We start from the raw sequence: 47917 nt of genomic DNA on the forward strand, positions 1-47917 counted from the left end.
AAAGTATATCCTATCAGAGCTCAATGGCTTTATCTTAATCCTATGAAGCTCTAATACGATTAGGCCCTTTTCGTTTTATGTCTATTTGTGAATTTATACTACGCTTTGATTAGAAATTAATACGTTATAGCGAAGGTATAGTGAATGCATGAGCAAAAAATAAATATACTTTTAATTGATGATGACGAATTACTATTACGTGCACTAGCAAGAACGTTGAGCCGCTTATGTGCAAATGTTACTGTAGCCTGCTTACAGTTACCTAATGAATTTGAACGTTACATAGAAAATAATAATACACCCGACATTATTTTTTGTGATTCTATGATGCCACTTTCTTCAGGGCTTAAAGTACTAGAGCACGCTAAAGCGATCTGTCCTACAGCCTTAAGGTGTTTATTTACCAGTGATTTAAGTAGTAACTATCAACTACAAGTTAACAACACAATCCACTTTCATCTTGTAAAACCTTTTACACAAAAACATTTAGTCGCGGTGCTAGACAGCGCTAAGTTATTAAAATTACTTCCTATTCATGCTCCTCATCGCGTTATTTTAGGGCAGCTTTCAGACTTGCCATTTTTAGGTGTTGTGACTCAAAACTTATTAAGTGAGTTAAACAAAAATGAGCCAAACATTTCTATTTTAGAAAATAATATTAGCCACGACCCTGTATTAACGGGAAAAGTTTTGCAGGTAGCCAACTCCGCATTTATGGGGTTTGATAGTCAAACTACAAACTTAAAAGAGGCGATTATAAGAATTGGTTTAGTTAGTTTAAAGGCGATTGTGGTTTTTTCTGAATTGTCTCAACAATTACTTAATAAGGCTAAGCAAGAGACGCTTAATGAGTTAATTAATAAAGGATATAAAAAAGCAAGTATGGCGCAATCGCTCGCTAAGTATTTAAAGCAAGATAGGCAAACACAGTTGTTTGCATTTGCAGTTGGTTTGCTTAGTGTTATTGGTGAATTAGCTGCTATGTGTATTGTGCAAGATAACGAAGATGAAAACGTGCCTAAGTACGCTCTTAGTGCCTACTTATTAGCGCTTTGGGGGTTTGAAAAGTCAATTGTTAGGGCGCAGTTACTGGATGATTTACCTGTGGATGAGGGGATATCATTAACTGTTATTCATATGATTGTTGAGCATGCTTATTGCCAGCAAGTAATTGAGTTTAATCAAACTGAATATGACTTTATTGATGATTTGAAAATACTAGAAGATGTACAACAATGGTTTTTAAGTTTTAAAAAGTGATACACGAGGGGATGTATGAAAGGTGTTATTTTTAGAGGACTTGAAGCCCTCGTTATTGAAAAGTGCGGCATGGCTGCGTGGGATGATTTACTTGAAAAAAATGCACCTAGTGATCGTATTTATATTTCAGCAGAAAGCTATCCAGATGAAGAAATAGTGGGTTTGGCGCAAGATGTAGCTGATGCTTTATCTATGTCTATGCCTGATGTGTTAAAGGCATTTGGTGAGTATTTATTTGGCCACTTAAGGGGCCGGCACCCTACAATAGTTGAAAACTTTAATGGGTTTGCGGACTTAATTATGGGTATCGATAAGGTGATTCATGTTGAAGTTGCAAAACTATATCAAGAGCCAAATTTACCAGAAATTAAAGCAGAGCTTATTGAAAATGGATTTATTTTGATGCATTACTATTCCAAAAGGCAGCTGTGCATGTGCGCTGAAGGGCTTATTTTTGGTGCAGCCTCTCATTACGGTATCGAGGTGGCGCTAAATCATGTTGAATGCATGCATAATGGTTATGATAAATGTGTAATTGAAGTTAAATATGAGATTGGCAATGAGTGAAGATACCCACAACTACAAAAAAGCATACCTTCGTGAAAAAGCAGCAAGAGATGAACTAGAGATGCTACTTGAGGATAAAACACGCGCATTATTTTGTGCAAACCAAGATCTTGAAGAAAAGCTTAACATGTTAAAAAATCAGCAGGTTACTCTTATGCAAAGTGAAAAAATGGCTACTTTAGGGACGCTATCGGCAGGTGTTGCCCATGAAATAAATAATCCACTGGCATATGTAACAAGTAACCTTGAAAGTATTAAATTTTTTAAACCTACGCTGATAGCATTAATGACTGTTGCAAAACAATATATTAATAAATCAATATCTGCTGCAGAGATGGAAACATTACTAGTAAAACTTGATAAAGAAAGTGATATTGATTTTATTTTAGATGATCTAGATGAACTATTAAATGATACGCATGAGGGATTACAGCGAATTGCGGCAATTGTTAATAACTTACTTAATTTTGCTAGACCTAAAAATAATTCCATGGCTATGGCTAATATTAGAGAGTCGCTAGAGGGGGCTATTAAGTTACTCGCTAATCAATTAAAAACATGCAACATAACGTGTTCGGATGATGAATTACCATTAAGTTATTGTAATTTGTCGGCAATTAATCAAATCTTCGTAAACCTTTTACTAAATGCTAAATATGCCTGTGATTTAGTACAAGACCAGCAAGGAGAAATTCTTGTTAATTTATTCTCAGACGAGAAAAACATCTACATTGAAGTGTCCGATAATGGCTGCGGAATGGATGAAAAAACAGTCAATCATATTTTTGAACCATTTTACACTACAAAGCCTGTAGGTGAGGGAACTGGAATGGGAATGGCTATTGTATATAACGTATTAAAGGAACATAAGGGATCTATAGAAATTGAGAGTGAGCTTAACAAGGGCACTCTAATGCGTTGTATATTACCCATAATAACACTGCCAGACTCATCTCTAGCGTGTTAAAAGTAATTAACGTATTTATATTTAATAAATTACGTATGAGAGGGGGTTTGTTTACTTATATTTCTTTACCTGCGTGTCGCTCAGCTAGGTCATCAAGTTCTGCAATAGTGTAATCAAACCCATTTTCGTCATACTCATAGCTTACTTTTACACTGTCGCCACCATTAAAAAGACGAGTTTTTACATCGTTAACAGACCAATTTTTTAGTTCATGTGAAAATCGGTTGGCAACTTGTGAAGATTCAAAACGATAGCTAATTTCTGTTTTCATAAATAATAAAGCCCAGGCTAATTTAAACCACCGTATTTTTTGTGTTTTTGAGGGTTAGTCAAGTTTCGGTTACAAAAAATAAAGGGTTAAATTGTAAATTTTGTGTTTCAATAAATGCATCAAACTCGGTACATGGTAATGTACCTTTATTAAAAGACGATGACGACTTTCATGCATTATAAATATTTTTTGATGGCAAGCTCAGTTTTGCTACTAAGTGCTTGCGGTGGTTCAGGCTCAGATGATACGCCAACTATTAACGGAAATGAAATTCCTATTTTATCTGTGGCTAATATTCCAAGCGATATAACCAAAAGCCAAACTATTGAATTAACTGCAACAGCGAGCGATAACGACGGCACAATAACAAGTGTGATCTGGGAGCAAACTGCTGGTCTTAAGGTACTTGATGAGCCAATAGCTGCTAACTCTGTGATAATAAATATTCCTTCAGCATTGAGTTATTCACCAAAAGAGTATGCCTTTAATGTAACTGCAACGGACAACGAAGGTGCTATTGCAGTTAAAACGGTAAGTTTTATTGCCAGAAACGCGATGGATGAATTTGCTGCTGCACGTTTGCTACACCAAGGTAGTATGGGGCCAACACTTAATGAAATACGCAAAGCCCAAGGGTTAAGTGAGCAGCAATGGCTTGAAAGCCAAATAGCATTACCAATTGAATACCACAGAAGTTATTTAGTCAAAAGTCCGGCTCAAGATGACTTTAGATATATCAACCGTATTGATGGTTGGTGGAAGGCGACCTTGCGCAGTGACGATCAGCTTCGCCAGCGCGTTGCATTTGCATTGAGCGAGATATTAGTGGTGTCGGATGCCAACAGCAGCTTAAGCTCTCAACCAGAAGGAATGGTTACCTACTACGATTTACTGCTTAAAAATGCATTTGGTAATTACCGGGAGTTACTAGAGGATGTCACGCTTTCGCCAATTATGGGGACTTATTTAAGCCATTTAGGTAACGAAAAAGCAGATGATGCACTTAACATTCGTCCAGACGAAAATTACGCACGTGAAGTAATGCAGTTATTTACCATTGGGCTTGAAGAGCTAAATAAAGATGGTAGCGCAAAGCTTGATGCCCAAGGGAATACCATTGCCACTTACGGGCAGTCTCAAATTGAAGGCTTTGCACGGGTATTTACTGGTTGGACGTTTGCCGATAGTGAAACGTTTAAACGCAAAAGCCGTGATTATATTAAACCAATGCAAGCATTTAGCGAATACCATTCAAGTAAACAAAAAGTACTTTTAAATAATGAAGTAATCCCTGAGGGCTATGGGCCAGAGGAATCACTGCAAATAGCACTCGATAATTTATTTAATCACGCCAATGTAGCACCATTTATTACTAAGCAACTAATTCAACGATTAATTACATCAAATCCAACCCCTCAATATATTGAGCGAGTGGCTAATGTGTTTAACGATAATGGCGATGGTGTGCGTGGGGATTTAGCGGCTGTCATTAAAGCTATTTACTTAGATGACGAGGCTCGTCATTTTGGCAGTGTTTTAAGCTATCAAGGAAAAGTTAAGGAGCCCTTACTAAAAACAGTACAATTTTGGCGAAACCTTGATGTAAGGTCTTTAGAAGGGGAGTATAGAACATGGAATTTAATAAATAATTATGGGCAGGGACCAATGCGTTCGCCATCTGTATTTAACTTTTTTAGACCCGATTATCAGCCAGCTCAATTACGCAGTGATGAGTTAGTCGCACCGGAATTACAAATAGCGGGTGATACTACATTAATTGGCACTATGAACGAGCATTTCTCAGGTTTAGTATGGGGAACTGCAGAAGCACGTGATGATTTAAATCCCAAAGAGTTATATGTTTATATCAAGAGCGATATGAGCTTTTTAAAAAGTAACGGGGTAGGTGCCTTACTTGAACAGTATAATGTTTTATATTTTGCCGGTTCAATGAGTGCTGATACGCGCCAAGCATTGCTTGATTTAGATGCATACTTTAATGATGCCGAATATCGAGAACGGGTATCGTATTTACTTTACATAATTGCTATTTCACCTGAATTTAATTTGCAGTATTAGGAGAGACATAATGAGCATAAATAGAAGACAGTTTTTGTCGTTATGTTTAAAAGGCGGTGTGTCGGCGGCCGCGCTAACAAGTTTACAACTGCAAGCATTAACGGGGTCAGTAAATGCGATTGAGTTGGGGGATTACAAAGCGTTGGTGTGTGTGTTTTTATATGGCGGTAATGATTCACTTAATATGCTAGTACCATTAGAAGGTGAGCAACGTAGCTTGTATGAACAAAGTCGTCAAAACCTTGCTGTTTCGGCGCCTATAGCACTTAATAGTGCAACTAATTTTGCTGGTGGAGTTGGGCTGCATCCTTCGCTTGCGCCTATTAAAAGTGTGTTTGATTCGTCTAATCTAGCGTTTGTTGGCGGCCTTGGAACTTTACTCGCACCTACTACTCTCGATGATTATAAAAATAAAACCGTGACGATCCCCAAACATTTGTTCTCGCATAATGATCAGCAGGCATCATGGATGTATGGGCGTGAAAAACAGTCGTTAAATAGTGGGTGGGGCGCACGTTTACTTGAGCGCTTAGAGCAGCAAGATCAGTTTGCCGCTAATATATCGCTTGATGGTACAAACCTTTGGCAAACGGGTAATCAAACAAAAGCATTTGCACTTAATAAAAGCGGTATAAGTAAAATTAATGCATTTAGTGATTATAAGCCGCGCATGGAACATGTAACTACTATAATGAACCGGATTATGAGTAATACAGTTCATCCCCTCAGTAGTGCTTACGCTGATAGCTTCAAGTCGGCGATTAATAACACCCAAGCGATGAATAATGCGCTAGAAACAGCGCCAGCGTTAATTACTTCATTTAGTGATACAAGTTTATCGGAGCAGTTAGCAGCAGTTGCTAAAACAATTAGCGTGCAGTCAAAATTAAGTACTCAGCGCCAAGTGTTTTTTGTGTCTATGGGCGGGTTTGATACCCATGATAATCAGCTAGATACTCACCCTGTATTGCTAAGCACATTAGCCCAAGGGCTTAGTGAGTTTGATAGTGCGATGAAAGAGCTTGATATGGCAGATAAAGTGACTGCGTTTACTATGTCTGATTTTGGTCGCACGTTGACCTCAAATGGCGATGGCACTGATCATGGTTGGGCAGGGAACCAAATAGTAATGGGCGGCGCAGTAAAAGGCGGCAATATATATGGTGAGCTTTTAACTCAGCATTTAGATGGCCCACAAGATACCAGTGGCGGGCGTTTAATTCCAAGCGTTGCAAATGAGCAGTACTTTGCCACATTGGCTCAGTGGTTTGGTGTGCCGAGCTCTGAGCTTGTTGATATTTTTCCTAATTTAAGTAACTTTGATCACACAACATTGGACTTTTTTGTGTAATTAGTCGCTAATAGTAATCTAAAAGCACTTATAGGCAGTATAAGCTACTCGTTAATAGCGTTAATAGCGTTTATCTGTTTAATAATAAAAATCACACACAATAAAGGAATCATAAAATGAAAATTTTAGTGAGCTTAGTTAGTTTAATTGCCTTTTTGCTGGTCGTTCTGCCTGGGCCTTTGTACAAATTTGGTATTGTAGAACTAGGAACTGCATTCACAGGCTTTCGATTTGGCGTTTATGCAGGTGGCGCTGCACTTGTGCTACTTTTAATACAGATAATCTTTATGCGCAAAACCGTGACATTTGGTAGTGCAGCTATTGCGGTTGTATTTTCAGCAGTGGCTATAGCAATGCCTTTAAATATGATGAACACAGCTAAAAGTGTGCCGCCAATACATGATATTTCTACCGACTTAGTTAACCCGCCTCAGTTTGTAGCTATTGCACCACTTCGTGTTGATGCGCCAAACCCAGTTGCCTATGCAGGCGAAGAAACCGCAATTGAACAACGCAAAGCTTACCCAGAACTTGCAACGCTTAGTTTTGCTCAATCTAAAACTGATTTGCTTGAAGCTACAGAGCAAGCAGTGAAAAACTTGGGTTGGGAACTTGTTAACACAGATACAAGTTTAGGTCTTGTAGAAGCGACTGATACAACAACATGGTTTGGTTTTAAAGATGATGTCGTTGTCCGCATTAACGATGAAGGCAGCGAACGTTTTGTCGATATTCGTAGTAAGTCGCGAGTAGGACGTAGTGATTTAGGCAAAAATGCACAGCGCATTCATACATTAATTAATGAGATAAATACTGAGCTAACAAAATAACGCAGTTTAGTTAAAATATAAAAATTAAGCCCAAACGTTGTTTGGGCTTTTTTGTGTTTATTATTTAAAACTCAGCTTAATATCAATTCGCCTAATTAATCCCTCAAATTGATTAAGTATTATTGTGGATTGCTATAACTGGCGGCTTGCGCTGTTGGTTGCTGTTTATTTAGTTGTAAGTAACTTAGTAGCCACATCCCCAAACCACCTAAAAATAATGCAGCTGCTACGTAACCTGTTTGATTAGGTGCAGCACCCTGTGCTATTGCAATTCCACCGACCCAAGGGCCTATAGCATTGGCAGTATTAAATGCGCACTGTACTAAGGCGCCAATCATAGCGTGGCCTTCGGGGGCGACGTCCATTAAAAGCGTTTGAATCAGCGTAGCCAAGCCCACACTGCAACCAATAAAGAAGATCACCGCATAAAGAGCCCAAATATTATGGCTTGCCGTTACATAAGCAAAGGCAAATACAATGGTACATACAAGTGCAAGACCAGTGGTTTTAATTGCAGATTTATCGGCTGCTTTACCCAGTACATAGTTACCGAGCGTACAACCGATACCAAACATTACCATTGCGATAGAAATAGTATACGGGGCTGTTTTTGTTACCACTAATATGGTGTCGGCAATGTAAGTATAAATACAAAACACCCCACCAAAGCCAATAATTACAATACCTAAAATAGACCAAACCAGTTTATTTTTAAGTACGCCAAACTCGTTTAGTAAGTTAGAAGGCTTAGCGTTATCGATATTTGGCACTACTTTATAAACAAAAATAAAAGCAATAAATGCAAGCACTGCAGCGCCGGCTAAACAATACCGCCAACTTAAATTTTGACCTACAAGTGTAACTACGGGCACACCAACAATAGTAGCCACAGTTAAACCCATAAACACCTTAGACATAAAGCTAGCACGCTTACCTTTTGGGGCAATATCAGATGCTAATAAAATAGCTGCGCCAAAATATGCACCATGAGGTAAACCACTTAAAAATCTGAATATTACAAGTTGCTCAAGCGACGTTGCCATCGCGCTTAATCCGTTTGAGACAAACATTAAGCTTATAAAAATGAGCAATGCTTTGTGCTTTCTCATATTAGCAGTTGTTAGCATTAAAATAGGCGCGCCCACTACAACACCAATGGCGTAAGCACTAATTGCATAACCACTTTGTGATGGCGTTGAACCAAATGTTTCGCTAATCAGTGGCAGCATAGGCATCATCGAAAATTCAGATAATCCTAAAATAAATGTACCGAGCGCTAATACAAGTAAAATAGCGGTTCTGTTAAGTTGACTAGATGCCGACGTTACATCTGATGTCATAAAAAATCCTTTGAAATTGATGTGAAATACATAGATAAAAGCAACAGTAAAATATGTAAAAATATTATATAGGCTAGATTCTGTTTATCTTTCGAGATTGAATTTAACTGCAGTATATTTTTTTAGGCAAGACAGAGCTTATTAGTGTGATTATTCCCTCATGGATGTAGGTAAAAGGTGTGAGCAGAACGCGGAAGCTTTGCTCTGTTTTTACTTAGCCCACTAGGTTACACAACTCGCGCCGCGATTAAATCGAACCTAGATAGAACGAATTTTAATCTTGAAATATCAACAGACCCTAGAAAAAATGGCGTGATTTAGGGATAAACAGGTGGTTATATTAAGTTAAAAAGTGCGCGGCGTCATGTGCCAAACTGAAATTAAATAAGATATATACGATTTATGTATTTAATAGTGATATTTTTATACATATAAAATTAGATTATTCTTGAGCCCGTTTATCTTTCGAAATTGAATTTACAGGAGCTTGTTTACTTTTAAGCACAGTGGCCTTATGTACCCTGGTTAACTCCCATAAATATTTGATAAAGTAGCGTAAATGCCAAGCATGCGCTGTCTTTACTCACTCTTATGTCAATGTAAATCAGTAGAGTAAGCAGGATCAGTTACCTAGCCTACGCCGCGATTTAATCGGCCAAGATAGAATAAATTTTAATTTTTGAAGATCAACAGGCTCTAGATAATTAACCTAAACTCAGATTGAGGTTTTTCTCTAGCCAGAGATTTTCTGTGAAAAAAGGCGAGTTTACGCGTTAATAGCTGGCCTATTGCAAGTAAATTAAACGCAGTTAGCGCTGAAAGTAACCACTTGAGATAGATTGATTATCCAGAGTTTCGGTCAATTAGTGTGATGCGGCGCATAAAGTCTAATTTATTAGATTAAATTTGTATTTTTGCCTATATTTAAATTTTATAGTTGTAGTATAGAGCTTAAATAAACAGCTCATTCAGATTAAACATTTACCCTAAGGCAGCTTATATGTTTGGTATAAATAAAAGTAACTCGAAAATAGAAGCACTTGAGTTACAAGTCGCTCAAAAAGAATCAGTATTAAATGCAATAACGAAGCATGTTGCTTATATTGAGTTTACGGCTGAAGGGATTATTTTAGACGCTAATTTATTATTTTTGAACACAGTAGGTTATACCAAGGATGTTGTTGGTCATCATCACCGTATGTTTTGTGAAAAATCATATGCGGAATCGAAAGAGTATACTCAATTTTGGAAAAATCTCAGAGATGGTAAGTCAGTGAGTGGGTCTTTTTTAAGATATAACTCCCAAGGCGAAAAAATATGGTTAGAAGCAACATACTTTCCAGTTGAAATAGATGGGGTTGTCGTTAAGGTAATTAAAATAGCCTCTGATATTACGGCTAATTACACGCAAAGAAAAGCACAAGAAGCAGTTGCAGAAGCATTAAGCAAAGCGTTGGCAACGATTGAATTTACCCCTCAAGGTGAAATATTAACAGCTAATAACAACTTTTTGTCTGCTACCGGTTATAAGCTAAATGAAATAACAGGTGAGCATCATAGGATGTTTTGCACCGACGAGTTTTACGATAAAAACCCACATTTTTGGGATGAGTTAGGGAAAGGGCAATTCAAATCAGGACAGTTTAAACGAGTAAAAGCAAATGGAGACATAATTTGGCTTGAGGCAACATATAACCCTATTTTAGATAACAAGGGAAACGTGATAAAGGTTATTAAATTTGCTTCGGATATAACTGAGCGCATGTCGCGTAACAGAGCCGTTACAGAAGCCGCAGCGATTGCACACGAATCAGCCGTTTCTACGGTTAAAACCGCCGTACTAGGCTCTGGTATTTTAAGCGATTCGATCGCAAATTCCGATGCCATCGTAAATCAGGTCCTTAAATCAGTTGAGTTAATTAAAAATCTAAATGAACAATCTGCGGTCATAGGATCAATTGTTTCTACTATAAGTAGTATTGCCGATCAAACTAATTTACTAGCTTTAAATGCAGCTATTGAAGCCGCTAGAGCAGGTGAATATGGCCGAGGTTTTGCAGTAGTAGCTGATGAAGTTAGACAATTGGCAGCAAGAACGAGTAGTTCTACAAATGAAATTGCAACGGTTGTAAAAAACAATCAAGAGCTGACCAATGATATTTCAAAGCAAATAACATCTGTTTCTGATTCCTCGGTTAAAGGGCGAGAGTTAATTTCAGAAGTATCTGACGTTATAAAAGACATTGAAGCTGGGGCGGAGAAGGTGTCGGAAATTGTGTCGCAGCTAAATGTATAAAATTTAAAGAATACATTTTTATATAAGGGTCACAGTTTTACTGTTGGCTCTTTTTTATAATTAAAACCATCCTTTATTTATGGCCTGCTTATCTTTTGAGGTTGAATTTTCAGCAGTATGTTTGGTATTTAAGTAAGGCAGAGCCTATGTAGTGTTTATTCCTCATAAATAGGCGATAACGTAGAATAAATGCCAAACACGCGCTGCACGAAGGGTTCTGTCTAGGGGCAATTTAACAACATTCTTAATTGATAAAGTGCGACAATATGTCGCGCTTTTGCTTTTGCAGTTCACACTATAATTACGCCAATTATTACAGTGGCATAAATTAACAATGGTTTATAAAAGCAAAACTCAAAAAACTTACTTACTTTCCCCTGTCGCACTTTTTATTAGCGGTGTGCTATCTCCTTTTGCATTTGCCGACGATACGCCTTTAGAAGTAATTGAAGTACACGGACATGCTCAAAATAAGCATTTAGCACTTGGTTCGTCAGAATCGTTATTAAGTGATTTAGGTGTCGATTTTTCAGCCGCGGGCGGCGTATCTAACCTCCCTATTTTAAATGGTTTAATGGGCGACAGAGTTAAAGTGTTAATTGATGGCGCAGATGTTACCGCTGCATGCGCTAATCACATGAACCCGCCACTTTCGTATATCTCGGCTAATCAAATTACGTCTTACAATGTGGTTGCAGGCGTGTCGCCAGTAAGCGCGGGCGGCGATAATATTGCCGGTGTAATAAGCGTTAATTCTATTTCACCACAGTATAGCGATAGCAATGAATTAGGTTGGCACTCAGGTTATGTGTCAGCAAAGTACAGTAGCGTTGATAACGGACGTAAACTTGGCGTTGGTGCACGTTTAGCAAGTGACACGTTTAGCCTTAATTATCAGGGTTCGTTTAGTGACGCAGATAGTTATGAAGACGGTAACGGCGATGTAGTATTAGATACATTGTATCGAGCACAAAATCATAGTTTAACCGCAGCTATGCGCGATGATAAACAGCAATTAGTTATAAAGCTAACGCATCAAAAAATCCCGTATCAGGGATTTGCAAATCAGTATATGGATATGACCGATAACACCAGCTACGGTGCAATAGCTCAATACAAACGCTCCTTTGAAAACAGCGAGCTTGAAGGGCAAATTAACTGGCATAGCGTAAAGCACGAAATGGGTTTTTTCAGTGAAGAAAAAACAGGCATGATGCGAATGAAAACCGATGCACAAGATATAAGTACGCAGCTTAAATGGCGTATCGCGCTTGATAAAAACAGCAGTATTTTACTCGGTCAAGAATATTACAATTACAGTATTGATGATTGGTGGCCAGGTATTGAAGGCTCAACCATGATGGGACCAGACGATTACGTAAATGTAAATAACGGTAAACGAGAGCGCATAGCGGCATTTGCAGAATTTGAGAGCCAAATAAATACAAAATTATGGTTAAACGCAGGCGTACGTATTGAAAGTATTAATACCCACGTTGGAGAGGTTCAATCTTACAACGATGACATGAGTATGATGGATATGGACGATATGAGCGACATGGGTAGTATGGAAAGTATGACCATGAGCGATACGTCTACAGATAATACCATCGCTGCACAGAACTTTAATGCTGGCGACAGAGATAAAACCGACACTGTAGTTGACGCTAATTTATTAATTAACTACCAAATAACAAATTATGATGAGCTGCAATTTGGTCTTGCCCGTAAAAACCGCGCGCCTAATTTATACGAGCGATACAGCTGGGGCGTAAGTAATATGGCAACCACCATGATTGGTTGGTATGGCGATGGTAATGGCTATATTGGTAACCCTGATTTAGACGTTGAAACAGCGCATACTTTAAGTGCTACTTATATTAAATCGGCTAAAGATGATGGTTGGCGATTAAGCACCAATGTTTGGTATACAGATGTGAATGATTATATTGATGCTGATAGTGTAAGAAGCTTCAATAGTTATGACTTGGACAATACAGCGCGTAACATTTTGCATTTTACTAATGTAGATGCCATTTTATATGGTGCAAAAATAGATTTAACAGCCAACATTTATGAATCTAAGAATTTAGGCAATTGGCAGTTACACGCTAATGTTACCAATACCAGAGGCAAGCGAGACGATACTAACCAACCGCTTTATCAAATTAAACCATTGCAAACTCAGCTAGGTATTAGCCAGCAAATAGGTCGATTTGAAAATGCGTTATCTTGGCAGTGGGTCGATACTAAAAGCCGTGTAGATAATAATCGTTTTGAAAACCAAACAGACATCTTCAGCTTGGTTAATTTAAGCTCTAAAGCCACATGGGATGCATTAACGCTAAGCGCAGAAGTGAGTAACGTGTTTGATGAGTACTACCAACTCCCATTAGGTGGCGTAAGCATTGCAGCACTTAAACAAGATAGCAGCAACGGGTTTGAACAACTTGCAGGACAGGGGCGCTCATTTAATATAAGTGCTAGCTATGCGTTTTAATTAACCTCATATTCAAATTTAAAATAAAGCAAAAGCCATAACCATGTTATGGCTTTTTTGCGCTTTAATAATTAAGCCGTAAGCTTATTTTTTATGAAATATTTGTACGCAAAAAGCGTTCTATTAAGCACGCTTGTACTATTTTACAGCGTTATTTTAAGGAAGTGCAGTAAAAAGTAGTAACTTGTTCATCACCCAATGATTAGGAAATACAGTGTTTAAGCAATTTAAAAATAAAGTGATGGGTGCGCCAACAGCTATGGCCGGTTTAGCTTTGGGTATTGCTAGTATGGGGTGGACATGGGAAAACGTTTTTAATTTAAACTCTCAAGGGCAATTTTTGGGATCGGTATTAGCTGGCGTATTAGTTTTACTTTTGGCTGCTAAGTTTTTACTACACCCTCATTTATTAAAAGCCGATTTAGCTCACCCAGTTGCAGGAAGTGTGATCCCTACATTTGCAATGGCTAATCTTGTTATTTCAAACTCAGTTGGGCAATTTAACCCATTAGTTGGCGATATTATGTGGGTTTTAGCTTTTGTGCTGCATCTCATATTTTTGGTGAGCTTTTTATACCAGCGAGCAAAAAAGTTTAATTTTGAAGATATGGCGCCCAGTTGGTTTGTGCCACCAGTGGGGATAATTATTGCAGATATTACTTTTTCGGGAAATCCGACATTAGCGTGGTTAGCTCACAGCGCACTGGTAATTGGTATATCAACGTACAGTATTATGCTGCCAATTATGTTTTATCGTTTTTTATTAGCATTAAAAAGTGACTACGAAATACAGCCAACACTTGCCATTTTAGCTGCGCCTGCCAGTTTAACATTAGCGGGATATTTTCATATTGTAGCTAATCCATCACTTGTTATAGTGGGGGCATTATTTATATTAGCGATAATAAAAACACTGATTGTTTATGTGTTATTTATAAAGTTATTACGCAGACCTTTTACGCCGAGCTACGCTGCTTTTACGTTTCCAATGGTTATTGGGGCAACTGCATTATTTAAAATGAAAGACTGGATGCAAAGTATAAACCTCGCAATATCATATGTAGATACAGTTAATTACTTAGCTACGTTTGAGCTTATAGTTGCCACGGCAGTGGTATGTTATGTAAGTGGTCGGTACTTTTGCCACTTTAAATTATCAAAGCAACAGGTAACGTAAAGTTACTCTTGGATTACCTGTGGTTCATTATTTTCTTGTTCAGCTAGTTTTTCGCGCTCAGCTTTTGATACATAAGACGGTTTGTTGCTTTTATGCAATTTAGCGTTAGTGCGTTTATCTTTCTTTTGAAATTTAGTGACGATTTTTTTACGACGGTTCACAATTAAATACTCTGTTAATTTTAAGTCGCGCATTATACAGCCATCCTCATAAAAGCTGCTATATAAATATTTACCTTACGTTACCTGTGTGCCTGCCACAAATTGCTATATGTAAGCCTCCCATAGCGTTATAATTAATGCTCTTAGTTATTAATTAAATGGGAATTGTTTTGAAAAAGTTAGCTTTAGCCAGTATTGCTTTATTTGCGTTTGGTGCTCATGCGCAGCTAAATAAAAATATTGATAGCGTTGCCGATTACGCAGTAAATACCTACCAAAATGCTCAAATACACACACTAACTAACTTAGTGGCTTTTCCGACCGTTAATAAAAGCGACATTACCGCTCCTCAAAATCCCGATTTTATTGGCTTTAAAGCACTTTTAAGAATGAAAGCTGCAGAGCTTGGTTTTGACTATCAAGATTTAGGGTACACCGTTTTAATTGGAATGGGCGAGCAAAGCGAAAAAGTAACGGTAGTAACGCACGGTGACGTGCAACCTGCTAATGCTAGCAAATGGAAACAAAGTCCTTTTATTATTGATACATCTGAACCGGGAAAATTAGTTGGTCGTGGTACGGAAGACGATAAAGGTGCAATAGCAACAGCGCTTTACGCCATGAAAGCAATTAAAGATAAAGGCATAACCCTTAATAACCGAATTGAGCTTATGATTTACCTTGCTGAGGAGTCTGATTGGGGTCCGCTTACTCAATTTATGAAAACGTATGAACAACCAAAATATGCAGTAACGATTGATGCATCATACCCTGTAGTGGTTGCCGAGAAAGGCTGGAGCTTAATTGCACCTACTTTTAATGCAACATCACCACAAACGGGTTTATATGTAAAGGATGTAACTGGCGGTGCGTTTAGAAGCCAAATTCCAGAAGATGCAAGTTTAGTACTTCACAATGCAGACGCTGCACTTATTAATACATTAAAGGCAAAAGCCAAAACATTAAATAAAGTTGAGTTTAACTTTAGTGAAAAAAGTAATGGTTTAGCAATAAGCGTTAAAGGTATGTCGGCGCATTCATCAGAGCCGGAGTCGGGTATAAATGCCATTGCTTATTTAGCTGAGTTATTTAAAGGCGTGGAGCTTGAAAATAACAGTGACGGCGAGCTAATCGACTTTGTGAATCAGTTAATTGGTTTAGATATTCACGGTAAACAGTTTGGCGAAATAGCTTACAAGCACGACTTTATGGGCCCGATGACAGTGGCACCAACCGTTATTGAGCGCGATGGTAATGCGCTAACACTTGCTGTAAATGCACGTCGCCCTATGGGTAAAGACGAAGCTGTATTACAAAAGCAAATTGATGATGCGCTCGCTAATTGGCAAGCCACTAACAATGTAACGCTTGCCAACATAGAAACAATTATTGGCACACCTATGCTACTTGATAGCGCGCCGCATGCGCAAAAGCTGCTTGATATTTTTAAGCATTTTACGGGCGACGAAAAAGCTGACTTTGTATCAATAGGTGGTGGCACTAACGCAAAGCTGTTTGATAATGCGGTATCGTTTGGTCCTTCAATGCCGGGTAAGCGCTACACAGGTCACTCAGAGCATGAATTTATGACACTTGAGCAACTTGAGCTTAATTTACGTATGTACACAGCGATGATGATAGAGCTAGGTAATATGTAACCTAAAGTTATTTAGAAAATGCCGCCTTGTTTAACTGAACTGACCCAGCAAGGCGGCTTTTTTGTGTTTATTAAAATTGGGCTACAAAGCTAAGATTATATACATCATAGTTATCATTATCAGTGTAATTAGCTGTGAAGTAGTAGCTATCATTAATAAAGTACTTACCTTCAATAACTAAATCAGAGTCGTTTGAGCCAATACCGACTGCAACATGTTTATTAAAGTAATAGTTTGCGAGCACATTAAAAACTGAGTCGTCGCCAACATCTAGGTAGTCAACATTTATAGCAAAATAACTGTCATCGTAAAGATGGGCAAAGTAACGTGATGATAGGTCCCATGACTCTGTTTCATCATCTGTTTCAACAGTAAAACCAATGTAGTCGGTGTCGTTAATTTCATGATTATATTGAGCTTTAAATAAATAAACTGTATCGCTATATTCATAATCTAACATACGAACAGATACTTTTAGTGAATCAGCAAATAAGTAACCTAAACCAAGTGAATAGTTGTCGGCATCACCAATATTAGGTAGTTCAAAAGTTGCAAAAGCATTGCCGTAAAAGCCTTCTCCAAAAATACCTTTTCCACTATAACCATCTGAATTAAAATAATTTAAGCCTATATTACTATCTGTATCCAAGTAGCCATAATCATCCCACACACCTGAGTTTTGCTGTTCCTCAAAGTAATAGTGAGTTGATAACCCGTACACATTATCACTGTAATAATCAGAATCAATTTTTGCGTAGTTTATAGAGTTAAACCATTGTTTTGATTCTGACTGCTCGACGTTTGCAGACGCTGTACAGCTAAGTGCGAGTAAAGTGAGTGGCATTAAAAAGCGCATTAAGTATCCCTTCTTATAATTAAGTAAATTTGTTACTAGAATGGGTATTATATTTATGAGGTTTTATAAGGCAATTAAATGATTGTAATAAAGTGTTTGGGTATTGTAGATTTTCCTAATTAAAAACGTAGGTTACCTCAGGCAAGTTTTCAAAGCTTGGTTTGGCAAATAAATACCCTTGCATAAGCTCAACACCTGCGTTTTTAAGCCATGTATATTCTTCTACTGTTTCAATCCCTTCAGCCAGTGCGATAATATTTAAATCGCGAAACATATTTAAGCAATGAGTTACTATTAATTGGCGTTTTTTGTCGTTGCTTATATCGCGTATTAGCGCCATATCCAGCTTGATAATATCTGTTTGAAAGTCAGCCAGCAGATTTAAACCAGAATAACCTGCACCAAAGTCATCGGTGGCGGTTTTAAATCCGAGAGACTGATAGTAATCAACAACGCGTTTAATGTGTGCGGTGTCTTCTATTTTTTCTACTTCAGTAAATTCAAACATAATATTTTGAATTGGGAAGTTATACTTTTTTGCAGCTTCTAGTGTGGTGCGTATACATCGCTCTGGTTTATAAATAGCATTAGGTAAAAAGTTAATGCTTAGCATTGATGTTATGCCCAGCTTTGAGGCTAGTTGAATGGCTTTAATACGACAAAGCTGATCAAATGCATAGCGGTTGTCTTCATTCACTTTTGAAATGATTGAATAAGCAGACTCGCCATTTAAACCCCTAACTAGTGCCTCATAGCCATAAATAAGATTAGTTTTACAGTTTATAATCGGTTGAAAAGCCATAGAAAAATCAAATTCGAGATCGTTAGCATCAGCACAGTTACTACATGTAACTTTTTCACAATCTTTTGATTTTTCGCTCATTTAGCTCATCCTCTTATGTTTATTTGTTTAGGTTAGTTGAGATTAGATTCTAACACAAATAGATTAAAGTATTGTTTTTTATGTTTTTATACATAATAAATGACTATGTAATTAAATGAAAAGCGATGACTAATGTCAGATCACTTAGTGACATTTAGCAGGTGTGTACGTTGCTTATTAAAACAATAATAGCGACATACATTACTTGGAGAATATAAATGAGCAATACAGTGACATTAGGCAAAAAAATTAAAGGATATTTACTTATTTTAACTTTGCTAAGCGTTATAAATTTACTAACTTCGCCTAGTTATATATGGGTAGTATGGCCAGCAATTGGGATGGGAATAGGGCTTGTAGTAAGTACTTTGAGTAGGAATAAACCTAAAAATAATTCTTTATAATAAGCAAGCCAAGTAATTACTTACTTGGCTTTTTTAGTAAGGAACTGTCTAAATAGTTAAAATGCTGATTGAAGTGTCGCATCTAGTGATATTTCGGTATTTAAGAGCTTGGAAATAGGGCAGTTCTTTTTGGTTTGTTCACATAATGCTTGAAACTGCTCATTTTGAATATCATCAATACGCGCTTTTACTTCCAGGGCAATATGCGTTACTGAAAAACCATCATCTACTTCATCAAGGCTTACAGTGGCTTTAGTATCAATTTTATCTGCGGTAAAGCCTGCATCACCTAATGCAAGCGAAAGTGCCATACTAAAACATGCACTGTGAGCTGCACCTACTAATTCTTCAGGATTTGAGCCTGCCTTATCTTCAAAGCGGGTATTAAAACCATAAGGTTGTTTGTTAAGCGCGCCACTTTGAGTTGATATGCTACCTTTGCCTGTTTTAATATCGCCAGACCATGTTGAACTTGCCGTTTTTTTAATAGTCATCATCTTCTCCTTGCTTGAGTGTAAGCTTTTCAGGTTAGCTAAGCGTTATTTACAAAATAAACTTATATAAAGCCTTAAAAGCATTAATTACTGATGATGTTGCAAAATAGACGCCAGTTAATTGTTATCCCTGTTTATTTCGCTTACAGCGCTCTGAACAATAAATAACGTTATCCCAGTCGCGCTGCCATTTTTTACGCCACGTAAAAGGTTTATTACAAATAGGGCATATTTTCTGAGGTAAGTTTAGTTTTTTGTGCGCCATGCTTACTTAACCTTGCTGTTACTTTTAGTATCCGTTTTACTTTTTGTTCGAGTAACTTTTTGAGTACCCCCAACGTGCTTTTTAAGAATCCTCCCTATGGCGCGTTTAACATCGGCTCGCTCACGGTATTGCCATAAGCGCTCGCGTGCTTCTTTTGAGGCTGCTGCTAAATCAAGCATCGGTTCAGGGTAATCCTCCCCTAACTTAAAGTCGTTAAAGAGTGCTTCCATCGGAGTTTGCTCCCAAGGCTGATGTAAATATTCAATAGGGAGTTTTTCAAGCTCGGGGCACCACTTTTTAATAAACGAACCTGTTGGGTCTTGATCCTCCGATTGTTTAATTGGGTTGTAGTGCCTAATGGTATTAATACCTGTTACCGAGGCTTGCATTTGAATTTGCGGGTAGTGAATTCCGGGCTCAAAATCTAAAAAGTAATTAGCGAGGGGAAAGCTTGCTTGCTGCCAGCTTATATTTAAATGATGCGTTACAAAGCTTACAAGCATGGCGCGCATTCTAAAGTTTATATAACCGGTGGCTTTTAAGCAGCGCATGCAAGCGTCAATAATGGGAATTCCTGTTTGACCTTGCGCCCAGCGTTCAATATCGTTTTTAACATGTTCATCATCACGATACGGAAATACATGATAACCCGGATTAAGGGCTAAAAACTCCATAGAACATTCGTTCTCAAACTTTTGCATAAAGTGGCAGTGCCAATGTAAACGGGATACAAACGCAGCAAGCGGGCGCTTCCAGCCTCTTTTGTCAGGGTGTTTTGAATGATATTCATCAATGGCCATTTGATACACTTGCCTAAGGCTAATGTTCCCCCACGCTAAATACGGGGAAAGCCGAGAGCAGTGGGTTTGGCTTAAACTTGGGCTCGATATTCCTTTTTGATAACCTTTACCACGCTCGGCAAAAAAGCTCTGCATTACAGTGCGCGCATGCAGCGGGCCGCCTTGTTGAAAGCTGTTGTGATCTTGCGTGTAAGCGCTTGGCAGCTCAGGTGCTTGGTAGTTATTGAGGGTAATTGTTTTTATACTCTTCCAATTAGGAACAGCAATAGGTGCTTGCATTGTTTGCTGCCAGCGTTCATTCCAATTATTACGATTTTTTTTGCCGCGAATCACCGCGCCTGTTTGCGACTCTTGCCAGTTAATGTGGTTACTCTGGCACCAAGTTTTAATAGCTTTATCGCGCTCAAAGGTGTTGTTTAAGCCTATTTCTTGATGGCTAAAAATATTAACTATTTCAAACTGCGTCTTTAACGACTCAAGTAAATCGCTCATGTTTAAATTAAAGATATGAACACAGGCGTTAAAACGCGCTAGCTGATTATTTAACTCAACTATTGATTGATATACAAAGCGCCAGTGCCGCTCATTGTAGTGTGCATCTTCGAGCAGTAATGGCTCAAAGTTATAAAGTAACAGTGTCGGTAAGCCATTACTAAATGCACTTTTTAATGGTTGGTGATCGCTAAGACGTAAATCACGTTTAAACCACACTATGTTTATTTTATCATGCATATTTTAAAAAATGGCTGCTGCTTTAATGTATTGTACGTAATAAACTTATTTTAAGATTTGCCGCGTGACTTTTAATAAAGGAAAAGTATGTTTTTAGATCTCACCGAAAATACCAACCAAAATGTTTACTCTTACTTAGTCGGCGGTATAAGCCCACGGCCTATCGCATGGATAAGTACATTAAATAGTGAAGGTATTGCGAATATTGCGCCTTATTCATTTTTTACTGTGGCTAGCTGCAAGCCACCTGTTTTAAGTGTTACGCAAGTAAACCCTAGTGATAAAACGAATAAAGATACGCTCAGTAATCTAATGGCAACTAAAGAATGTGTGGTTAATATAGTTAGCCAAGAGCTAGTTGAAAAAATGAATCAAAGTTGTGCAAATTACCCTAGTGATATAAGTGAATTTGATGCAGCTAACATCGCGCAAGCTCCAAGTAAGTTAGTTAATACGCCAAGCGTTGCCGATTCAAAAGTACGGTTTGAATGTAAGTTACGCGAAGTTATTAGTATTTCAAATGAGCCAGGTGGCGGGCAAATGATGTTGTTGGATGTAGTGGGTATTTGTATAGACGATGAAGTGATGAGTAATGGCTATATTGACCCTGAATTATTAAATGCAGTGGGTAAAATGGGCGGTGATTACTTTAGTACAACCAAAGATAAGTTTTTGCTTAAAAGACCACAGTTGTAATTTTATGTAGATTCTTCCTTTGTTTATGCACATTGTTTGCACTTTTACTTGTTAACTTTGCTTTATTAAACGTTAAAGTAAAGGTTCAAACATTGAAAACACTTCTTAAAATAAAAGCCTCTAATGCAACTAAGTTATTTGCGTTAAGTGCGCTTTGCATTGCTTTAAGCGCATGTAACAGCGATTCTACAATTACTACAACAGACGGCGAGACAGTCAGTAATAGTGCTCCAACGGTTGATGCCGGTATAGACCAAACTGTTAATGCGGGTGATACCGTTTATTTAAGTTCAACAGTTGAAGATGATGGCGAAGTATCTGTTAGTTGGTCACAAACATCAGGCACTACCGTTAGTTTATCTTCAAGTACCGCAACATCTATAGAGTTTGTTGCACCTGAAGTTTTAACCGATGAAGCACTTGTATTTGAAATCAGTGCAGATGACGGCACAAACGATGTCGTTGTAGATACCGTTATAGTTAATGTTATTGCTTCATCAGACTCAGGCTCAGACACTGGTGCAGTTGATAATAGTGCAAAACTTACCAGCTGGTTAATTAACAACGATACAACCTCTACTTATATACAAAACAATGGCGCAGTGGTTGAAGATGTTCAATCAGTTGAGGTTGTTACTGTTACTGAGGAAGATGCTGACGTTGAATACATGTATGTGCAAACAACTGACATTCCTAAATATGACGTAACGCTTACACAAGACCAAGTAGACGCACTTAATAATCGCCCGCGTGCAGCTACTGATTTTTATAACGGTGTAACCTCAGCAGCAGTAGGGCAAACCATTTCGTTTGGTGAAGATATTGGCTATAACAGCAGCACTGAAAACTGTGATGACACAGGCGGTGCAGGTTATTGGCCTCCAGGACCAGGCTGCCCGACAGAACAAGCGGTTGAGGCGTATTTTCCTATAACACCGACCGACTTATCAGGCACTGAAACTTGTGAAACAGGTTTAGGTACAGTTGGCTTAATGGTTAATGGCACCAGTATATTTAACTGGGGCGATGGTATGAGCTACGGTAATAATATTTGGTATACACTAGCGCCCATTGCTGAGCAATATGATGTTGATGTGTGTGGCGGACATGCTGCTAACGGTGAATATCATCATCACTTTTATACGAGTTGCTTAGCTGATTTACTTGAAGATGATGGCGATGCGCATTCACCTATTTATGGGTTTGCAGCTGATGGCTATCCGCTTTATGGTCCTTATGAAAGTAACGGTCAACTTGCATTAAGCGGCTGGGAAATGCGTGATTATGGCGCATCAGAAAGTGAGGGTGGTTGTGGTACTGAGGGCGAGCGAAGCTGTACTTTAGTTGATCAATACGATGTTAGCCAAGGCACACAAACAAGTGATGCAGGTGCTGCTATCGGCGCAGAAGTAACGACGCTCTCTGGTAATACATTAAATGCCGACGATGGGTATTACTTTGAAGATTATTACTACGCACAAAAAACAGTAACCGGTGCTCAATTAGATGAACATAACGGCCACGATACTAACGATGGCAAGGGTTATCACTACCATATAACACTAACGTTAGACAGCGATGGTAAATTACAGCCTTCTTTCCCTTATCAAATAGGGCCTCGTTTTAAAGGTCAATTAGCCGATAATTCAATTGGTCGCTGTGACACTGGCGAAACAATGGGTCCACCACCGGGAATGTAAGGAGTAACTATGCGTTATTTTAAATACGCATTGATCCTAGCAACGGCTGCGCTATTGAGCTTCAAACTTTTTGCGCAGCAGGAAATGATGGATCATAGCCATATGCCTATAGCAGTGCCAAATGATACGCCAACCCCAGCATTAAGCCTTAAGTTATTAAAAGATAGTATGTCGGGTTATAACTTAATTTTAGATACACAGAACTATGATTTGTCTGTGCCGCCAGAGGGCACGATGAACATGCAGCAAATGATGAGCGCTACTACAAACGATGACACGGGCTTTTTACAAGGTCATGCTCATTTATATATAAATGGGGTTAAAATACAGCGAATTTACGGACATGCATTGCATTTACCTGCTAACTTATTTAAAAGTGGTATAAATACCGTATCGGTTACTTTAAATAATCATGGTCATATGTATTGGACCGCTCAGGGCAAAAAAATAGTTGCTACGTTGTATGTTAACGACCAAACCAAAGAGTTTATAACATACCGATTTGAAAGCTTTCCTAGCAAGGTTGAAAACACGCATTAATGAAAATTCATAATAAACTTTTTTTAATACTATTTAGTTTTACCTTTAGTGTTATTGCAGGGCTAGTAGTACTTATACAATGGAGTATAGGGCAAGGCGTAATTGATTTTGTTAATGCAAAAGAGGTGAAAGCGCTTGAACCACTTGTTGCGCAGCTGTCAAGACAGTACGAACAAACCCCCTCATGGCAACGCGTTGTTGGCGATGACGAAAATTTTAGAAAGCTTGTTGAATCGCAGCTAGAAAATAGCCAGTTTTTACCTAGACCACCAAAAGGTCCAGGTCCCAGGGGAGGGATGATGCGACGACCGCCGCCAGATCATGTTCGTTTAGGGATGGATCGCCGCCCACCACCGGACAATATTGCTCACTACGCATTACTTGATGAAAATAAACAGCGAGTAATGGGTAAATATCTCAGTGATTTAAAATATATAACAACCTCAATTACAGTGGGCGATAAAACAGTGGGTTACTTAGCTGTTTCCAAAAGAGATAGCTTAGTTGATGGCTATGAACTTGATTTTTTACAGCAGCAAACTAACTACTTATGGTTTATTGCTTTAGCTGCGGTAGTGCTTACATTACTGGTTACCTTTTTATTGTCTCGCCACTTAGTTAGCCCAGTAAAGCAAATTGCTAACGGTATGCATCGCTTAACGCAAGGTAACTATGAGACCAAACTTACGCTTGAGCGAAAAGACGAATTAGGCCAATTAAGCGAAGATTTTAATATCCTTGCATTTACACTCGCTAAAGATGAGCAAGTACGTAAGCGATGGCTTGCTAATATTTCTCATGAGCTTAGGACGCCAATGAGCATTTTACTCGGTGAACTTGAAGCTATGCTACTTGGTATACGAGAACCGAACGCAAAAAATATAAGTTCGGCTAACGATGAAGCTTTGCATTTAAAACGCTTAATAGACGACTTGCATATGCTCAATAGCGCAGAGTTAGGAGGTATGCACTACACTATGCAACCTACTGATATGGCGTTATTATTAAATACTATTGAGCAAAAATATCAGGTTGTGCTTGAACAACATAATATAAAAATTCATTTACTAAATAGCGCTAAACACATAACTGTACAAGCAGATAAAACACGCCTTTTGCAGCTACTCGATAATATTTTAATGAACGCAGTACACTATGCACAATGCACCACTATTTCATTAACGGCTAGCAATATAAGTATTAAAGGGCAAACCTACTTAGAGCTTATAATTGAAGATAATGGCGTAGGTGTAGAGCAGTCGCATTTATCGCATTTGTTTGAGTATTTATATCGAGTAGATAGTTCGCGTAATCGCCAAGAGGGGGGTTCTGGTTTAGGCTTATCTATTTGCCAGCATATAGTTAAAGGGCATAAAGGTGAAATAGCTGCTAAAAAAGCCAGTTTAGGTGGTCTTGCCATTATTATTAGATTGCCGACGATTTAGTTTATAAAAATAAAGTTGAGGTTACTTACAGAGATGCCTATGAGTGAACAAATTCTGATTGTGGAAGATGAAGTAAAGCTAGCTAACTTAATGAGTGACTTTTTAAGCAGCCACCACTTTATCACTCATCAAATACATCACGGGAATGAAGTATTACCTTGGCTTGAAATTAACAGGCCGAGCGTAATTTTGCTCGACATAATGTTACCTGGCCAAAGTGGTATTGAATTGTGTAAAGCAATCAGGCGCTTTTCAAACGTGCCTATTATTATGGTATCGGCAAAAGTAGAAGAAATAGATAGGCTGCTTGGACTTGAGTTAGGTGCAGATGATTATATTTGTAAGCCGTTTAGTTATGCTGAGCTGGTGGCGCGAGTTAAAGCTATATTAAGGCGATTAAGTAGCGCAAGTGATGTTACAGAGTCAACAATGAAGCTTGACGAGAGCACCTACAGCGTAAAATACAAATCAAGCAGCATAGAGCTAACGAACTTTGAATTTCAGCTATTTAAACCTTTGTTTAACAACCCAAATCGTATTTATTCGCGCGATAGTTTAATGGACACTATGTACGCCGATCAGCGTATTGTGAGCCATCGTACTATTGATAGTCATATTAAAAAGTTGCGTAAAAAATTAGATGAAGTGACACAAACTGAAAGTGTTATTCAGTCTGTTTATGGGGTTGGCTACCGATTTGTGCATCCACAGTAATGTGGAATGAGCGATGACGATGAGCTACTCATCATCGTCAGCATTTTTAATTCGCTCTAAACGGTCAAACTCTTCGTATTCTGCTGCCTGAATTTCATCAAGAATAGAATCTACATCGGCAAGTTCGTCGCTGTCTTCAAATTCACCTGTAAGCGTTGAATTAGGCGTTAAATTGGCCTCTTCAAATAATGCCCACATTTCTTTAGCGTATTGAGTTTTTAGTATGCTTGGCGCAAATTCACCATAGTAGCGGCGTATGTTATTGACATCGCGTGCAAACATAGCTTGTGCACTGTTATTTGCTGAAGCGTTAACTGCTTGCGGTAAATCTATAATTACAGGGCCGTTGTTATCTACAAGTACATTAAATTCAGATAAATCGCCGTGTATTATACCTGCGCAAAGCATAAGCTTAATATAATGCATCATGAGTTTATGCTGCTCAATCGCTTGCTCTTCACTAAAAACGACATGTCCAAGTTGAGGAGCTACGTTACCATCCTCGTCCGACACGAGCTCCATAAGCAGCACGCCATCAATACAAAAGTAAGTATCAGGTACACGTACACCCACACCGGCTAAACGAGATAGCGCATCCACTTCGGCATTTTGCCAAATCTCTTCTTCTAATTGACGGCCATAGCTAGAGCGTTTGCCCATAGCACGGGCTTGGCGTCCACCACGTACTTTTCGGCCTTCTTGGTATTGTGCCGCTTTTTTAAAGCTACGTTTAACGGCATCTTTATACACTTTTGCACAGCGTATGTGTTCACCACAACGCACAATAAATACATCGGCTTCTTTGCCGCTCATTAGTCGGCTTATAACTTCGTCAATAAGGCCATCATCAACAAGAGGTTGTAGGCGTTTAGGTATTTTCACAGATTGCCTGCTAAGTAGGGTTGGTTATTAATCATTATTTATGAAAGTGCTCTGTATTTGTTTGTTTAATTGGCTCAAGCAGTATATCAGCTTTGAGAATTAAGGGCAGTAACGCAACTGCTCGTCAGTTATTAATCGTATTATTTTATTAGCTTATATATTGATTGCAATGCAATCAACCATAACTTTTTAAATTAATTTTTTTATCAAAATAATTTACTACTTCCCTATTGTTTGCACATTGTTTGCGTTTTTAAAGCGTAATCTTAATTTAATTCTTAAATACGAGGTTATTACTATGAAGCATTTTTCAACACTTGCCACTGTGGCAATATTATCTATTGCTTTTTCAGCTAATGTAGCTGCAAGAGGCGGTGACAATCCTCCTGAAAGACCTGATTTTTCAACTATTGATACTGATGGCGATGGTGTAATTAGCTTTGAAGAGTTTAGTGCTAAAAAACCACCGCACGGCGATGCACAAACAATTTTTGATTCTATAGATGCCGATGGTAATGGCGAAATCAGTGAACAAGAGCTTAGCGATCATAAACCACCTCGTCGTGAACGTTGAAAGGGTACTAAAATGATTAATAGTATTAACAGCAGTTCTGCCAGTTTGATGTCGCAACAAAGCAGCCAAACAGCAAAGCTAACAACAGAGCAAAGCGATTTTATTAAAGCAACGCTTGCACAGTTTGATGCAAAAAACTTAACTAGCGACGATGCGCAAAGTATTCAAGCGGCGTTTAAAGAGCAAGGTATTGCACCCACTAAAGAGCTTGCTGATTTAATGGGCGAACTCGAGTTTGATGCTAAAAGTATTGGTGATGCAGGACGGGCAGAAGGCCAGCGTCCGCCACCGCCGCAAAACTCATTAGAATCAGTCGATACAGATGAAGTAGTCAGCTATTTAGATGAGCTATTAACTGAGTATTCAAACCAGTTGTCAGATGAAGATAAAGAATTAATCCTTGCATCAGTGCAAGAGAAATTTGGTTTAAGTGAAGGTGATTCACTGCTAAACGTAACTGCTTAAGTGTTATTACTTAGAGTAAAGCTGACTGTTACTCGCAGGTTTAAGTCAAAAAGCCCAACGGTTAATTCAGTTGGGCGTTTTTATTGGTTTAATTTAACCGTGTTTCTATTTTGCTGGTGCCATCTTCTTCGGTAAATTTAAATACAAAATCTTTTTTACCATCTTGGTTTATATCAACTAACAGAATATCTTTGTTATTTTTAGGCAGCGTTAATTTTAATTTCTTACGTTTTTTATTTAGCAGTGAATCTTGCTCTCCGTAATAAATATACAGTGTTTTTTTACTGTATTTGTATACCGCATCAATATAGCTGTCGCCGTTAATATCGCCTAAATAGAGCGCTGGTTTGGAATCATTGCCGTTCATTCCCACTTCCATTTCTAAATCAAGTTCGATACTCGATTTATTGGCAAATGAGCCGTCGGATTGCTGTTTATAAAGATTCATTTCTACATCTACATCAGTACTGCCACCGCCCAATGCCATAGACGCGATAGTACCTAAGCCAATATCTAAGTCCATTTTTTGTAAATCAATTAAGCCATCATTATTAAAATCAGTTTTGAGCAATAGTTCACTAGGGCCCTGTGTTTCAAATAAGGTAATGGGCGTATTAGTAAAACCTTTAGCGCTCCCTAGGTATAAAGTATGTGCTATTTTTATATCTAACGAATCCATACCTTGCGTAGGCTTAAACTGCCTGGTTGTAAAATCAAGAAATCCGTCGTTATTAATATCAATAATTTGCTTTATTTTTCGAGTTTCACCATTACTTAGTTCGCCTAACTCGATGTCAAAGTCAATTGAGGTAAGCTTTTGCTCAAAGCCCTCTGAATTAGCAAGGAGTACATCTGCTCCAAAGTCGTTTGAAAATACTAGGTCGTTTAAGCCGTCGTGGTTAAAATCAATAACGACGGGTTTATTGCTAATATTAACTTCCAGCGAAAGTCCTTTACTTGAAAAACGACCTTCATACAAAGGTGTTTGCATAAATTGGTTGGGCTTAAAGCTGCCGTCTTTGTTTTGAACATATAAGGTGCTGCTTGTTAAATTAGGGATAAAAATATCACTTAAACCATCGTTATTGGCATCAAAAACAAAATCAATTTTCTCAAACTCATCTACTTTTAATGTATTAAGCACTGATTCATAAGTAAACAATAATGTTGTTTTGTCGCTATTGGTTTTATAAACCCCGTCGTTTGCTAAAATTAGTGCTTGTTTGGTATCGGCATTGGCAAGTGTTGCTACATCAAAACCAATCGCATTATTGGGTAGGGTAAGTTGAATGCTTTTTGCGCTTAGTAAATTGATGCTCTCAAGCTGCTTTAGGGTCTTGTTATATGCAAATACAGTTGCGGAGTCGGTTGTAATTAATGCTTGTGTTGTTTGTATTGCTAGTTTTTGTGCTGATACAAGGCAAGGAGCTAAAGCACATAGCGTTATTATTATTTTATTCATTCGTTAATCCTTTAAATTAACGAGCAATATAGTATTGCTCAAGATTAATTTATAGTACCAACGACTAATTTTAGAACAACTAAATATATGTAAGAAAATGTGGCTGAATGTCTATTTTACAGAGTGAGGAAGCCACTTTAAAAGCTTTTCAAATAAAATATCTTGGGCAATTGGTTTTGATATATAGTCATCCATTCCGGAATCTAAACATTTAGTTTTATCACCCGTCATAGCATTCGCTGTCATGGCTATGATTGTAATGGCGTTTGCTTTATCTCTTGCTTCATTATTTCTAATTAAAGTTGTTGCCTGATATCCGTCCATAACAGGCATCTGGCAATCCATTAAAATAAGAGAGTATGGCTCAATAGTATTTTTTTGATCTAAGTAATCAAGTACCTCTTTACCATTGGTCGCAATATCTACAACACTAATTCCCATCTTTTTCAATGTTGTTGCGGCGACAATCTGATTAATTTGATTATCTTCAGCTAATAAAATACGTATATCTTCACGCCATACAATATCATTCGGCCCAAGTGGTTTTTTGGTTATGGTACAAGTTTGGGTATTTTCACTATGTAAAGTGTTTCTCTCGGGTAAGCATTTTGTAAGAAGGTTAAAAATATCTTTAGTTGTCATCGGTTTTGGAAAGTAAGCAGTAAAACCATTTTGTTTATAGTGTTCATTAGTTTCAAACTGATCTATTGTGGTCATCAATACAAGGTTTGCTGTACTGAGAAGATTTAGATCATTAATCGTTTTACCGAGTGTTAATCCGTTACTGTCGCTAAGTTTTGTATCAATAATTACAATGTCGAAAGGATGAGCATGTTGGGTATAAAATTGCTCGTAAGTATTTAGCGCAATTTTTGCTGATGAGCTTATTATTACGATTGCTCCCCATTGTGTAAGCTGCTTTTGAAGTACGTTAGCTTGGCTTTTGTTACTGCACGCTATTTGTATGTTAATTCCAGTAATATCTATAGGAGGCATTACTTTTTCTGTTTTTTTACCTTTCTTTAAAGTGATATCAAAAATAAAGTTACTCCCTTTATTTTCGTCCGACTTTACCTCTACTTCACCTTGCATCAAATTGCAGAGTTTCTTAACGATGGCTAACCCTAATCCTGTCCCGCCGTATTTCCGTGTTGTTGAAGAATCTACTTGTGAAAATGATTTAAATAACTTGGCTTGTTGCTCTACTGGAATGCCTATTCCGGTATCCTTCACTTGGCAGTTAAAGCGTATTTCATTCCCATTAGTGGGGATTAATTTAGCAATAATTTGCACTTCTCCTACATGGGTAAATTTAAGAGCGTTATTAACAAGATTTGTTAATATTTGTCTGAGTCGTCCAGGATCTCCAATAACGAAAGGGTATTTGATATCTGTAATATCTAAAATAAGTTCAATACCTTTACTATATGCTTGAGCTGCGACTGTTTCTAAAAAATCTCCTAGCATGGCATGCAAGTTAAACTCTAACTCTTCTAGCTCAAGCTTACCTGCATCTACTTTTGAAAAATCTAAAATATCATTAATTATATTGAGTAAAGAGTTTGCACTGTTAAGTGCAATACGTGTTTGATATTGCTGCTTTTCGTTTAGAGGGCTATCTAAAATAAAGTTAAGCATACCGAGTACTCCATTCATAGGCGTACGTATTTCATGACTCATTGAGGCTAAAAACTCACTTTTTGCTATATTCGCTTGTTCTGCTAATGCTTTTGCTTCAATTAATGAATGATTGGCAGCAATCCGTTTCGTGATATCTTGCTGAATTCCTACAAAGGCGGTGAGTTTAGAGTGTTCGTCAAAAACAGGGGAGATTTGTAAACTATTCCAAAATGCGGTGCCATCCTTTTTGTAGTTTACTATTTCTACACGCTGAGTTTTTAATGTTTTTATTGCGTTTTTAATGACCGATATTGATTTTTTATCTGTGTTGGGGCCTTGTAAAGCACGGCAATTTTTACCGATCATATCTTCTTTTTTGTAACCGGTTATTTTTTCAAACTCGCTATTTAAAAATACTAAAGGTAGACCAGGAACTTTAGCATCTGCGATCGATATTCCTAAATTACAAGACTCTATAGCATGGGCTAATAAATCATTTTGTTCTTTGGCTTTTTTTAATGCCTCTTGTGATTTTTTTTGTTCAGTGACGTCAGTAATTGAGCCCGCCATTCTGATGGCAATATTATTGCTATCTCGTAATGCCATGCCTTTCGCTCTAAAGTGACGGTATACACCTGATTTATTCTTTAAGCGGTATTCAATATTATATGGTTTATTTTGCGTTAAATGCGCTTTTAATTGTTTTTGGTTTTCATCTATATCATCAATATGAATTAGGTTATTAAATGTTTCAATTGTATTAGGTAAAAACTCTATATCGTTTTCATTGTATCCAAGTAATACTCTAATCCGTGGGGAAAAATAGATTGTATTAGAGAGGATATCCCAATCCCAAATACCATCATTGCTGCCTTCAACTGCTAACTCATAACGGGCTTCACTTAATTTGATTGCTTTTTTTGAAATCTCAAGTTGCTTAAATGGGTTTAATAGTAAATGCCTACCAAAAATTAATAACACAACAGATGAAAGGAGTAGGCTTAAAATAAGAGCTACTGCTATATCTAGCATAAAGGCGGTTACTTTTTCAGCTAACAAGCTGTTTTTTATTAAATAATTTAACTCAATGCCTGTGGAGCCAACCGGTGTTTTACTGATTGAAATATACTGCTGTGTTTCATCTAAATTTGAAAAAGAGACCCAAGGGCCACTGAGTATGATGTTATGATTATTTAATACAAATTTTGCAGGTAATAACTCCCTAAGCGGTGTGCTAAATTGTACTGTTAGCACCCCTTCACTGAGGTTGTTATATTTTATAGGTACTGCAATGGTAAAAAAATATTGCGATTGTGATGACCGTAAAATAACAGCGCTTTCTATTTGATTGTTAATTATACTATTTAGCCAAGTAGGTTCTGTCGCAATTACCTCAGCTAATGATGAGTCACTGCTATACACAACTTCTTGGAGAATATTTGTAATAACAAGCTTTTCGGTTTTTCCTAAAATTTTATATTCATCAAGGTAATCTAATAGCGCAGCTTTAGATGTTTCTGAGCCCATGATTGCATTTGACAAAATTGGCTGGCGAGCAATATCTTTGAGGATCTGTTCTCGGGTTTCTATAAAAAGCATTAAGTAACTAGTGGTTAACTCTGATTCAATTTCTATACTTTTACTCTGTAAATCATAAATAGCATCATTAGCTCTGATCCCAACAAGTAAAAGGCTTATTGTTACTGAAAGTATTAAACTCAATGCTAAAAAAGTATAAAATGCATTGTTTGTTGTCAGTTTAAATTTATTACTCAGTGAGTTTGGCATTATTCTGGACTGCCTTCTAAATTATTTAATATATGAATACTCCCATCAGGTTTATAATTTGCCATGCATAAATCATCTAACCCAAGTGCTTCATGTGCATCTGCATCATCACTAGACCACTGAGTAAAAGGCTGCTTATATTGTTTAATTAATCCATCGATTGGTTGATTTAAATTCTCTAGTGCGAGCCTAATATTCGCCCTGTTTTTTTGTATATCGTCGGTTAATGTTGTTTGCGAAATAGCTTGTAATAGAATTTTAGTAAGATCATATGCATGGATAAACCCAGCTGGAGAATCCAGCTTTTCTGGTGCTATAGAAGGAGGGGGAAGCGATAGCGCTTGATTTACCACGTTTTTGGTAAGCTTCGTTTGGGGTTTAGTTAAAAAAGAAAAACAGCTTTGTATGAAATGCAGGCTGAGGTTTGATTTTATTGCGTGCTCAACATTTGTGAAAAAATCACCCCCAGTGATCCCCCAGTGACTAATTATAGGTACTCGCTTATTCTCTACAAAGCTTGCCATAGCGTTAATTATTTCAGCTCCTTCAAGTGCGTTACCCACAAACAAAATACAATCTGCTTGGTCGCTTATGATTTCACGTAGAATTATTTTTGCACTATTCGCTTTTATGTTCCAATTAAACCAATTTACTTTAGTTTTAATATTCCCCAATGCTTTGCTCATCGCAATATTGTTAGACTTACCCCAAGGGGTATTTTCTAATAACAGTTGGGGTTTTTGACAGCCAAGAGTCTGCGTTGCAAATTGGGCCATTCTATGGCCTGCTTTTGTATCGTCTACAGAGAGTCTAAATACCCAGTTTTTCGCGTCAGGGTAGCGGGTAATTGGCCCACCAGCAGCCCAAGGAACTAAAAGTAATAGTTTATTTTTATTTATAAAATCTCTATTTTTAATATAGGGAGGAGAGTGTAGACCTCCCAAAAAAACTAACGCGTTTGAATCTTTTAAAAACTGCTGCATATGCAGCAAGCTGCGATTAGAGTTTCCTCTATTATCTTTTTCAATAAAATTTATTTGGTAACCTTGTACATTATTATTAATTTCGGCGAGTGCTGTAAGTGCTCCCATTTTCATTGCATAGGCTGATTCGTTATGATTAGAGTAGTCAGAATCGTGATAAATAGTCAGTGTTTTAATATTTTCAGCGTAGGTACTAAAGGAAAAAGAGGCCGTATAAAAGAGGCTTATGATGATGAGATAAATAGTTATACGCATAAAAACACTTAGTTTTAATAATTTATATTAAAGTTAGCTTATTTTGGAGCGTTTTCATATTTTAAAAGAAAATAATTTTATAATAAATGATTTAAATAGTTAATTTGTATTAAGCTGTTGCTTTAATTGATTTATTGGCAATAAATGGCGTGTTTTTTGAAGTATAAAAGCCAGCAAATATTACTGGCTTTTATACAAAGATGCGTGGCTATTTTATTTAAAATCACTGCCTTTATGGCGCTCTGCCATTTGCTCTTCTTCAGGGCCCCATGTGCGATTAACACGACGACCGCGTTTTACAGCTGGACGCTCTGAAACCTGTGTAGCCCAGCGTACAACGTGAGTGTATGAAGCAACATCTAAAAACTCAGCAGCATCATACAAAGCACCTAGAACTAGCGAGCCGTACCACGGCCAAATGGCGATATCGGCAATTGAATATTCATCACCCGCCATGTATTCGTTTTCGCTTAAATGACGGTTTAACACATCAAGTTGGCGTTTAGTTTCCATTGTAAAACGGTCAATAGGGTATTGCATTTTACTTGGCGCATAGCTATAAAAGTGACCAAATCCGCCACCTAAGTATGGCGCTGAGCCCATTTGCCAAAACAGCCAGTTACGACACTGCGTTTTAGCTTTTAAGTCTTTAGGGATGAGTACATCAAATTTTTCAGCCAAATACTGTAAAATAGAACCTGATTCAAAAATACGAGTCGGTGGCGTGGTTGAATGATCCATTAGTGCTGGGATTTTCGAATTTGGATTAATATCAACAAAGTCAGAACCGAACTGATCACCATCACCTATATTTATTAAATATGCGTCGTAGTCTGCACCAGTTAAGCCAAGCTCTAAAAGCTCTTCAAACATAATAGTGGCTTTTTGACCATTAGGTGTCGCAAGAGAATAAAGCTGAAATGCGTGCTCACCAATAGGTAGAGTTTTGTCATGAGTCGCGCCGGCAACGGGGCGATTAATACTAGCAAACTTACCGCCACTTTCACTTTCCCACGTCCATACTTTTGGTGGTGTATACTCGTTTTCATCACTCATAAATAACCTCAATGTTAAATAGAATTGTTTAATACTTACTCATAAATGGGGACATAAAAAATTAATTAAAGGTTTCGTTTAATATTTAACTCATCGACCTTTTAGCTTATCGTTTTTTGCTAATCTATAACCTAAAAACAACCCGCTTAGCGCTCCAAATAGATGGCTTTCAAACGATACATGGTAGCGCTGAGGTAAAACACCCCATATAAAACCGCTATAAAGTATGGCAACAGCAATAGCAATGATAATGGATTTTAACGAACGCCTGACCACGCCATAGCAAAGTATAAATCCCCACAAACCATATATAACACCGCTTAAACCAACATGTATGTTACTGCGCCCAAATGCCCAAACTAACAGTCCACCAACTAAAGCGGTAAAAATAAATACATTATAAAAACGCTTAACGCTGTATTGGCAAATTAGCCAACTTAATACTACAAATGGGATCATGTTACTGGCAAAATGCCACCAGCTACCATGTAAAAAAGGCGCGCATAGTATGCCAATTAAGCCTTGGATACTGCGTGGGTATATTCCTAAACCATTTAAGCTTATACCAGGGAGGCTATTAATTACTTGTAGTACAAAGCAAATAACAACAATACTAAAAATTGCGAAACGGGTAGTGGTTAGTAATGACAGTGTGGTTGGCTTGGTTGCCATATAATTGCCCTAATTGACTTTAAGAGTTGCCAGTATAGGAATTGTATTTGCTAATGAAAAGCAATTAAAAAAGCACAGCATAAAATACTGTGCTTAATTTTAATTATTACTCGCTATTAACCTAACTTAGTTAGTAGCTTTTTAGCAGCTAGTTCAGAGCTTGCTGGATTTTGACCGGTAATTACTAAACCATCTACTAGTGCTAATACGCCCCAGTCGTCAGTTTTTTGATAATCGCCGCCTTTTTTAATTAGCTCGTCTTCAACTAAAAATGGCACGATATCGGTAAGTTGTACTGCAGCTTCTTCTGAGTTAGTAAAACCAGTTACTTTTTTACCCGCTACTAACGCATTGCCATCAGCATCTTTAACATTTAAAAATGCCGCGCTTGCATGACATACCGCAGCAACCGGTTTTTGCTCTTTTACAAAGCTTTCGATAAGTGAAATTGAATCTGTGTTGTCAACCAAGTCCCATAATGGGCCGTGGCCACCTGGGTAAAATACAGCGTCAAAATCGCTTGAATTCACTTCACTCAACACTTTAGTGTTTGCCATTAATGTTTGTGCTGCGCTATCTGCGTCATAACGTTTTGTTGCATCTGTTTGAAAATCAGCAAGTGTACTTGTCGGATCAATGGGTGGTTGGCCGCCAGCTGGAGACGCTAACGTTACTTCAACGCCTGCATCAACAAAGGCGTAATAAGGGGCTGCAAATTCTTCTACCCAAAAACCTGTTTTTTCGCCAGTGTTACCAAGTTCTGCGTGAGATGTAAGAACCATAAGTATTTTTTTAGACATTGAATATATTCCTTCTGATGATTTAAATTAGTAATCTTGCTTACCGATTACTATATGCACTAACACTCCTTTAAACAACGATGATAAATTTAACTTTATTGATTTAATAATTGATACAATTGAAGGGTTGAATTTGAAACACATTGTGGAGCGTTTATGAAAGTGTCGTTTGAGCAGTTAAAAAGTATGGTGGTATTTGCACAAATTGTAGAGCAGGGTAGCTTAACCGCTGCTGCTAAACAGCTAGGGCTTACGCGAGCCGTGGCAAGTTATCATTTAAAAAAATTAGAAACCCAACTTGAAATCACTTTACTAAATCGTTCAACCCGCACCATGGCGCTCACTGAAGCCGGCATTGCTTATTATGAGCGTTGTAGAATAATTACCGAACAAGCCAATGCCGCTAATCAACAAATAGAAAATATAAAAAGTGAGCCACAAGGTTTGCTTAAAATTAGTTGCCCCGTAAATGTAGGAATGCAATTAATTGTGCCTGCAATAAATACCTTTAAACGGCAATACCCTAAAATTAAAATTGATTTACAACTTACGGATGACGTTATCGATATTATTAAAAATGGGTTTGATTTTGCAATTAGGGGTGTGGCGCTGAGTGACTCCAACTTGCAGGCAACCAAGCTGACTACAATGAGCACCTGTATTTGTGGCGCGCCGGAATACTTTGCACATTTTGGAAAACCTAAAACGCCCTTAGAGCTAGCAGAGCACCAATGGGTCGTTTACCAGCTCGGGAGTAAAACATTAACACTTCAAAAAGATGGCAAAAAACACGATATTACAATGCAAGGCGGGCTAAGTACTAATAACGCAGCCGCACGTACTGCCTTTGTAGAAGCGGGGCATGGCATCGGGCGTATTCCGCTTTACGATGCGTGGCCAAAAGTACAAGCTGGGTTGCTTGAAATAATATTAGATGATTATAAAAGCAAAGATATTGAACTGTACGGAGTATTTCCGCCAGGGGCTGCGGGCTCTAAAAAGTTACGATTGTTTATTGATTACTTAAAAGCCTACTTTGTAAAGCAGCATACCGCTTTAGGTATGCTGAAAAGTAGTTAATGAGTAGTTTTTACAGCATTTATAAAGTTCGGCTAAATAATGCTACCGCTTGTTGATACATATTTATCGCAAGGGCTGCATCGTATCGCTCACCTTCATCACGCATAAAGGCATGCTGTGCATTAACTTCTTGCCACTGGTAATTAATGTTTGTGCTTACACATTGTTGGTATATTTTAGCGCGGCCTTCCTTTGGTACATGCGGGTCTTGTTTTCCCCATATAAAGTGAATTTCGCCTTGTATATCAGCCATACGCTCGAATGAGTTATTACCTGATTTTGCCGGTAATGTGTCGCTGTGAATATCAGTCGCGTATAAGCAAAAAGCCGCTTTAATTTCAGGGTTAAGCGCCGCTCTATAAGCTAAATGCCCGCCAATACATACGCCCATTGCGCCGACGGTGCCTGTGCAATAGCTTTGTAATCTAATGAAGTCGATCATAGTTTGTGTGTCACTGTCGTGGTGCTCAAGTGGCTTTGCCCACTTGTCGGCATTGCCTTTGTCTTTACCTGCATCGTCGTAAGCAAGCACAGTGCCTATAGGGTTTAACTCGTGAAATACTTCCGGGACTAACACCACAAAGCCATGGCTTGCTAAAATAGCTGCGCTGCGTGCAATCGGGGCGGTTTGCTGAAATATTTCAGAATAAAAAATGATAGCAGGGAACTGTCCTTGCGCTTGAGGGCGATATACGGTTGTTCGCATTAAACCTGTAGGTGTTGGCAAGTCAGCATTATGTTGTTGGATTATCATAAAAGCGCTCAGTTAAATAAAATTATATAATGATATGGTAACTGAGCGCGATAAAATAAACGACTCTTGTTGTTGAGTATTTATACCAACCTGCATAAATCTTTGATCAATTTAACGAATTAAATTTCACTATAACGTCGTTAAAAATTTTTATTTAGAACAACTAGATAAAAAAATTTTTGCCTAGTTCTAGGGCCTGTTGACCTTTCAGGATTAAAATTTGTTCAATCTAGGGGGCATTTAATCGCGGCGCGAGGTTTGTAACCTAGTGGGCTAAGTAAAAACCGAGTAACAAAGAGTAAATAGCCCCTAGGCAGAACCCTTTGGGCAGCGCCTGTTTGGCATTTATGCTACGTTATCGCCTATTTATGGGGAATAACCACACTACATAGGCTCTGCCTTGCCTAAATACCAAACAGTCTGATGCAAATTTAACCTCGAAAGATAAACAGGCCCTAGCGTAATTTTCTTAACGTTAAATAGACCCTATATATAAGCAGATTGGTATTAAATACTTGCAGGCATTTTATTACAACTGGCGTAATAACTTACCGTAGCAGGCCAATCTGAAAATATAGCCATGACCCCCACGTCTTTTGCAAGTACATCAACAACCGTCATCATATCGCCATCGTTATCTATAACATCAGCAATTGATTGATAGTAATAGCCGCCGCCTTCATTTAGCGGGCCTGATCGCTCAAGGCTCCATGCAATAAGCGCTAAACCTGCCGCTTTAGCGTCAATTGCATATTGCGAGGGGACGATATTGTTTTCGCTATCTATTGTTAGCATCATCCAAATAGGAGGGGCTAAAATTTTAACGCCATCGGCAACAAGTTCATCCATGCTTGGTTGCCATGTTTGCGGGTTACTTGGATCAAAACCGGCTTCACTGTCGCGACCATCTAGGTATACGCTTTTGTCTGCAAAGTCAGGGTTGTTGTTAATCCAGTATTTTACGTCATCAAGGTTAAATGATTGCGGGTAAACTTTTGAGGCTGGCACATCCAGTTGTGTGTACTCGTCTAGCATTTTTTGCGCATATTGCTCTTGTGTCATTCCATCAAATGGCATACTTACTTGTGGCGATTTTAGTTCTGGGGTCATTTTTACACCCAGCTCATTAAACAGTGCAATGCTTTGTTTATGGGTCATCAATGTGCCGTTGGTGGCATATAAATCAGTGCGCCAACTTGGTGTACCATCCATGTAATCGGCAACGGTAGTTGCATTAGTGTTTGCACCATCCATTTTACCTTCAAGGGTTAAAAACTCCGCTAAGCTTATGTCGCTGGTACAACATTTAGCTGATGCAGCAATACCATTAGCAGGATCGGCTGGTGTAAATGGCACACTGCATTTCGCTGCAAGTTCAGGAATGGCTAAAATATTAGTCGTGGTATGCAAATCACATTGAGAGTGGCGACAAACAAGCTCTTTGTCGTTTGTAAATGTAACATCGCATTCAACAATGCCTGCGCCCATTCTGGCTGCAGCAATGTAGGCTTCTTTAGTATGCTCAGGGTATTGCATTGGCGCACCGCGATGACCAATGGAAAAATCAGTACGATAAAATGGCCCTTCGCTGCATGACTCTAATTTTGTTTTTAGTGTGCTTTGCGCCATATCATCAATTAAATAGTCGGGGCGAGTGCCTAGCTGAATATTTGCGCCTTCAGCAACCTCTACAACAACGGGCGTAGGTACTTCAACAATTTCCACTTCGGTGTTGGTAACAACCACTTCTTTTTCTACTATTTCTACATCGTCATCACAGCCTGCAAGTGCGGCTAACAATATACAGCTTGTAAGTAAGGTAATACGTTTCATTGTTTATCCTTAAAAAGTAAAATTTGTACTACCTTAATGATTATTAATGACAATTTAGCTACAAACTTATTAATTCACTTTTTATTAAGCATTTGATTGACCAATAATGCACCTAACATTATAGCTGCTCCAATACTTAACCTAACTATGTCAGCGTCTCTGTTCCAAATAAGCACGTTAACAACAATCCCTGCTGGGATAAGTAAGTTATTCATGACTGCTAGAGCTCCAACGTTGACGAGTGTTGCGCCTTTATTCCACATAAAGTAACCAAGGCCTGATGCAACAACCCCTAAATAAATCAGTATGCCCCACTGAGTAGAAGTGGTTGGTAATTTGTTTGAATTTCCAAATAATGCATAACAAATTATGGCAATAATAAGTGCGCCTATAAAAAACCATCCGAACACGGTTTTATCATCAAGTTGATTTTTATTCATTAAGCGTTTATAGGTGACTTGGCCTACAGCAAAACTTATATTCGCACCTTGAACTAATAGTAAACCGATTATGAAATTGTTATTTAGGTTTTCGTAACGAATAGTAATTGCGCCGATTACAGCAATAAGCGCGACTATAAAAAAGCGTGGGTTAAAGCGTCTATTCAATGCATCATTTAGCAGGGTAATGTACAAAGGAGTCATTACAGTAAATAGCAGTACTTCAGGAACGGTTAAAAATAAAAATGAGTGGTAGTAAAAGCTATACATAACACCAAGTTGTATAGCGCCAATCAGCATAAGCTTTAAGGCTAAAGGTTTAGGCGTTTGTTTGAGCTTTAAAAAAGGTAAAAAAATCAGTGTTGCCAGTGCTATGCGTATTAATACGCTAAACCAAGCGTCAACTTGTCCTGCTAAGTACACACCAATTAAACTAAACGAAAACGCCCATAGCAAAGTGACTGTAAATAAGTACTGCATAACCATCATCTTTTAATAAATATTGAGCTAAGTTTATCTGTTATATGTGAGGGTATAAACAATAAAAGCCCGCAAGCGGGCTTTTATAAAAGTGAGCTTAATAAATTAAGTTATTTACTCAACTAAACCACGGCGCTTAAGTAATGCGTCGGTAGTTGGTTTTTGTACCTCTAAACTCAATGTAGCTTTGCATTAAGTCGCGGCTGTTACCTTTTGATAGGATTTCTTTACGGAACTTGTCACCATTTTTACGTGTTAAGCCGCCGTTGTTTTCCATATGTGCAAAGGCATCTGCTGCAAACACTTCAGTCCATAGGTACGCGTAGTAACCTGCTGAATAACCACCTGCAAATGTGTGGCTAAAGAAGTTTGATTTGTAACGCGGTGGAACAGGGTAGTAAGCAATACCGTGTTTTTCTAGCGCGTCTTGTTCAAACTTTTGAACATCAGTAATTTTTTCATCAGAACCAAATGAATGCCATTCCATATCAAGTAGTGCAGCGGCTAAATACTCGGTAGTGCCATAGCCTTGGTTGAATTTTTGCGATTCAAGTACTTTATCAAGTAGGGCTTGTGGAATTGGCTCACCTGTTTTGTAATGCTTAGCGTAGTTAGCAAGTACCGTTGGTTCAATCATCCAATCTTCGTTTGCTTGCGACGGAAATTCAACAAAGTCACGCGCCGTTGCAGTACCCGCTAAGCTTGGATACTTAACATCTGAGAATAAACCGTGTGCAGCATGACCAAATTCATGGAACATAGTAGACACTTCGTCAAACGTCATTAGCGTAGGTTCGCCTGCTGCCGGTTTTGGAATGTTCTGCGCATTGTAAATAACTGGTTTAGTACCTTTTAAGCCACTTTCGCTTACGTATGCACTCATCCATGCACCGCCACGTTTACCTTCACGTGCATATGGGTCTAAGTAAAATAAGCCGATAGCACTGTTATCAGCGTTAAATACTTCGTATACAGTTACATCTTCATGATAAACGGGAAGATCTTTACGTTCTTTAAACGTAATGCCATATAGTTTATTCATCGCGAAGAATAAACCGTCGTGAATTACCGACTGCATTTCAAAGTATGGCTTAACAAGTGCTGGGTCTAAGTTGTATTTTTCTGCACGTACTTTTTCAGCATAAAAAGTCCAATCCCATGGTTTAAGCTCAAAGCTTTCGCCTGAATCGTTAATCACTTTTTGAATAGCGGCTGCTTCTATTTTGGCTTTTTCAACTGCTTTTGGCGCAAGGTCGTCTAGAATGCCATATACATTGTCAGTTGTTTGCGCCATACGCGATGTCATTACATAAGAAGCCCAATCCTTATAACCTAAAAGCTCTGCTTTTTGAGCGCGTAGGTTGGTTTCTTTAATTATGATAGGGCCGTTAGTTTTTGCAGCACGATTTGCAGAAGCTTTAAAAATTTGCTCACGCAGGTCGCGGTTTTCAAGGCTGCTTAAAATAGGCTGTTGCGTTGTATTTACTAACGTGATCATGTAGCCGTCTTTACCCGCCTTTTTAGCAGAAGCTGCAAGACCTGCAATTTCACCTTCAGAAAGACCGGCTAATTCACTTTTATCAGTAACGACAATAACGTCTTCTTTATATGATTTTAAAATATTTTGTGAAAACGCAGTAGATAGCTGAGCTAGCTCTGAGTTAATTTCACGCATTTTAGCTTTTTCAGCGTCGTTTAATTTAGCACCTGCTTTTACAAACTGCTTGTAGTAAAAATCAACTAGGCGTTTATCTTCTGCGTTTAATTTATCTTGATTGTCGTAAATTGTTTGTACGCGCTTAAATAATTCACCGTTTAAGTAAATATCGTCTGAGTGAGCTGATAATACCGGCGCCATTTTTTCATCAATGCGCTGGTATTCGTCATCTGAAATTAAACCCGATAAGTTGTAAAAAGCAGCCGATACGCGGTTCAATAACTCGCCTGATAGTTCCATTTTAACTAATGTATTTTCAAATGTTGCAGGTTTTGGGTTATTAGCAATAGCTTCAATTTGCGCTGTGTGCTGTGCAATACCAGCATCAAACGCTGCTTCGTAGTCTTTTGTGCCAAATTTATCAAATTCTGGCGCCATATATTGCAATGGGCTTGGTTTAAATAAAACATTGTTTGCGTTCATGTCTTGCACTTGTGCTGCGCCTTCTTCTGCCGTTTTCGTTGTTTCATCTGATGAACAGGCAGATAGTATTAGGGCACTAGCAATAGTAGTGGCGATCAGTGTCTTACGCATAATAACTCCATAGAAAGATTAGCCGGAATAGGCTTTATGAGTTTAAAAACCCAGTTAACTTACCAAATTTTGATTTATATACAATAAAGTTTATCGATATTAAGCGGGATTTGAACGCAAATTAGCTAATAACAGGCATTTAGGTAGGTAAATACAGCTCTAAAACATCGTTTTAACTACAGTGAGTATCAAAAGAGGCGCTGTTTTACATTTATTCTTGCTATGCAAGTAGACACCCTATTTTATTGCGATGCTCTAAAATGTAGGTTAGGGCGTGTTGAACTTTGGTGGTTGAACTTGCATCAGTATGTTTGGTTTTTAGGCAAGGCAGAGCCTATGAAGTGCGGTTATTCCCCATAAATAGGCGATAACGTAGCACAAAGACCAAGCATGCGCTGCCCGTCGGGTTATTTCTAAGGACGATTAACTCTTTGTTGCTTACAGGATGTAGATAAGGGGCGTGAGCAGGATGCGGAAGCTTTGCTCGGTTTTTACTGAGCCCACTAGGTTACAAACCTCGCGCCACTTTTTAATAACTAGAGGGGACTTGCTGCAGTAGGAGTTAAATCAGTGCATATTGAACTTATTAACAGTGTGTTTAAGTTATATTATGACGTGCTAAACTTACCCAACACTGAATCACTTTCACTCTATAGCGATTTAACTTTAAAGCGCTCCTTGCTTGTATTGGAAAATAAATGACGTTAGAACACATAAACCAAATTCTTGCCTTCGTTGTATTTAGTTACAGCGATGTACATATTACCGTTGCAAAAATCATTAAAGTACCTTTAATACTTTTCGCCATTTGGTTTGTTGTTACGCGTATTGGTAAGTTGATAAAAAAAACCTTACTAGCAAAAAAGTTAAGCCAAGACGCGGTGCATTTATTCACTCGTATCTACTTTATTATAAGCATTGCGATTTTAGTTTTTACGTCCTTAGAAGTGCTTAGTATCCCCGTTACTGCATTTGCATTCGTATCGGGCGCTATTGCTATTGGCGTTGGTTTTGGTGCACAAAATATTATCAACAACTTTATAAGTGGTTGGATACTTATGTGGGAGCGACCAATTCGTATTGGTGATTTTTTAGAAGTGGGTGATGCAAAAGGGGTTGTAGAGACAATAAATACACGTTCAACACGTATACGCCGAAACGATGGTGTGCATATGCTGATACCCAATAGCCAGCTATTAGAAAATACAGTAACTAACTGGACACTAATTGATGGTAATGCGCGTTCAGCGGTGAGCGTTGGTGTTGCATACGGATCGGACGTACTGCTGGTTAAAAAGCTAATTCAGCAAGTACTTGATGACCATGAAGCTATATTGGCTAATCCAAAGTCGTCAGTACTATTTGATGACTTTGCAGATAGCTCACTTGTATTTAACGCTATTTTTTGGGTGTGCGCAGAGTCGGAGACTATGCTTAGAAAAGTACGCAGTGATATTCGCTTTAGTATTTACGCTGTATTTGAAGAGCATGATGTAGTGATTGCTTTCCCGCAGCGTGATATTCATATAGATGGTGAAATTGCACTTAAGCGTATCAAATAAAAACATTCAGTTATCTGAATCCATAAAAAATAAAGCTGCCGTGTGCAGCTTTTTATTTTCAAACTATGTTCCTGTTTTTATTTTTGTTTAAAAAGTGCAAGTGGCTACTTTGTTTGGTGTTTTTTATAAGGACATATGTCCTTATTTGTTGTGTTTTATGCCTTTAAATGTATAAAAATGGCATAACGTGTAGTTAAATGTTGCAAAAGAGTTTACTTTTTTGCTCATCTTTTTGCAGTAAAATTATTACGTGGTGGTATAATATCGATCGTTCGTTCAGCCTTATAACATCGTTTTTGTACTCTCGATAATAAGGTCCGCGCAGCCTATAGCAAGACGCGAAAAATTGGTCGAACCCGCAATCTACCTCCATGGTATAAATTGCGCAACACATAAACCGTTGAATAAGAGTGCACACAAAAGGTTAAACCCAACATGAAAGCAATGAAACGATCTACGTTAGCAACCCTAATTAACGCAACGTTGTTCTCTGCAGTAGCAGGTACTTCATTTTCTTCTTTAGCTGCGCAAGAAACAGCTAAAAAAAGCAACCAATTAGAAGTTATTCAAGTAACCGCTCGTAAACGTGTCGAAAACGCTCAAGAAGTACCCGTGGCAGTATCTGCATTACAAGGTGATAACCTTGATGTGTATAGCTCTGCCGGTATGGATATTCGCTTTATGAATGCGAAAATTCCAAGTTTAGCGATTGAGTCTTCTTATGGTCGTACATTTCCACGTTTTTATGTTCGTGGTTTAGGCAATACCGACTTTGATTTAAATGCATCACAACCTGTGTCACTGGTTGTTGACGATATCGTTCAAGAAAATGCGATTCTAAAAGGTTTCCCTGTATTTGATGTTGAGCGTGTAGAGGTTTTACGTGGTCCGCAAGGTACATTGTTTGGCCGTAATACACCGGCTGGTCTTGTAAAATTTGATTCGGTTAAACCTAGCCAAGAATTTGAAGGTTTTAGCTCAGTATCATATGGCACAGACAGTGCCGTTGATTTTAGAGGCGCGGTGGGTGGTGGTTTAACTGATAATCTTTCAGCACGTGTTTCTGTTCTTTGGCAAGACAAAGATAATTTTATTGATAACCGTGCGCCAGGTTTTGAACAAGATGATGTATTAGGTGGTTACACTGATAGAGCTGCACGTGTTCAATTCTTATATGAAAAAGATGATTTTTCAGCCTTACTTAATTATCACGTACGTAATATGGATGGCACACCTATTCCATTTCGTGCGAATGCAATTAAAAGTGGCACTAACGATCTAGTTGATGACTTTGATTATAAAGTTGTTTACCACGATGCAGCAGCACGTGAAAAGCAAACTGTTGATGCACAAGGTTTAAGCTTAAAGCTAGAATATGATTTTAATGATTACACTATTACTTCAATTTCAGGTTGGGAAAGCGCAGAAGTAAACTCGCGTGGCGATATTGATGGTGGTTATGGTGCTGACTTTTTAGGTGAGTTTCATGGTCCAGGTTCAATTCCATTCCCATCAGAAAGTGAAAGTGGTTTACCAGATCACGACCAATACACGCAAGAATTACGTTTAGCGAGTAACTTTGACGGCGATGTTAATTTTCAAACCGGTTTATTTTATTTTGATGAATCAGTAACGATTGAAAACTTCGGCTACAATACGTTAGCTGGGGGCGCGTTAAACGGTTACGTTAATCAACAGCAAGATACTAAAGCTTGGGCTGTATTTGGTTCTGTAGATTACACTGTTTCTGATGATTTAAAACTAACGGCTGGCCTTCGTTACTCTGACGATGAAAAAGACTTTGAAGCAGTACGTAAAATAGTTAGCGATGACTGCCTAAATAACTTGATACAATGTACAAACGATATCACCCGTACAACTGATGTAAGTGATGATCATGTAAGTTGGGATATTTCAGCGTCTTATAAATTAAATGATGATGTTAATTTATATGCACGAGTTGCAAATACATTCCGCGCTCCTAGTATTCAAGGTCGTATCACGTTCTCTGACGAGGTTACTACAGCTGACTCTGAAACTGTTACTTCATATGAGACAGGTTTCAAATCAGACGTACTTGATGGTCGCGGGCGTGTAAATGCGAGTATTTATTATTTTACTATGGATGATCAGCAATTAACTGCTGTAGGTGGGACTGCAAATACCACAAGTTTGCTCAATGCAGATAAGACAACAGGTTATGGTTTTGAACTTGATACCGAGTGGGTATTAACTGATGAGCTTAATGCCACGTTTAACTTTAGTTATAACAAAACAGAGTTAAAAGATAACAGCATTACCATTCCTGTACCAGATCGTGACACATTGCATATTACTGATACGACAGTGAATGGCAGAGCAATCATTGATGGTAATAGCTTACCTAATGCACCTGAGTTTATTTCTAACATAACACTTCGTTATTCAAAAGAACTAGCCGATGGTAACTTTTACGCTTACACCGATGTATCGTACCGCAGTAAAGTTAACTTCTTCTTATATGAAGCGGTTGAGTTTGAAGGTAAACCGTTAACAGAAGTAGGTGTGCGCGCCGGTTATACTTGGGCTCAGGATGATAATGAATACGAAGTAGCTGTTTTTGCTCGTAACTTATTTGATGAGCAAGTTGCTATTGGTGCAATCGACTTTAATAACAACACAGCAATGGTTAATGAAGAACGCTATGTTGGCGCTGAGTTTAAAGTTAACTTCTTCTAAAGATAACCTTAAATTATATTAATTTTTAAAAGCCTACCTTGTGCATAATGCCAGTCAGTTAACAGCTGACTGGCGTTTTTTATTGGGGTATTTACTGGGTTTTGGTTTCACACATCTCGGATACGCCCGCTCCTGTTTTATCGGTAATATGTGATGTTCAACTTGAGCTTGTAATTGCTCTATTGATTTAGGTATCCGTCCTGCATTTTCTATAAACATTGTATGAATAAGGTTAATAATACTAATAGCACACGTA

General features: G+C 38.1%; 39 protein-coding genes and 2 pseudogenes. 21 read left to right on the forward strand and 20 right to left on the reverse strand.

Annotated features, from left to right (window positions below; all coding sequences use genetic code 11):
* Nucleotides 1-144: 144 nt before the first annotated feature.
* The 3 genes from P20495_RS07865 to P20495_RS07855 are packed head-to-tail and all read left to right on the forward strand — an operon-like array spanning nt 145 to nt 2794.
* Complete coding sequence (locus P20495_RS07865) at nt 145-1260, forward strand: HDOD domain-containing protein (protein WP_008136970.1); 1116 nt, start codon at nt 145-147, stop codon at nt 1258-1260.
* 15 nt (nt 1261-1275) lie between these two features.
* Nucleotides 1276-1827, forward strand: coding sequence for a heme NO-binding domain-containing protein (locus tag P20495_RS07860; RefSeq protein WP_008136971.1), 552 nt, complete (start codon nt 1276-1278; stop codon nt 1825-1827).
* Nucleotides 1820-2794 carry a sensor histidine kinase gene (locus tag P20495_RS07855; protein WP_008136972.1) on the forward strand — a complete coding sequence of 325 codons (975 nt, stop codon included), beginning with the start codon at nt 1820-1822 and terminating at the stop codon, nt 2792-2794. The genes P20495_RS07860 and P20495_RS07855 overlap by 8 nt, the downstream gene beginning before the upstream one ends.
* A 55-nt stretch (nt 2795-2849) precedes the next feature.
* Here P20495_RS07855 and P20495_RS07850 read toward each other — a convergent pair whose 3' ends face one another.
* Nucleotides 2850-3065, reverse strand: coding sequence for a hypothetical protein (locus tag P20495_RS07850; protein WP_007376172.1), 216 nt, complete (start codon nt 3063-3065; stop codon nt 2850-2852).
* Between the two features lie 171 nt (nt 3066-3236).
* On the opposite strand from P20495_RS07850, the gene P20495_RS07845 reads away from it, so the two are divergent.
* The 3 genes from P20495_RS07845 (at nt 3237) to P20495_RS07835 (ending at nt 7325) form a co-directional block, all read left to right on the forward strand.
* Nucleotides 3237-5144 carry a DUF1800 family protein gene (locus P20495_RS07845; RefSeq protein ID WP_008136973.1) on the forward strand — a complete coding sequence of 636 codons (1908 nt, stop codon included), beginning with the start codon at nt 3237-3239 and terminating at the stop codon, nt 5142-5144.
* A 10-nt stretch (nt 5145-5154) separates the two neighbouring features.
* On the forward strand, nt 5155-6495 hold the full coding sequence (locus tag P20495_RS07840) for a DUF1501 domain-containing protein (RefSeq protein ID WP_008136979.1): 1341 nt from the start codon (nt 5155-5157) through the stop codon (nt 6493-6495).
* A 116-nt stretch (nt 6496-6611) separates the two neighbouring features.
* Nucleotides 6612-7325, forward strand: a complete 714-nt coding sequence (locus P20495_RS07835) for a DUF1499 domain-containing protein (RefSeq protein WP_008136981.1) — start codon at nt 6612-6614, stop codon at nt 7323-7325.
* A gap of 119 nt (nt 7326-7444) precedes the next feature.
* On the opposite strand, the gene P20495_RS07830 is transcribed toward P20495_RS07835, so the two are convergent.
* Nucleotides 7445-8728, reverse strand: a complete 1284-nt coding sequence (locus P20495_RS07830) for an MFS transporter (protein WP_083829684.1) — start codon at nt 8726-8728, stop codon at nt 7445-7447.
* Between the two features lie 937 nt (nt 8729-9665).
* Between P20495_RS07830 and P20495_RS07825 the strand changes: the two genes are divergently transcribed.
* The 3 genes from P20495_RS07825 to P20495_RS07815 all read left to right on the forward strand — a co-directional run bounded on the left by P20495_RS07825 (nt 9666) and on the right by P20495_RS07815 (nt 14638).
* Nucleotides 9666-10961 carry a PAS domain-containing methyl-accepting chemotaxis protein gene (locus P20495_RS07825; protein WP_008136983.1) on the forward strand — a complete coding sequence of 432 codons (1296 nt, stop codon included), beginning with the start codon at nt 9666-9668 and terminating at the stop codon, nt 10959-10961.
* A 334-nt stretch (nt 10962-11295) separates the two neighbouring features.
* Entirely contained in the window at nt 11296-13461 is a 2166-nt protein-coding gene (locus P20495_RS07820; RefSeq protein ID WP_008136984.1) for a TonB-dependent receptor, read from the forward strand.
* 214 nt (nt 13462-13675) lie between these two features.
* Entirely contained in the window at nt 13676-14638 is a 963-nt protein-coding gene (locus tag P20495_RS07815; RefSeq protein ID WP_008136985.1) for a TDT family transporter, read from the forward strand.
* Between the two features lie 2 nt (nt 14639-14640).
* Here the strand turns inward: P20495_RS07815 and P20495_RS07810 are convergent, their stop codons facing one another.
* The gene (locus P20495_RS07810) at nt 14641-14832 is read right to left on the reverse strand and encodes a DUF2986 domain-containing protein (protein WP_007376860.1); all 192 of its coding nucleotides are present in this window, start codon (nt 14830-14832) and stop codon (nt 14641-14643) included.
* Nucleotides 14833-14969: 137 nt separating this feature from the next.
* On the opposite strand from P20495_RS07810, the gene P20495_RS07805 reads away from it, so the two are divergent.
* Nucleotides 14970-16457 (forward strand): dipeptidase, encoded by a 1488-nt coding sequence (locus P20495_RS07805; RefSeq protein ID WP_008136987.1) that lies wholly within the window; start codon nt 14970-14972, stop codon nt 16455-16457.
* Nucleotides 16458-16527: 70 nt separating this feature from the next.
* Here the strand turns inward: P20495_RS07805 and P20495_RS07800 are convergent, their stop codons facing one another.
* Together P20495_RS07800 and P20495_RS07795 are read right to left on the reverse strand one after the other, a co-directional pair.
* Nucleotides 16528-17313, reverse strand: coding sequence for a putative porin (locus P20495_RS07800; protein WP_008136988.1), 786 nt, complete (start codon nt 17311-17313; stop codon nt 16528-16530).
* A 115-nt stretch (nt 17314-17428) separates the two neighbouring features.
* Entirely contained in the window at nt 17429-18196 is a 768-nt protein-coding gene (locus tag P20495_RS07795) for an EAL domain-containing protein (RefSeq protein WP_008136989.1), read from the reverse strand.
* 218 nt (nt 18197-18414) lie between these two features.
* On the opposite strand from P20495_RS07795, the gene P20495_RS07790 reads away from it, so the two are divergent.
* Nucleotides 18415-18600, forward strand: a complete 186-nt coding sequence (locus tag P20495_RS07790) for a 2TM domain-containing protein (protein ID WP_008136990.1) — start codon at nt 18415-18417, stop codon at nt 18598-18600.
* 56 nt (nt 18601-18656) lie between these two features.
* Here the strand turns inward: P20495_RS07790 and P20495_RS07785 are convergent, their stop codons facing one another.
* From P20495_RS07785 to P20495_RS07780, 3 genes are all read right to left on the reverse strand, one after another.
* A complete protein-coding gene (locus P20495_RS07785; RefSeq protein WP_008136991.1) occupies nt 18657-19094 on the reverse strand; it encodes an OsmC family protein in 438 nt (145 codons plus the stop codon).
* A gap of 124 nt (nt 19095-19218) precedes the next feature.
* Entirely contained in the window at nt 19219-19359 is a 141-nt protein-coding gene (locus tag P20495_RS21635) for a DUF2256 domain-containing protein (protein ID WP_002958154.1), read from the reverse strand.
* A 2-nt stretch (nt 19360-19361) separates the two neighbouring features.
* The gene (locus tag P20495_RS07780; protein WP_008136993.1) at nt 19362-20891 is read right to left on the reverse strand and encodes a cryptochrome/deoxyribodipyrimidine photo-lyase family protein; all 1530 of its coding nucleotides are present in this window, start codon (nt 20889-20891) and stop codon (nt 19362-19364) included.
* Nucleotides 20892-20978: 87 nt separating this feature from the next.
* Between P20495_RS07780 and P20495_RS07775 the strand changes: the two genes are divergently transcribed.
* From P20495_RS07775 to P20495_RS07755, 5 genes are read left to right on the forward strand one after another with little or no spacing between them, the layout of a single operon-like run.
* Nucleotides 20979-21587: a flavin reductase family protein gene (locus tag P20495_RS07775; protein WP_008136997.1), complete on the forward strand. Its 609-nt coding sequence runs from the start codon at nt 20979-20981 to the stop codon at nt 21585-21587.
* 32 nt (nt 21588-21619) lie between these two features.
* Nucleotides 21620-23287, forward strand: coding sequence for a YHYH protein (locus P20495_RS07770; RefSeq protein WP_008136998.1), 1668 nt, complete (start codon nt 21620-21622; stop codon nt 23285-23287).
* Nucleotides 23288-23296: 9 nt separating this feature from the next.
* The gene (locus P20495_RS07765) at nt 23297-23827 is read left to right on the forward strand and encodes a hypothetical protein (protein ID WP_008136999.1); all 531 of its coding nucleotides are present in this window, start codon (nt 23297-23299) and stop codon (nt 23825-23827) included.
* Nucleotides 23827-25272, forward strand: a complete 1446-nt coding sequence (locus P20495_RS07760; protein ID WP_008137000.1) for an ATP-binding protein — start codon at nt 23827-23829, stop codon at nt 25270-25272. The genes P20495_RS07765 and P20495_RS07760 overlap by 1 nt, the downstream gene beginning before the upstream one ends.
* A gap of 39 nt (nt 25273-25311) precedes the next feature.
* On the forward strand, nt 25312-25986 hold the full coding sequence (locus P20495_RS07755) for a response regulator (protein ID WP_033016000.1): 675 nt from the start codon (nt 25312-25314) through the stop codon (nt 25984-25986).
* A gap of 24 nt (nt 25987-26010) precedes the next feature.
* Here the strand turns inward: P20495_RS07755 and P20495_RS07750 are convergent, their stop codons facing one another.
* On the reverse strand, nt 26011-26868 hold the full coding sequence (locus P20495_RS07750) for a PA4780 family RIO1-like protein kinase (protein WP_007376869.1): 858 nt from the start codon (nt 26866-26868) through the stop codon (nt 26011-26013).
* A 298-nt stretch (nt 26869-27166) separates the two neighbouring features.
* On the opposite strand from P20495_RS07750, the gene P20495_RS07745 reads away from it, so the two are divergent.
* Together P20495_RS07745 and P20495_RS07740 are read left to right on the forward strand one after the other, a co-directional pair.
* Nucleotides 27167-27442, forward strand: a complete 276-nt coding sequence (locus P20495_RS07745; protein ID WP_007376870.1) for an EF-hand domain-containing protein — start codon at nt 27167-27169, stop codon at nt 27440-27442.
* A gap of 12 nt (nt 27443-27454) precedes the next feature.
* Entirely contained in the window at nt 27455-27907 is a 453-nt protein-coding gene (locus tag P20495_RS07740) for a hypothetical protein (protein ID WP_008137005.1), read from the forward strand.
* 88 nt (nt 27908-27995) lie between these two features.
* Here the strand turns inward: P20495_RS07740 and P20495_RS07735 are convergent, their stop codons facing one another.
* The 6 genes from P20495_RS07735 to P20495_RS07710 all read right to left on the reverse strand — a co-directional run bounded on the left by P20495_RS07735 (nt 27996) and on the right by P20495_RS07710 (nt 36543).
* Nucleotides 27996-29369, reverse strand: coding sequence for a VCBS repeat-containing protein (locus P20495_RS07735; RefSeq protein WP_007376872.1), 1374 nt, complete (start codon nt 29367-29369; stop codon nt 27996-27998).
* 111 nt (nt 29370-29480) lie between these two features.
* Nucleotides 29481-32777 (reverse strand): PAS domain S-box protein, encoded by a 3297-nt coding sequence (locus tag P20495_RS07730; protein WP_008137009.1) that lies wholly within the window; start codon nt 32775-32777, stop codon nt 29481-29483.
* A complete protein-coding gene (locus P20495_RS07725) occupies nt 32777-34015 on the reverse strand; it encodes an ABC transporter substrate-binding protein (protein ID WP_033015992.1) in 1239 nt (412 codons plus the stop codon). Before P20495_RS07725 ends, P20495_RS07730 begins: the two co-directional genes overlap by 1 nt.
* Before the next feature lie 213 nt (nt 34016-34228).
* Nucleotides 34229-35071 (reverse strand): glutathione-dependent disulfide-bond oxidoreductase, encoded by an 843-nt coding sequence (yghU, locus tag P20495_RS07720; RefSeq protein WP_007376875.1) that lies wholly within the window; start codon nt 35069-35071, stop codon nt 34229-34231.
* A gap of 90 nt (nt 35072-35161) precedes the next feature.
* Complete coding sequence (locus tag P20495_RS07715; RefSeq protein ID WP_007376876.1) at nt 35162-35743, reverse strand: rhomboid family intramembrane serine protease; 582 nt, start codon at nt 35741-35743, stop codon at nt 35162-35164.
* A gap of 116 nt (nt 35744-35859) precedes the next feature.
* A complete protein-coding gene (locus tag P20495_RS07710) occupies nt 35860-36543 on the reverse strand; it encodes a type 1 glutamine amidotransferase domain-containing protein (RefSeq protein ID WP_008137014.1) in 684 nt (227 codons plus the stop codon).
* Nucleotides 36544-36699: 156 nt separating this feature from the next.
* Here P20495_RS07710 and P20495_RS07705 point away from each other — a divergent pair, with 156 nt between their 5' ends.
* The gene (locus tag P20495_RS07705; protein WP_008137017.1) at nt 36700-37623 is read left to right on the forward strand and encodes a LysR family transcriptional regulator; all 924 of its coding nucleotides are present in this window, start codon (nt 36700-36702) and stop codon (nt 37621-37623) included.
* A gap of 19 nt (nt 37624-37642) precedes the next feature.
* On the opposite strand, the gene P20495_RS07700 is transcribed toward P20495_RS07705, so the two are convergent.
* The 4 genes and pseudogenes from P20495_RS07700 to P20495_RS07685 form a co-directional block, all read right to left on the reverse strand.
* Nucleotides 37643-38377, reverse strand: a complete 735-nt coding sequence (locus tag P20495_RS07700; protein ID WP_008137019.1) for a dienelactone hydrolase family protein — start codon at nt 38375-38377, stop codon at nt 37643-37645.
* 507 nt (nt 38378-38884) lie between these two features.
* The gene (locus P20495_RS07695) at nt 38885-40210 is read right to left on the reverse strand and encodes a glycerophosphodiester phosphodiesterase family protein (RefSeq protein WP_008137020.1); all 1326 of its coding nucleotides are present in this window, start codon (nt 40208-40210) and stop codon (nt 38885-38887) included.
* Nucleotides 40211-40284: 74 nt separating this feature from the next.
* Nucleotides 40285-41130 carry a carboxylate/amino acid/amine transporter gene (locus P20495_RS07690; protein WP_193371856.1) on the reverse strand — a complete coding sequence of 282 codons (846 nt, stop codon included), beginning with the start codon at nt 41128-41130 and terminating at the stop codon, nt 40285-40287.
* 114 nt (nt 41131-41244) lie between these two features.
* Nucleotides 41245-43381 (reverse strand): annotated as a pseudogene (locus tag P20495_RS07685) (M3 family metallopeptidase).
* A 698-nt stretch (nt 43382-44079) separates the two neighbouring features.
* On the opposite strand from P20495_RS07685, the gene P20495_RS07680 reads away from it, so the two are divergent.
* Nucleotides 44080-44943: a mechanosensitive ion channel family protein gene (locus P20495_RS07680; RefSeq protein ID WP_008137029.1), complete on the forward strand. Its 864-nt coding sequence runs from the start codon at nt 44080-44082 to the stop codon at nt 44941-44943.
* Nucleotides 44944-45378: 435 nt separating this feature from the next.
* Nucleotides 45379-47661, forward strand: a complete 2283-nt coding sequence (locus tag P20495_RS07675; RefSeq protein WP_008137031.1) for a TonB-dependent receptor — start codon at nt 45379-45381, stop codon at nt 47659-47661.
* A 54-nt stretch (nt 47662-47715) separates the two neighbouring features.
* On the opposite strand, the pseudogene P20495_RS22300 reads toward P20495_RS07675, so the two are convergent.
* Nucleotides 47716-47917: pseudogene (locus P20495_RS22300) on the reverse strand (IS4 family transposase); the annotation flags it as partial.

The sequence above is a fragment of the Pseudoalteromonas sp. BSi20495 genome (genome assembly GCF_000241185.1).
Taxonomy (GTDB): Bacteria; Pseudomonadota; Gammaproteobacteria; order Enterobacterales; family Alteromonadaceae; genus Pseudoalteromonas; species Pseudoalteromonas fuliginea.

Coding starts and splice junctions, on each gene's coding strand:
- P20495_RS07865 (WP_008136970.1), top strand. CDS start 145: ATGCATGAGCAAAAAATAAATATACTTTTAATTGATGATGACGAATTA.
- P20495_RS07860 (WP_008136971.1), top strand. CDS start 1,276: ATGAAAGGTGTTATTTTTAGAGGACTTGAAGCCCTCGTTATTGAAAAG.
- P20495_RS07855 (WP_008136972.1), top strand. CDS start 1,820: ATGAGTGAAGATACCCACAACTACAAAAAAGCATACCTTCGTGAAAAA.
- P20495_RS07850 (WP_007376172.1), bottom strand. CDS start 3,065: ATGAAAACAGAAATTAGCTATCGTTTTGAATCTTCACAAGTTGCCAAC.
- P20495_RS07845 (WP_008136973.1), top strand. CDS start 3,237: ATGCATTATAAATATTTTTTGATGGCAAGCTCAGTTTTGCTACTAAGT.
- P20495_RS07840 (WP_008136979.1), top strand. CDS start 5,155: ATGAGCATAAATAGAAGACAGTTTTTGTCGTTATGTTTAAAAGGCGGT.
- P20495_RS07835 (WP_008136981.1), top strand. CDS start 6,612: ATGAAAATTTTAGTGAGCTTAGTTAGTTTAATTGCCTTTTTGCTGGTC.
- P20495_RS07825 (WP_008136983.1), top strand. CDS start 9,666: ATGTTTGGTATAAATAAAAGTAACTCGAAAATAGAAGCACTTGAGTTA.
- P20495_RS07820 (WP_008136984.1), top strand. CDS start 11,296: ATGGTTTATAAAAGCAAAACTCAAAAAACTTACTTACTTTCCCCTGTC.
- P20495_RS07810 (WP_007376860.1), bottom strand. CDS start 14,832: ATGCGCGACTTAAAATTAACAGAGTATTTAATTGTGAACCGTCGTAAA.
- P20495_RS07800 (WP_008136988.1), bottom strand. CDS start 17,313: ATGCGCTTTTTAATGCCACTCACTTTACTCGCACTTAGCTGTACAGCG.
- P20495_RS07795 (WP_008136989.1), bottom strand. CDS start 18,196: ATGAGCGAAAAATCAAAAGATTGTGAAAAAGTTACATGTAGTAACTGT.
- P20495_RS07790 (WP_008136990.1), top strand. CDS start 18,415: ATGAGCAATACAGTGACATTAGGCAAAAAAATTAAAGGATATTTACTT.
- P20495_RS07785 (WP_008136991.1), bottom strand. CDS start 19,094: ATGACTATTAAAAAAACGGCAAGTTCAACATGGTCTGGCGATATTAAA.
- P20495_RS21635 (WP_002958154.1), bottom strand. CDS start 19,359: ATGGCGCACAAAAAACTAAACTTACCTCAGAAAATATGCCCTATTTGT.
- P20495_RS07780 (WP_008136993.1), bottom strand. CDS start 20,891: ATGCATGATAAAATAAACATAGTGTGGTTTAAACGTGATTTACGTCTT.
- P20495_RS07775 (WP_008136997.1), top strand. CDS start 20,979: ATGTTTTTAGATCTCACCGAAAATACCAACCAAAATGTTTACTCTTAC.
- P20495_RS07765 (WP_008136999.1), top strand. CDS start 23,297: ATGCGTTATTTTAAATACGCATTGATCCTAGCAACGGCTGCGCTATTG.
- P20495_RS07760 (WP_008137000.1), top strand. CDS start 23,827: ATGAAAATTCATAATAAACTTTTTTTAATACTATTTAGTTTTACCTTT.
- P20495_RS07755 (WP_033016000.1), top strand. CDS start 25,312: ATGAGTGAACAAATTCTGATTGTGGAAGATGAAGTAAAGCTAGCTAAC.
- P20495_RS07745 (WP_007376870.1), top strand. CDS start 27,167: ATGAAGCATTTTTCAACACTTGCCACTGTGGCAATATTATCTATTGCT.
- P20495_RS07740 (WP_008137005.1), top strand. CDS start 27,455: ATGATTAATAGTATTAACAGCAGTTCTGCCAGTTTGATGTCGCAACAA.
- P20495_RS07735 (WP_007376872.1), bottom strand. CDS start 29,369: ATGAATAAAATAATAATAACGCTATGTGCTTTAGCTCCTTGCCTTGTA.
- P20495_RS07730 (WP_008137009.1), bottom strand. CDS start 32,777: ATGCCAAACTCACTGAGTAATAAATTTAAACTGACAACAAACAATGCA.
- P20495_RS07725 (WP_033015992.1), bottom strand. CDS start 34,015: ATGCGTATAACTATTTATCTCATCATCATAAGCCTCTTTTATACGGCC.
- yghU (WP_007376875.1), bottom strand. CDS start 35,071: ATGAGTGATGAAAACGAGTATACACCACCAAAAGTATGGACGTGGGAA.
- P20495_RS07715 (WP_007376876.1), bottom strand. CDS start 35,743: ATGGCAACCAAGCCAACCACACTGTCATTACTAACCACTACCCGTTTC.
- P20495_RS07710 (WP_008137014.1), bottom strand. CDS start 36,543: ATGTCTAAAAAAATACTTATGGTTCTTACATCTCACGCAGAACTTGGT.
- P20495_RS07705 (WP_008137017.1), top strand. CDS start 36,700: ATGAAAGTGTCGTTTGAGCAGTTAAAAAGTATGGTGGTATTTGCACAA.
- P20495_RS07700 (WP_008137019.1), bottom strand. CDS start 38,377: ATGATAATCCAACAACATAATGCTGACTTGCCAACACCTACAGGTTTA.
- P20495_RS07695 (WP_008137020.1), bottom strand. CDS start 40,210: ATGAAACGTATTACCTTACTTACAAGCTGTATATTGTTAGCCGCACTT.
- P20495_RS07690 (WP_193371856.1), bottom strand. CDS start 41,130: ATGCAGTACTTATTTACAGTCACTTTGCTATGGGCGTTTTCGTTTAGT.
- P20495_RS07680 (WP_008137029.1), top strand. CDS start 44,080: ATGACGTTAGAACACATAAACCAAATTCTTGCCTTCGTTGTATTTAGT.
- P20495_RS07675 (WP_008137031.1), top strand. CDS start 45,379: ATGAAAGCAATGAAACGATCTACGTTAGCAACCCTAATTAACGCAACG.